The following is a 46,529-nucleotide window of genomic DNA, read 5'->3' as shown; positions in this document are numbered from 1 at the left end:
GGGGGGCCCCCGGGCGGGGGGGGGTTTGGGGTAAATGCCGGGGGCAACGCGGGCCGCCCGGGGCTTTGGGCGGGGGTCGGCGGGCTCGGGCCCCGCCGCTCGAATTGTGTTCACGATCGCCTGAAATTCCGTGCCGGCGCTTCGCTGAACTCACGACCACGGACCTTTGGGTCCGGTCGGATTGCGTCCCCAGGGATTGGGTCTCGGCTTGGCCGGCTCAGGCGGCCTCTCGGGCCGCGCGGCCCTGTCCCACGGACCAGACGGCTGCTGCCCGGTCCCTTCCGGCGCCGGCCTTGGCATCGCGGCCGCTTCGGGTGCGCCGGCCATTTCGCTCGCCATCCTCTGCAACGCGGCGATGCGGTTTTCTGTGCTCGGGTGAGTGGAAAACAAACTGTCCATGCGCTCGCCGGAAAGAGGATTGATGATGAAGAGATGGGCGGTTGCCGGATTGCGCTCGGCATCCGGGTTGCGGATGCGTTCGGCGCCCCGCGCGATCTTGTCAAGTGCCGAGGCGAGCCACAGCGGGTGTCCACAGATTTCGGCACCGCGCCGGTCGGCCTCATATTCGCGGGTGCGGCTCACCGCCATCTGCACGATCATGGCGGCCAGGGGCGCGACTATCATCGCCACGAGCACGCCGACGATGCCAAAGGAATTGTTATTGTCGCGGTTGCCGCCGAAAAAGAAGGCGAAATTGCCGAGCATCGAAATTGCGCCGGCAAAGGTGGCGACGATCGTCATGGTCAGCGTATCGCGGTGCTGCACATGGGCGAGCTCGTGTGCCATCACCGCCGCGACTTCTTCATGCGATAGCCGCTCGAGCAGGCCGGTGCTGGCGGCGACAGCGGCATTTTGCGGATTGCGGCCGGTGGCGAAGGCATTGGGCTGCGGATTGTCGATGAGATAGGTTCTCGGCATCGGCAGGCCGGCACGTTGCGCGAGACCCTTCACGATGGCGTAATATTCAGGCGCGTTGCGTTCGTCGACTTCGATCGCACGGTGCATCGACAGCACCATCTTGTCGGCGTTCCAATAGCTGAACAAATTGGTGCCGGCGGCGATCAGCAACGCGATCATCATGCCGCCGGATCCGCCGATGAGATAGCCGACACCCATGAACAGGGCCGTCATTGCGGCCAAAAGCATGGCGGTGCGAAGGGTGTTCATCGTCTGCTCCGTTCTGGCCCAACAAAGGGGTCGATCCTTGTGGGCCCATCGCTATATGATGGGAAACAGCGGTTCCCGTTTCAATCGGGGCCTGTTTCAATCTAGCGGAAGATCGCATGATCGACAAAACCAGCCAAACGCATGCTAACGGCTCGCCGCAAAAGCCGCTGACCCCGGCAGCCAGGCGCGCCTTGGTCGAGGCCGAGGCCCGGCGGGAGAAATATCGCGAGAAGGAAGCCGCACAACCGAGAGAGATCGGCGGGCGCGGAGGAAAGGAGCCCGGCCGCTACGGCGACTGGGAGGTCAAGGGCCTGACCAGCGACTTTTAGCCCAGGCAGGGTGCTAGTCAAACAGGCAGCGCGGCCCGCTCCACTCCGATGGCAATCCAGCCGCTGGAATCGACGGCGATGCCGATCGCGTCATAGCCGGCGATGGTGGCATGCGGCGTCTCCAACGGATGCCGGTGCGTGGCGCTGATCACCACGACCGCAGCGCCCGCGGCTTCGGCCGCCGCTATGCCGGCCGGCGCGTCCTCGAAGACGAGGCAGTCGCCCACATCGACGCCGAGCCGTTCGGCCGCCAGCCGGAAGCAGTCGGGCGCCGGCTTGCCGCGCGATACATCCTCCGCCGCAACAATCACGGCGGGAGCCGGAATACCCGCGGCCTGCAGGCGCAGCAGGGCGAGCTCGCGCGGTGCCGAAGTGGCGATCGCCCAGCTTCCAGGCGGCAGCGACGCCAGGAAGGCCGCGGCGCCGGCAATCGGGCGAATGCCCTCGACATCGGCCGCCTCGGCCTGCAAAAGCGAATCGGCTTCGCGGGCAGGATCGACGCCTGGGAGCGCCAGCCGGCCGATGGTCTCGATCGCCCGCACGCCGTGGATGGTCGGCAGGAATGCGGCGACGTCAAGACCTTGCCGATGCGCCCACGCTGCCCAGACCCTTTCCGCTGCGGCGATCGAATTGAGAATCGTGCCGTCCATATCGAACAGGAAGGCCGCGAATTTTCTGCCTGCAAACATCGGTTTCCCGGGGTCATCTTGGAGGGATTATTTCGAAAGACGCGTGTCAATCGACCGTAACGTTGCCGCGTCCGTATGGGAAGCCGCGAGGCGTCGTTTTTGACGACCACAAGGAACCGCCACGCACTGTCCCGCGTTGATCGGCACTATCTTCCATGACGATCGCAGGGGAGGGCGATGCTGATTCGGCTCGGCTATGAAATTGCCATTGAATGCGTTGCAGCAACGCCGGTCGTTTCATTGCTCGATATCCACGGGGATCGCCAGGCCGACATCAAGCGGCAGACGCGCGTGCTGACCTCGCCGTCGGTCCCGACCAGGGTCTACCACGACCTTTTCGGCAATAGCTGCCGCCGCTTCACGGCGCCGGCCGGAAGCTTTCGCATCCTTTATGACGCGGTGGTCGAGGACAGCGGCGAGACGGACGAAGTCAACACGCTGGCGAGAGAAGTCCCGGTTGCCGAATTGCCGGACGAGGTGCTCGGCTATCTGCTCGGCAGCCGTTACTGCGAGACCGACCATCTCGGCGACCTGGCCTGGCAACTTTTCGGCCAGCTTCCACCGGGCTGGGCGCGGGTGCAGGCCATCGTCGACTATGTCCACAACCGCCTGTCCTTCGGCTACGGCTATGCGCGCTCGACCCGCACGGCGGCGCAGGCGCATGAGGAACGCGTCGGCGTCTGCCGCGACTTTGCCCATCTGGCGATCACGCTCTGCCGCTGCATGAACATCCCGGCCCGCTACGTGAACGGCTATCTCGGCGATATCGGCGTGCCCGCCGATCCGGCGCCGATGGATTTCTCGGCGTGGGTGGAAGTGTTCCTCGACGGCAGGTGGTACACTTTCGATCCTCGCCACAATGTGCCGAGGATCGGCCGCGTCGTCATCGCCCGCGGCCGCGACGCCACCGACGTGCCGCTGCTGCACAGTTTTGGCCCGCATCGGCTCACCCTGTTCAAGGTCTGGACGCACGAGCAGGAAGGTAATCTGTTCAAGCCGCCTTGTCGTGGCGTCGACAAGACGGTCAGCGCACGGATGCTGGCCTAGTCTTTCGGGACACATTCACAGTCCGTGTTTCCATTTCCCGCCACCGCGATCGTGCTGAACCGGTTCGATACATCTCGTCTGTACCGGATTGGGACGCAGTCCAGTCGTCCTGAATTGCGAGCCTGTTCGTGGTAAGCGCTTTGTCGACAAAGCCGTGCCGGCGCAGCTTTCGTTTACCCTCTGTTTACCCTGCCGCCGCTCGAAACCGTTTGGAAACAATGACCTGATCGCGGGCCGGTCGCTTTCCCGGGCCTGGCGGCGCGATCCGGCCGGATTCCTGCAATGCGCGTTCGGACAGCTGCAGGCTGTAGCGAATGGAGGCGGAAGGAATGCGGCGTTTCGGGGGTCTTGTTCAGACGATCGGCGGCTTTGCCGGGGATCGCAGCGGAAATTTCGCGGTCCTGTTTGGGATAATCGGCTCAGTGCTGGCACTGAGTGTCGGCTTTGCGGTCAACGTGTCCCAACTCTACAATGTAAAATCGAGCCTGCAAGGCGTGGTCGATGCAGCGGTCACCTCGACGGCCCGCGACCTGACAACCGGCGTCATCAGCGAGGCCGACGCCAGCAAATCGGTGCAGGCCTTTCTCGATGCCAACAGCACGGCGGGTATCCTCCAGGACAACCAGATCGTCCTCGACAATCTGGTTGTCGACAGGACAGCCAAGACTGTCCAGGCGGACGTCCATGTCAACGTCAACTACTATTTCCCGCTTTTCAGCACGGGTGGCATGCAACGCGTCCCCGCATCGACGACGGCGCTCTATTCGGACAAGCAGATCGAAGTCGCGATGATGCTGGACGTGACCGGGTCGATGGCCGGCCAGAAAATCATCGATCTGCGGGCGGCCGCGGCGAATGCTGTCGACAGCTTCCTGGGCGGCCAGGACCCCTCCAGGCCACGTGTGCGGGTTGCCATCGTGCCTTATGCCAATTCGGTGAATGCCGGTACACTTGCCGCCAGCAGCGTCTATGTGGAAACCACCGCCAGTCAACGCAAACAGGCGCCGGCCAATGACGCCGTGCAGTATGTCTCGGGCTTTATCCGTCCCGATAATTGCGCCACCGAGCGCAAGGGGACCTATCAGTATTCGGATGCGGGCCCCGACGTCAGCATGGTCAATCGCGACTACCTGCTGTCATCCTTCGCCTGGCAGACCGGCACCGCCGCCTGCCCGATCGCCGCGCTGATGCCGCTGACAGCGGATGCGACGGCGCTCAAGACGGTCATCAAGAATTTCGTCGCCTCCGGCGGCACCGCCGGCCATATCGGCGTGCAGTGGACCTGGTACATGCTTTCGGAAAACTGGGGCAGTGTGATGAAAGCCTCGGAACGGCCGGCCAAGATGGATCCAAAGAAGGTTGCCAAGATCGCGATCCTGATGACCGATGGCGAATTCAACCTGTCCTACTTCGATGCGAGCACGGTCAGCGACGTCTACAATGACGCCGGCAAGGAGCCGACCCGCACGGCCGCCAAGAAACTTTGCGCTGCCATGCGCGACAAGGGCATCGAGGTCTTCACCATTGGGTTTGACCTAAACGAAACGAATGCCAAGGCGACGCTCCAGGATTGCGCGAGCCCGGACACCGCCAAGATCAAGCACTTTTATCAGGCGGCCAATGGAACGGAACTCAACCAGGCTTTCCAGGATATAGCGCGCAACGTCGAGATGTTAACCGTAACCAAATAGGGGACAACAGCCCAAAAAGGAAAGGCCGCCGCTTCTCGCGAAGCCGGCGGCCTTCCGTGTTTCCGTCCATGGCGCGGCTCCTGGCGGCGACCCTGGTCGCCAGCCGCGCATCTCGCGCCTTAGCGGGAAGACTGCTTCCCGAAAGTGCGATCCGCTGAGGCCACGTTCTGGAAAACGAAATCACTCGACATCGGATCACCTCCTTTCGATTTGTTGAACACTCCCTCATGATGGGGTGTCATCCGGCAAATGGCAAGGCGCGGCACCCGAAAATCCTGAACAAGCCTGCTTGTGCACTCGGGCGGCTTGCGGCCGGCCGATCGGGCAGGCAAGATCGAGCCGCTATTGTTCCGGGCCACTATTTTGCCGGGTAAGGGAGGACGGGATGGAGGCAGCCGAGAGAGCGGCCCGGATTGTTCGGACGGTCATCGAGACGCTGAAGCCGGGTTTTGCGGTGAGGCTGTGGACAGGCGAGCGGATCGGCCCGGCTGCCGGCCCGGTGCTCACCATCAACGACCAGGACATCGTCTGGCAGATCGTACGTCGGCCCTCTTTATCGACGCTGATCGAGATGTGGATTGCCAAGGCGGTCGACGTCGAAGACGGATCGCTGTTCGATTTCTACGCCTTGCCCACGCACGGCAAGCTCAGGACGAAGCTCAAGACATTGCCGAAGCTGGCGATCCTGCGCGACCTGCCGGCGGTGCTGTTTTCGCGAAAACAGATGACGACGCGAACCGATCTTTCCGGCCGCAATCCTTTCGTCAGCGGTTCGAGCAAGGAGGCGATCGAGCATCATTACGACATTTCCAACGCATTCTACCGGCTCTTCCTCGACGAGCGCATGGTCTATAGCTGCGGCTACTTCAAGGATTTCGCCAACGATATCGATCAGGCCCAGAGAGACAAGCTCGACCATATCTGCCGCAAGCTTCGGCTGAAGCCCGGCGATAGATTGCTCGACATCGGCTGCGGCTGGGGAGCGATGCTCATCCATGCGGTGAAGAATTATGGCGTCGTCGGCCACGGCGTTTCGCTATCGGAAGCACAGACCGAGCTCGCCCGTGAACGCATCCGCGCCGAGGGGCTGGAGGACCGCATCACCATCGAGATAAAGTCCTATGCCGAGCTGTCCGGCTCCTTCGACAAGATCTCGTCGATCGGCATGTTCGAGCATCTGGGGCTTGCCAACCATGCGGCCTATTTCTCGAGGATCCATCGCCTGCTCAAGCCGGGCGGCATCTATCTGCACCACGCCATCACCCGGCGCGACAAGGGCAGCTTGAAGAAGACGCTGCGCAAGGGGCCGGAATTCAAGGCGCTGATCAAATACATTTTTCCGGGCGGCGAACTCGACACGATCGGCATGACGCTCGGCAATCTCGAGGCCCACGGCTTCCTCGTCTACGACGTCGAAAATTTGCGCGAGCACTATGCGCGCACCTGCAGGCTATGGGCCGAGCGCCTCCACGCACGCTTCGACGAAGCTATCGCCGAGGTCGGCGAAGCCAAGGCGCGGCTCTGGCTGCTTATCTCACCGGCTGCTCGATTACCTTCGAACGCGCCTCGGCGCAGGTTTTCCAGACCGTCGCCACAAGGCGCGCGCGTGGGCCGAGCGGCCTGCCGCCGACGCGGGCGGATTTGTACCGATAGCTACAGGAGGCGCATCGTGGCGCCGATCTCGACGCGGGCCGGTCGATCGACGGTGCAGTAGACGCCGAGGTTATGGGCGTTGTGGCGGACCAGGCTGCGCAGGATTGCCGGGTCGTGGTCGAACCCGTCCTGGCCAATGATGGTGAAGCCGCAGCGGCGGCACGGCTCGGAGATGGTCAGGAGCAGGTCGCCGATCGCCAGCTTGCGCCCGATCCATTCCGTCTCGGGGAACGACCCCTCGACCTCCGGCACATCGACGACGATGTTGGGGCGGAAGCGGCGCGCGTCGGCGGTGCCCTTTGGATGCAGCACTTTCAAACGCGCCAGTGAGGCGGTGGTCAGCAGATGAATAGGGGCTTTGACGTAGCGTTCCGTCAGCAGAGGGCCGGCGTAATCCGGAGCCGCATTTTCCCGACGGAACGGCCGGATGGAAGCCGCAAAGCCGAGATAGGCGCAAATGGCGCGATCACTTTGCGCGCCAGGTGCCGAAAGCCAGCGTCCGTCGGGGATGGCGACCTCCAGCCTGCCGGCCTGCGACAGCCGGGTGCGGATGCGGGGCACCTTGTGCCATTTCGCTTCGCGGTCGGGCCGTGCGATTTCATCGGTCGAGGTATCGACAAGACCAAACAGGCGGTCGCCTTCGACGGTATGCCGGTCGACGGAGATCGCCTGCTGAAACTCGCCGGCGAGCGAGCTCGCGGGATAGCGCCAAAGCTCGGTGACGGCGCCCAATGCGGGTTGCATCAGCCCTTCTTGTTTTGCCGGTTGGCGATAAGGTCGTCGACGACCGCCGGATCGGCCAGCGTCGAGGTATCGCCGAGCGCGGCAAAATCATCCTCGGCGATCTTGCGCAGGATGCGTCGCATGATCTTGCCGGAACGGGTCTTCGGCAGGCCGGGCGCGAACTGGATCTTGTCGGGCGAAGCGATGGCGCCGATCTCCTTGCGGACATGGGCGACGAGTTCCTGGCGCAATTCCTCGCTTGGCGTTTCGCCGGCCATCAGCGTGACATAGCAGTAGATGCCCTGGCCCTTGATATCGTGCGGGTAGCCGACGACGGCGGCCTCCGAGACCTTCTCATGCGAAACCAGCGCCGATTCGACCTCGGCGGTGCCCATGCGGTGGCCGGAGACGTTGATGACGTCGTCGACGCGGCCGGTGATCCAGTAGTAGCCGTCAGCATCGCGGCGGCAGCCGTCGCCGGTGAAGTATCTGCCCTTGTAGGTCGAGAAATAGGTCTGCACGAAGCGGTCGTGATCGCCATAGACGGTGCGCGTCTGGCCCGGCCATGAGTCGGCAATACAAAGATTGCCGCTGGCTTCGCCTTCGAGCACCTTGCCGTCGGTATCGACCAGCTGCGGCTTGACGCCAAAGAAGGGCCGCGTCGCTGAACCCGCCTTGAGGTGGGTGGCGCCCGGAACCGGCGTGATCATGATGCCGCCGGTCTCGGTCTGCCACCAGGTATCGACGATCGGCACCTTGCCGTTGCCTACGACGTTGAAATACCACTCCCAGGCTTCCGGATTGATCGGCTCACCGACGGTGCCGAGCACGCGCAGCGACTTGCGCGACGTTTTGGTGACATGGGCATCGCCGGCGCCCATCAGCGCGCGCAACGCCGTCGGCGCCGTGTAGAAGATGTTGACCTTGTGCTTGTCGATCACGTCCCAGAAACGCGACTGCGACGGGTAGTTCGGCACGCCTTCGAACATCAGCGTGGTGGCGCCGTTGGCGAGCGGCCCGTAGACGATGTAGCTGTGGCCGGTGACCCAGCCGACATCGGCGGTGCACCAGTAGATATCGCCGTCATGATAGTCGAAGACATATTGGTGGGTCATCGAGACATAGACGAGATAGCCGGCGGTGGTGTGCAGCACACCTTTCGGCTTGCCGGTCGAGCCGGATGTGTAGAGGATGAACAACGGGTCCTCGGCGTTCATCTTCTCGGGCTTGCATTCGGCCTTAACCGTCGCGACCTCGTCATGGTACCAGACGTCGCGCCCGGCGGCCCAGCCGGTCTTGCCGCCAGTGCGGCGCACTACCAAGACCTTTTCGACTTTCGTTCCGGCCTTGGCGGCGATCTCGATCGCCTTGTCCGTGTTCTCCTTTAGCGGGATCGGCTTGCCGCCGCGCAGGCCTTCGTCGGCGGTGATGACGAAGGTCGACTTGCAGTCATCGATGCGTCCGGCCAGCGCATCCGGCGAAAAGCCGCCGAAGACGACCGAATGAATGGCGCCGATGCGCGTGCAGGCGAGCATCGCATAAGCGGCCTCCGGGATCATCGGCATGTAGATGGTTACGCGGTCGCCCTTCTTGACGCCGTGCTTTTTCATCACATTGGCGAGGCGGCAGACATGCGCGTAAAGCTCGTTATAGGTGATCTTCCTGTCGTCGTAGGGATTGTCGCCTTCCCAGATGATGGCGGTCTGTTCGCCGCGCTTCTTCAGATGCCGGTCGATGCAGTTCCAGGAAACGTTGGTCTGGCCATCCTCGAACCATTTGATTGAGACCTGGCCGTCGAAGGACGTGTTCTTGACCTTGCTGTACGGCTTGAACCAGTCGATGCGCTTGCCGTGCTTGCCCCAGAACTTGTCCGGGTTCTTGACGCTGTCGGCGTACCATTTCAGGTAGGTGTCATTGTCAATCAGCGCGTTCTTCTTCCACGCCGGCTGGACGCGATGGACATGAACATCGGACATTTCTTCGCCTTCCTCCCCAAAACCAAACCGCCGGCTTGACCGCCGGCAGGATCGCAGCGATGCGGCCGCGAATTCGCGCGCATTATTAACAGTTCGGCCGCGACGGCAACATTAGACGTTGGATTCGCGCGGCGGGATGCCGCAGGCGCCTTACCAGGCGGTGTCAGCACTCTCGTGAGTCGGCTGCTAAGCGCATGTTTTTGCGGAAGTAATCTGGTTCGATCATAGAAATATCAATAGACGATTAAGCAAATGGGGTGCACAATTTCAGCCTGGGAGGAAGGAGAATCAACCAGGGGACCGCAATGCGCGACCATTCCGAAATGGACCTGATGCTCAAGGGCTATGGCTTGACCACGGCCAAGATTCTTTATCACTTTCCAGATCATCCGCATCTGCTGCAGAGCTTCATCTGGCAGGATTACGACATCGCCCCGAAATTTCCCGTGCTGATCCGTTTCATCGAGTTCTGGAAGGCCAAGCTCGAAGGCCCGCTGCATTCGGTCAGCTACACGCACCAGAAGCTGATCGCGCCGAACGAATGGCGCAAGGTCGACGGCGAGTTCGTTCTGCATTAGCCGGGCGGGCGGCAGCCTGGGAGCCGCCGCCCAGCTTTTGGAGCGTCAGACTGCGGGCGGGTTCAGCCGGGCAAAACCCTCCTGCCGGCGATAGGGAAAATACGGATAGGGTGCGGTGACCTCACTTGCCGTGTCGAGCTTCTTCATCTGCTCGGCTGTCAACGACCAGCCGACGGCGCCGAGATTCTGGCGCAACTGCTCCTCGTTGCGCGCGCCGACGATGACGGAGGCGACGGTCGGCCGCTGCAGCAGCCAATTGATGGCGATCTGCGGTATGGTCTTGCCGGTTTCCTCGGCGACAACATCAAGCGCGTCGACGACCCGATAGAGATGCTCATCCTCGACGGGCGGTCCGAAGCTTGCCGTGTCGTGCAGCCGGCTTTTCTCAGGCAGCTTCTGGCCACGGCGGATCTTGCCGGTCAGGCGGCCCCAGCCGAGCGGGCTCCACACCAGCGCACCGACACCCTGGTCGAGGCCGAGCGGCATCAACTCCCATTCATAGTCGCGTCCGACCAGCGAGTAATAGACCTGATGGGCGACGTATCGGGGATAGCCGTATCTGCCCGCCAGGCCGAGCGATTTCATCACTTGCCAGCCGGAAAAATTGGAGACGCCGACATAACGCAGTTTGCCGGCGCGCACGAGACTGTCCAGTGTCGACAGCACCTCCTCGATCGGTGTTGCTGCGTCGAAGGCGTGCAGTTGCAGCAGGTCGATGTAGTCGGTGCCAAGGCGCCCCAGCGCGTCTTCGACGGCCTTGATCAGGCGTGAACGTGACGATCCGGCATCGTTGGGACCGTCGCCCATCGGCAGCGAGGTCTTGGTCGAGATCAGCACGGCGTCGCGGCGGCCCTTGATGGCAGCGCCGAGCACTTGTTCGGAAGCGCCATTCGAATAGACGTCGGCGGTGTCGAACAGGTTGACGCCGGCCTCAAGGCAGATGTCGACCAGCCGCCGTGCTTCCGTCGCATCGCTGTTGCCCCAGGCGCCGAACAGCGGGCCTGAACCGCCGAAGGTTCCAGCGCCGAACGAGAGCGCCGGGACCTTCAGGCCTGATGCGCCAAGATTTCGATAATCCATGGGTTTGCTCCTTGTGGAAGGATGGCTGTTTCAAAGATTGGTTGAGGTTTGCCGTTCTATGACCGCGCGATTTCCGGTGTGGCGAGGACAGGATCTCGGTCGAGGCGCAGCGCAAACGCCGCCACGGCAAGCGCTGAAAGCGGCAACAGGGCCGCGACCCAGGTGACGGCATCGAGGCCGGGACCATGGGCGATGACCACGCCGCCGAGCCAGGCGCCGGCAGCATTGCCGAGGTTGAAGGCGGCGATGTTGAAGGATGAGGCGAGGCTCTGGCCGGCGCCTTGTGCCTTCTGCAACACCCATAACTGTAGCGGCGCGACGGTGGCGAAGGCGGCGGCGCCGAGCAGGCCGACATAGATAACGGCCATGACCTGGCTGTGCAGGGCGAAGGTCATGGTGCCGAGCACCATCGCCAGGACGACGAGACTGCCGAGAACGGACGGTACCAACCAGCGGTCGGCGAACTTGCCGCCGGCGAGGTTGCCGGCAATGAGGCCGCCGCCGAAGACCAGCAGGATCGGCGACACCGCTGCTTCATCAAAACCGGTGATCTCGGTCAGCAACGGGGCGATGTAGGTGAAGACGGCGAAGACGCCGGCATAGCCAAGCACGGTGGTAGCAAAGCCAAGCAGGACCGGCGTGCGGCCGAGCACGGCGAGATCGGCGCGCAAATTGCTCTTCTCAGGCTCTGTTCGGCTGCCCGGCACCAGCAGCAGAATGATGGTAAAGGCGGCGATGCCGACCAGGGTCACCGCCCAGAAGGTCGCGCGCCAGCCGAAGGCTTGGCCGAGCCATGTGCCGAAGGGCACGCCGAGGATGTTGGCGATGGTCAGGCCGGTGAACATCAGGGCGATCGCCGAGGCTTTCTTGTTGGGCGCCACCAGTCCGGTCGCCACGACCGAGCCGACGCCGAAGAAGGTGCCGTGGGCGAAGGCGGTCAGTACGCGCGCACCCATCAGCGTCCAGTAGTCTGGGGCAAGCGCACAAGCGAGGTTGCCCAGCGTGAAGATCGCCATCAGCGCCAGAAGCACGGTTTTGCGCGGCCAACGGCCGGTTGCGATCGTCAGCAGCGGCGCGCCGATGACAACGCCCAGCGCATAGCCGGAAATCAGCTGGCCGGCAGCCGAGATCGAGACGTCGAGATCGGTGCTGACGTCGAGCAGCAGGCCCATGATGACGAATTCGGTGACGCCGATGCCGAACGCACCGGCGGCAAGAGCGTAAAGAGCAAGGGGCATGGCGGTTCCCACTTCGATGACGACCAGTTTTGACGACGGGCGCCGTGTCCTCCCACGCCCCGATCCGGAAGATCGTGCCGCGATGTGCTGTGAACCAGCCTTGCATCGGGCACATCGTCTGTGAAATAGATTCACCAATGGCCAGGCCCGACATCAATCGCTCCGGCGAGATCGAAGTGTTCGTCCGCGTCGTCGAGGCGGGCAGCTTTTCAGCCGCTGCCCGCGCGTTGCGGATGACGCCGTCGGCGGTGAGCAAGCTGATCGCGCGGCTGGAGGCGCGGCTTGGTGCGCGGCTGGTCAGCCGTTCGACGCGCAAGCTGCAACTGACGCCGGAGGGGGCGGCGTTCTTCGACAGCGGCGTGCGCGTCCTGGCCGACATGGCGGCGGCCGAGCGCGAGGCAGCGGCGGGTGCCGCGCCGCGTGGCCGGCTGCGGATCAACAGCTACGTGCCTTTCGGGCAGCATCGGCTGATCCCGCTTTTGCCGCGTTTCCTAGAACGCTACCCCGAAATCTCGGTCGATCTGGTGTTGACCGACGATGTCATCGACCTGATGGAGGAGCGCGCTGACGTCGCCATCCGCGCCGGACCGCTCGGGGAATCACGGCTGGTGGCGCGCAAGCTCGGGCAGAGCCGGGTGGTCGTCGTTGCGGCGCCATCGTATCTCGAAGCGCGTGGCACGCCCAAGACGCCCGCCGATCTCGATCGTCACAACCGGATGGGCTTCCGTTTCGTACGTCACCTCGAGGGCTGGCCTTTTATCGACGCGGCCGGCAAGCCGATCACCCTGTCGATCATCGGAAATACGCTGGTCAGCGACGGCGAGGCGATGCGGCTGATGGCGCTCTCGGGGGCGGGCCTCGCCCGGCTGGCACGCTGGCATGTGGAGGCCGACATTGCCGCCGGCCGGCTTCTGCCGCTGCTGGAAGAGTTCAACCCCGGCGACGAGGAACTCACCCACGCCGTCTATGTCGGCCAAGGCAAGCATCTGCCGGCGCGGGTGCGGGCGTTTTTGGACTTTTTGGTCGAGACGGTCCGGCTGACCTGAGCCCAAAAAAGATCGGGAGCCTGCCGGCTCCCGAAGCATCGAATCGAAGGTGAGATTGAGTTACGTTTTCGGCACAACGGGCGCCGGACGCCGGCCGGCAGCCTGACGTTCCAGCATCCAGCCGGGGTATTCGGCGGGCAGGGCACTGACTTCGTCGAGGCGAACGAGATCATCGGCATCGAGCTTCAACTCGGTGGCTGCAAGGTTCTGTTCCAGCTGCTCCATGCGGCTGGCGCCGATGATGACGCTCATCACGAATGGCTTGGCCAGGACATAGCCGAGCGCCACCGTGGCGACGCTGACGCCGTGCTTGACGGCGATCTCGCGCATGACGGCGACTGCTGCCCAGGCACGGTCCTCATTGACCGGCGGGAAATTGAAGCTGGCGCGGCGGCCCTCGCCATTGCCGGGGGCGCCCGGTCCGTATTTGCCGGAGAGCAGGCCGCCAGCCATCGGCGACCAGACCATCAGCCCGAGCTTCTCCTCGTTGAGCAGCGGCACGATTTCGCGCTCGAGATCGCGGCCGGCGATCGAGTAGTACGACTGCACGGTCTCGAAGCGGGCAAATCCCTTGCGCTCGGCAATACCCAGCGCCTTGGCAACGCGCCAGGCCTGCCAGTTCGAGACGCCGACATAGCGGACCGTGCCGGCGGCAACGAGGTCGTCGAGCGCCCGCAGTGTCTCGTCGATCGGCGTCACCGTGTCGGTGCCGTGCAGCTGGTAGAGATCGATGTGATCGAGCTGCAGCCGCTCGAGGCTGCCTTCGACCGAATCCATGATGTGGCCGCGCGAGGAACCACGCTGGTTCGGGCCCCCGCCCATGGCGCCATGGACCTTGGTGGCGATGATCACGTCCTGTCGGTTGACGCCAAGATTCCTGAGCGACTGGCCGAGAAGCCGTTCCGAGGCGCCGAAGGAATAGACATCCGCCGTGTCGAAGAAATTGACGCCGGCGGCGAGCGAGCGGGCAACGATCTCGTCGACGCCCTTCTGGTCGAGGCTGGCGATCAGGCCCCATTGGGCATTCTCGCCGGCCGCGCCGAACGTCATCGTGCCGAGGCAAAGTTCGGAGACGAACATCCCCGTATTTCCAAGTTGATTGTAACGCATGGGTGGCTCCAGACGGGTTGAGAATAACTCGACCCATATAGGAACGAAACGTTCCGTTTCTATACGCTGGCGCAGTCAATGTCAGCCTGTGGCCTAAGGTCGGCTGCGCCTCATCTGGCGCCGAAAATTGCCGATCCAACCCTGACACTGGTCGCGCCGAAGGCGATCGCGGTTTCGTAGTCGCCGGACATGCCCATGGAGAGCTTGTCGACGCCGGCCTCAAGCCCAAGCTTTTCCAGCAGCGCGAAATGCGGACCGGGGTTCTCGTCGGCCGGCGGAATGCACATCAGCCCTTCGATGGCGAGGGCGTGAACCGAGCGGCAGCGGGCCACGAAGGCGACAGCCTCGCGCGGCTCGATGCCGGCCTTTTGCGGCTCGGAGCCGGTGTTGACCTGGACATAGAGCCTTGGTGACCGGCCTTGCCTGGCGATCTCCTTGGCCAGCTCTGCGGCGATCTTTTCACGGTCGACGGTTTCGATGACATCGAACAATGCCACCGCTTCCTTGGCCTTGTTCGATTGCAGCGGACCGATCAGATGCAGCTCGATGTCGGAAAATGCCTCCTTCAGCACCGGCCATTTCGCTTGTGCTTCCTGGACGCGGTTTTCGCCGAAGACGCGCTGGCCGGCCTCGATAATCGGGCGGATATCGGCGGCGTCGAAGGTTTTCGAGACTGCGACCAGCGTCACCGCTCCGGCCTCACGGCCTGCCTCGCGCTCGGCGGCAGCGATCCTTGCCTTGACCGTGAAAAGCTGTTCGACGGCGCTCGCCATGCCTATATCCTGCCTGTGTTTGGCTTTTCGCCGGATCGCCGCAGTTGACGGGTCCGGCAATCCATGGTGAACACCGCGACGACATTTCCTGAGCCGCCCGGGCATTGTCCGGCGGCTCGCGCATGCTTTTAAGTGAAAAACACCCGATGGCAACCGAACGATACAATCCGCGCGCGTCAGAGCCCAAATGGCAGAACGCCTGGGACGCCAAGAAGCTGTTCGAAGCCGACAATGACGACCCGCGCCCGAAATACTACGTGCTGGAGATGTTCCCGTATCCGTCGGGGCGCATCCATATCGGCCATACCCGCAACTATACGATGGGCGACGTGGTGGCGCGCTACAAGCGGGCCAAGGGTTTCAACGTGCTGCACCCGATGGGCTGGGACGCCTTTGGCATGCCAGCCGAAAACGCGGCGATGCAGAACAAGGTCCATCCCAAGGACTGGACCTATCAGAACATCGCCGCCATGCGCGAGCAGCTCAAGGTCATGGGCCTGTCGCTCGATTGGGCCCGCGAGTTCGCCACCTGCGACGTCGACTACTATCACCGCCAGCAGATGCTGTTCCTCGATTTCGTCGAGAAGGGGCTGGTGACGCGCAAATCCTCCAAGGTCAACTGGGATCCGGAGGACATGACGGTGCTTGCCAACGAGCAGGTCATCGACGGACGCGGCTGGCGCTCAGGCGCGCTGGTGGAACAGCGCGAGCTGACGCAGTGGTTCTTCAAGATCACCGATTACGCGCAGGATCTGCTGGATTCGCTCGACCAACTCGACGACTGGCCGGAAAAAGTGAAGCTGATGCAGGCGAACTGGATCGGCCGTTCGGAAGGGCTGCTGATCCGCTGGCCGCTGGCCAAGCCAGTCGCCGGCGAGCATGAGCTCGAAGTCTATACGACCAGGCCCGACACCATCTTCGGCGCGTCCTTCATGGCGATTGCGGCCGACCATCCGCTGGCCAAAAAGGCCGCCGAGGACAATCCGGCGCTGGCAAAGTTCATCGACGAAGTCCGCCATATGGGCACTTCGGCGGCGGCATTGGAGACGGCCGAGAAGAAGGGTTTCGATACCGGCATTCGCGTTGTCCATCCGTTCGACGAGAGGTGGACGCTGCCCGTCTACGTCGCCAATTTCGTGCTGATGGACTATGGCACCGGCGCCATCTTCGGCTGCCCGGCACATGACCAGCGCGACCTCGACTTCGCCAACAGATACGGCCTTCCGGTCATTCCGGTGGTGATGCCGGAAGGCGAGAATCAAGGAAGCTTCCAGGTCATCGACGAGGCTTATGTCGATGATGGCGCGATGATCAATTCGCGCTTCCTCGACGGCATGAAGCCGGATCAGGCATTCGACGAGGTGGCGAAGCTGCTGGAACAAAGGACCATCGGCAACCGGCCGATGGCCGAGCGCAAGGTGAATTTCCGCCTGCGCGACTGGGGCATTTCGCGCCAGCGCTATTGGGGCTGCCCGATCCCGATGATCCATTGCGAGGATTGCGGCGTGGTGCCGGTGCCGAAGGCCGACCTGCCGGTCAAGCTGCCGGACGACATCGAGTTCGACCGGCCGGGCAATCCGCTCGATCGCCATCCGACATGGCGGCACGTCAAATGCCCGCGTTGCGGCAAGGATGCGCGGCGCGAAACCGACACGATGGACACATTTGTCGATTCTTCTTGGTATTTCGCTCGCTTCACCGCGCCGTGGGCAAACGATCCGACCGATCCCAAGGCCGCGACTGAATGGCTGCCGGTCGACCAGTATATTGGCGGCATTGAGCATGCGATCCTGCATTTGCTCTATTCGCGCTTTTTCACCCGCGCCATGCGCGAGACCGGCCATGTCGATCTCGCCGAGCCGTTCAGGGGCCTGTTCACGCAAGGCATGGTGGTGCACGAGACCTATCGGGTTGGCGGCGCCTCGAACGGCCGCTGGCTTGCGCCTAGCGAGGTCAGGCTGGAAGACGCCGACGGCAAGCGCCGCGCCTTCGAAATCGCCACCGGCGAAGAGGCGGTGATCGGTCCGCTCGAAAAAATGTCGAAGTCGAAGAAGAATACGGTGAGTCCGGAAGAGATCACCGACGGCTACGGCGCCGATACGGCGCGCTGGTTCATGCTGTCGGACTCGCCGCCCGAGCGCGATGTCGAATGGACCGACGAGGGTGCGGCCGGCGCGCATCGCTTCATCCAGCGCATCTGGCGCCTGGTGTCGACGGCTGCCGAATCGCTCGCCGGAGTCCGGCCAGAGGCGGCGAAGGACGGCGAGGCCGGGACAGTGTCCAAGGCCGCGCACAAGATCTTGAAGTCGGTCGGCGAGGATATCGAAAAGCTCGCCTTCAACCGCGCCATCGCCCGCATCTACGAGCTCGCCAATGCCTTGACCGTACCGCTCAACGAGGCGGCAGAGGGCAGGGCCGGTCCGGCGCTGCAAGCGGCCTGCCGTGAGGCCGTCGAGATCCTGGTGCACCTGATCGCGCCGGTCATGCCGCATCTGGCCGAGGAGTGCTGGCAGACGCTCGGCGGCACCGACCTTGTCGCCGAACGGCCCTGGCCGGATTACGATCGCTCGCTTGTCGTCGACGCCGAGATCGTGCTGCCGGTCCAGGTCAACGGCAAGAAACGCGGCGATTTGACAATTGCCCGTGACGCGGATCAAGGTGCGGTCGAAAAGGCGGTTCTGGCTCTCGACTTCGTGCAGAAAGCGCTCGAAGGTAAGGCGCCGCGCAAGGTGATCATCGTGCCGCAGAGGATCGTCAATGTCGTTGCCTGATCCGCGAAAGACAGAGCTGACGCTGCGCCGCGTCGTGCTTTGCGGGCTGCTCGCCTCGGTGGCGCTGGTTTCCGCCTGCACGGTGCGGCCGCTCTATTCGAGCGCGCCGCTGATCGCCGGCTCGCAGGTCGGCGCCGCTGCCGAGCTGGCATCGATCTCGGTCAAGCCGGTCAAGACCCGCTACGCCCAGCAGGTCCGCAACAATTTGATCTTCGCGCTCGGCCAGGGCGCCGGCGAGCCGGCTTCGCCGGTCTATTCGCTTGATCTCGGCGTCTCCGAACTCGTCGAATCGGCGGCAATCGAGCAGGTCACGACCGACGAGGACGAGCCGACCGCCGGCACTGTGACGCTGACTGCCAACTATGTGCTCAGCGATGCCAAGACGGGCACGGTCATAGCGAGGGGCAAGCGCTCGATTCCGTCGTCATACGACAGGCCGCGCCAGGAATTCGCGTCATACCGGGCCCAGATCGACGCCGAGAACCGTGCGGCGCGCGAGCTGGCAGATGTGCTGCGGCTGTCGATTGCCCAGGATCTGATCAAGCACGGCAAGCCGGCGGCAAGCTAGGTCTTTCCAGAGTGCGCAATCTGCAAAAAAGGCCGATTGCTCGGCCTTTTTGTTCGTAGGATAGTCGCTTCAGCCGATCTTCTGCCCGGTCTTTGCCCAGTCGGCGAGGAACAGTTCCAGGCCCTTGTCGGTCAGCGGGTGCTTGACCAGCGCCTTGAGCGTCGCCGGCGGCGCGGTGATGACATCGGCACCGATCAGCGCCGCCTGCTTGACATGGTTCACGGTACGCACCGAAGCGGTCAGGATTTCAGTCTGGAAGTCATAATTGTCGTAGATGGTGCGGATATCGGCAATCAGCTCCATGCCGTCCCAGCCGCTGTCGTCGATGCGGCCGACGAAGGGCGAGATGAAGGAGGCGCCGGCCTTGGCGGCGAGCAGCGCCTGGGTGGCCGAGAAGCACAGCGTGACGTTGACCATGCGGCCGTCCGACCGGATGTCCTTGCAGGCTCTCAGGCCGTCGAGCGTCAGCGGCACCTTGATGCAGACATTGTCGGCGATCCTGGCCAGGATCTTGGCCTCCGCCATCATGTCCTTGTATTCGGTGGCGACGACTTCGGCCGAGACTGGGCCCTTGACGATCTCGCAGATCTCTCTTGTGACGTCGGCGATCTTGCCGCCGGATTTCAGGATCAGCGACGGATTGGTGGTTACGCCGTCGAGCAGCCCCAAATCGTTCAGCTCGCGGATTTCCTTGACATCGGCGGTGTCGACAAAAAATTTCATGGCGGTCTCCTGAAGATTTTTCATGTGCACGTCATGCACATTTGGGGTCGGACTTTGATCTAGACCAAAGTCGGGGCAAGGTCACGCCTCATGATCGAAGATTCGCCCTTTGTCGCGGCCGCACCGGTGCTGGTGCCGATGCCCGCCGAGCGCCCCTACACCTATGCCGTGCCGGCTGGCATGCGCGTGGTGCCGGGCTCGATCGTGCGCGTTCCGCTTGGGCCCCGCCAGGTCGCCGGCATCGTCTGGGACGGCGCCGTCGAAAAGGTCGACGCGAAGAAATTGCGGCCGATCGAGCAGGTTTTCGACTGCCCGCCGATCGACCGCGCGATGCGGCGTTTTGTCGATTGGGTGGCGCAGTACACGCTGTCGCCGCCCGGCATGGTGGCGCGCATGCTGCTCAGGGCGCCGGAGGCGTTCGACCCGGAGCCGTGGATCGAAGGGCTGCAGCGCACCTTCGCCAGACCCGACCGGATGACGGAGGCGAGGACGCGCGTGCTGGAGACGGCCGAAGGCGGACTTGCCTGGACGCGATCCGGCCTGGCGCATGCGGCAGGCGTGTCGTCGACGGTGGTGGACGGGCTGCGGGTGCAGGGCGTATTCCAGACGGTGATGATCCCGCCGCGGCCGGTGGTCGCAGCACCCGATCCCGGCTACGCCTTGCCTTCACTGATGCCCAACCAGAGCGATGCCGCCGAGACGCTGCGCGCCAATGTCGCGACCGGTACATTCGGCGTCACCCTGCTCGACGGTGTAACCGGATCCGGCAAGACGGAGGTCTATTTCGAGGCGGTCGCGGCCGCGCTCGATCGCGGCAAGCAGGTGCTGATCCTGCTGCCGGAAATCGCGCTGACGCATGCCTTCCTCGAACGCTTCCAGGAGCGGTTCGGTGCCAAGCCGGCGGAATGGCACTCGGACCTGCCGCCAAGGATGCGCGAAAAGGTCTGGCGGCAGGTAGCGGAAGGCGGCGTGCGGGTCGTCGCAGGCGCGCGCTCGGCGCTGTTCCTGCCATTCAGGGAGCTTGGATTGATCGTCGTCGACGAAGAGCACGATCCCGCCTACAAGCAGGAGGATCGCGTCTTTTACAACGCGCGCGACATGGCCGTGGTGCGCGGCCATATCGGCGGCTTTCCGGTCGTGCTCGCCTCGGCGACGCCGTCGGTCGAAAGCCGGGTCAATGCCAGCCAGGGCCGCTACAGCAGGGCGGTGCTTTCGGCGCGCTTTGCCGAGGCGGCACTTCCCGATCTCAAGACGATCGACATGCGCCGCGCGCCGCCGGCACGCGGCGGCTTCCTGTCGCCTGTACTGCTCGGCCATATACGGCAGACGCTGGAAAGAAAGGAACAGTCGCTGCTGTTCCTCAACCGGCGCGGCTATGCGCCGCTGACGCTCTGCCGGGTCTGCGGCCACCGCTTCGGCTGTCCGGTCTGCTCGGCCTGGCTGGTCGAGCACCGCTTTCGCGGCCAGCTCGTCTGCCACCACTGCGGGCACAATGAACGCCGGCCCGAAGCCTGTCCGGAATGCGGCACGCTCGATCATCTGGTCGCCTGCGGGCCAGGCGTCGAGCGCATCGCCGAGGAGGTCGTCGCGCATTTCCCCGATGCCCGCACTATCGTACTGTCGTCCGACCTGATGGGCGGCGTGCGCCGGCTGCGGCTCGAGCTTGAAGCCATCGCCAATGGCGAGGCCGACATCGTCATCGGCACGCAACTCGTCGCCAAGGGCCATAATTTCCCCAACATGACGCTGGTCGGTGTGGTCGATGCCGATCTCGGCCTTGCCAATGGCGATCCGCGCGCCGCCGAGCGCACCTTCCAACTGCTCAGCCAGGTGACCGGCCGCGCCGGCCGTACCGGCAAGAAAAGCCTCGGCCTGCTGCAGACCTTCCAACCCGACCACCCGGTGATGCGCGCGATCGTCTCCGGCGATGCCGAGTCCTTCTACGAGCGCGAGATCGCCGAGCGTGAGCGGGCGGCGCTGCCGCCCTTCGGCAGGCTCGCCGGCGTCATCGTCAGCGCGGCGACACGGGCCGAAGCCGAAGGGCACGCCCGTGGCCTGCGTCGCGCCGCGCCGCAAGCCACCGACCTGTTCGTGCTCGGCCCGGCCGAGGCGCCGCTGTCGTTGATCGGCGGCCGCCATCGCTTTCGCCTGCTGATCCAGGGCGAGCGGCGCGCCGACATGCAAGGGTTCATTCGCACCATGCTGGCCGAGGGACCGAAGATAAGGGGCTCGGTGCGAGTCCAGGTCGACATCGACCCGCAGAGCTTTTTGTGAAGGGGCTCAGAGGACAGGCTTCCGCAAATTGCCGATGCCCATCTGGCGTATGTCTCTTGCTTCGCTAGAATGCCCGAAATTTCGACTATGCATTTAAGAGGGGACAAGATGGAATTTGCGTTTCCATGGCCGATGAGCCAGGGCGAGTGGCTGGCGTGGTCGAGCGCGGTCGCGACCCTATTGCTCGGCCTATTGCTATTCCTGGCGCCACAGCTGGCATTCCGCATCCTGCGGCTGCAGGTCAGACCGGAGAAGGCGGCGGCGATCGCCGAGGGGCGCGGCCGGATGTCGGGGTTCTATCTCGGCCTCAGCCTGTGCTGCATCCTCCTGGCGCAGCCGCTGCTCTACATGGCGCTCGGCTTCTCCTGGCTATTCACCGCCTTCGGCCGGCTGCTATCGATGATGTCGGACGGCGCCAATACGCCGTTCAACTGGGCATCCATCGTCGTCGAGCTGGTGCTGGCGGCGCTGCCGCTTGCCTTCGCCTTCGGCTTTTTGCCCTGAATCAGGGATCAATCCGGGGTTGGTTGCTGAACTCGCCCGGCGGATGCGACAATAGTGCCTGAAAACCATGCCGGACGACGCATTGCGGTCTGAAAATGCCTGTGCTAGACGGCAATCGACTTTCGACCGGGGATAGCGGAAGCCGCGCCTCCGTGCTTGGAAAAATGCAGTAAGGTCAAAGATTTAGCCAGAGTTTTTGCTCGCGCCAACAATCTGCGGCCTGTCAGACAAGAGAAAAGACGGTCCGTGGCCCAATCGTCATCGCCAATCTCAGGTGTCGCAGAACGCTATGCGGGTTCGCTGTTCGAACTCGCGCTGCAGACCAATTCGGTCGCCAGCGTCGAGGCCGACCTCAACAGTTTCGAAGCGATGCTCGAAGGCAGCGCTGACCTTTCGCGGCTGATCAGGAGCCCTGTCTTCTCCAGCGAGGACCAGGCCAAGGCGATCGCCGCGATCGCCGACAAAGCGGGGATCACCGGCCTCACCGGCAATTTCCTGCGCGTCGTTGCCCAGAATCGCCGGCTGTTTGCCGTGCCCGGCATGATCAAGGCGTTCCGCCAGATCGCCGCCGAACACCGCGGCGAGACCGCTGCCGAGGTCACCTCGGCGCATGCGCTGACGCCTGCCCAGGAAACCGAGCTGAAAGCAGCGCTGAAAAGCGTCGCCGGCAAGGACGTGGCGATCACGGTCACCGTCGATCCGTCGCTGCTCGGCGGACTGGTGGTCAAGATCGGCTCGCGCCAGATCGATACGTCGCTCAAAACCAAACTCAATTCGCTCAAGCTTGCACTGAAAGAGGTCGGCTGATGGACATCCGCGCCGCGGAAATTTCCGCAATTCTGAAAGACCAGATCAAGAATTTCGGCAAGGAGGCCGAGGTCTCCGAAGTCGGCCAGGTGCTGTCCGTCGGTGACGGTATCGCCCGCGTCTACGGCCTCGACAATGTCCAGGCCGGCGAGATGGTCGAGTTCCCCGGCGGCATCCGCGGCATGGCGCTCAACCTTGAAGCCGACAATGTCGGCGTTGTCATCTTCGGCGCCGACCGCGACATCAAGGAAGGCGACACCGTCAAGCGCACCGGCGCCATCGTCGATGCGCCCGTCGGCATGGGCCTGCTCGGCCGCGTCGTCGACGCGCTCGGCAACCCGATTGACGGCAAAGGCCCGATCCAGGCCACCGAACGCAAGCGCGTCGACGTCAAAGCGCCCGGCATCATCCCGCGCAAATCGGTGAACGAGCCGATGTCGACCGGCCTCAAGGCCATCGACGCGCTGATCCCGGTCGGCCGCGGCCAGCGCGAGCTGGTCATCGGCGACCGCCAGACCGGCAAGACCGCGATCATCCTCGACACCATGCTCAACCAGAAATCGGTGCACGACAACGGCCCTGAGAAGGAAAAGCTGTACTGCGTCTATGTCGCCGTCGGCCAGAAGCGCTCGACGGTGGCGCAGTTCGTCAAGGTCCTGGAAGAGCGCGGCGCGCTCGACTATTCGATCATCATCGCCGCGACCGCCTCCGATCCGGCGCCAATGCAGTTCCTGGCGCCGTTCACCGCCTGCACCATGGGCGAATATTTCCGTGACAACGGCATGCACGCGCTGATCAGCTACGACGACCTGTCGAAGCAGGCCGTCGCCTATCGCCAGATGTCGCTGCTGCTGCGCCGTCCGCCGGGCCGCGAAGCCTATCCGGGCGACGTCTTCTACCTGCACTCGCGCCTGCTCGAGCGCGCCGCCAAGCTCAATGACGAAAATGGCGGTGGGTCGCTGACGGCGCTGCCGATCATCGAAACGCAGGCCAACGACGTGTCGGCCTATATCCCGACCAACGTCATCTCGATCACCGACGGCCAGATCTTCCTGGAAACCAATCTGTTCTTCCAGGGCGTCCGTCCGGCGGTCAATGTCGGCCTGTCGGTGTCGCGCGTCGGCTCCTCGGCGCAGATCAAGGCGATGAAGCAGGTTGCCGGGTCGATCAAGGGCGAGCTCGCGCAGTACCGCGAAATGGCTGCTTTCGCGCAGTTCGGCTCCGATCTCGACGCCGCCACGCAACGCCTGCTCAACCGCGGCTCGCGCCTGACCGAGCTGTTGAAGCAGCCGCAATTCTCGCCTCTCAAAGTCGAGGAGCAGGTCGCGGTGATCTTCGCCGGCGTCAACGGTTATCTCGACAAGCTGGCGATCAACCAGGTCGGCAAGTTCGAGCATGGCCTGTTGTCGCATATGCGCTCGGCCGGCAAGGACGTGCTCGACGGCATCCGACAGGAGAAGGCGCTGTCCGACGATCTGCGCGCTAGGCTGAAGGCAGAAATCGACGCCTTCGCCAAGACCTTTGCTTGAGCAGGACGGACGGGATCAGGTTTGAAGCATGCCTTCGTTAAAAGACCTTCGTAACCGTATCGCCTCGGTCAAGGCGACGCAGAAGATCACCAAGGCGATGCAGATGGTCGCCGCGGCGAAGCTGCGTCGCGCGCAGGAAGCGGCGGAAGCGGCGCGTCCCTATTCGGAGCGTATGGGCGCGGTGCTGGCCAATATCACCCAGGCGATCGGCGGCGGCGGCGATGCCCCGGCGCTGATGACCGGCACCGGCAAGGACGACGTGCATCTGCTTGTCGTCTGCACCGCCGAACGCGGTCTGTGCGGCGGCTTCAATTCGCAGATCGCCCGTTTTGCCCGCGACCACATCCGCAAGCTTCTGGCAGACGGCAAGCAGGTCAAGATCATCTGCGTCGGCAAGAAGGGGTTCGACATATTGCGCCGCGACTACGGGGCGCTGATCATCGAGCGTGTCGACCTGCGCGAGGTCAAGACGCTGGGCTTCGTCAATGCCGATGCCATCGCCAAGAAGGTGATCCACCTGTTCAACGAAGGCGGCTTCGACATCTGCACGCTGTTCTATTCGCAGTTCAAGTCGGTGATCAGCCAGATCCCGACGGCGCAGCAAATTGTCCCGGCGGGCGCGCCTTCGGCTGCCGCGGAAGTGAAGGACGGCGGCAGCGCCGTCTACGAATACGAGCCGGAGCCGGGCGAGATCCTCTCCGATCTCATCCCGCGCAACATTTCCGTGCAGGTTTTTCGCGCGCTGCTCGAGAATGCTGCCGGCGAGATGGGCGCCAAGATGAGCGCCATGGACAATGCGACGCGCAACGCCGGCGACATGATCAACAAATTGTCGATCACCTACAACCGCCAGCGGCAGGCGCAGATCACCAAGGAATTGATCGAAATCATTTCGGGCGCCGAGGCGCTCTAGGCACGCCCACAAGGAGGTCATCGACCTCAAGCGTGTGAGAAACAAAGAGACGAAAAGGGTAAAGACGATGGCGAAAGCAGCGACCCCCAAGACGGCAGCCCCTAAGGCCGCGGCACCAGCGAAGGCTCCGGCAGCAGCAAAGGCCGCTCCGGCCAAGAAGGCGGCAGCAACCAAGGCCGCCGCTGTGAATACGCCGGCCGCCACCATCAAGAAAACCGGCCTGGCAGGCAAGGTTCGCCAGGTCATCGGCGCCGTTGTCGACGTCCAGTTCGGCGAACATCTGCCGGCGATCCTGAACGCGCTTGAGACGATCAATGTCGGCAATCGCCTCGTGCTCGAAGTGGCCCAGCATCTGGGCGAGAACACGGTGCGCTGCATCGCCATGGACTCGACCGAAGGTCTGGTCCGCGGCCAGGACGTCTATGACACCGGTGCACCGATTACCGTGCCGGTCGGCCCGGGCATGCTCGGCCGCATCATCAACGTCATCGGCGAGCCGGTCGACGAGGCAGGCCCGGTCGACGGCATCGAGATGCGCTCGATCCACCAGCCGGCGCCGACCTATGTCGAGCAGTCGACGGAAGCGCAGATCCTGGTCACCGGCATCAAGGTGCTCGACCTGCTGGCACCCTATGCCCGCGGCGGCAAGATCGGCCTGTTCGGCGGCGCCGGCGTCGGCAAAACGGTGCTGATCCAGGAACTGATCAACAACGTCGCCAAGGCGCATGGCGGCTTCTCGGTGTTCGCCGGCGTCGGCGAGCGCACCCGCGAAGGCAACGATCTCTATCACGAGTTCATCGAGTCCGGCGTCAACAAGAAGGGCGGCGGCGAAGGCTCCAAGGCAGCGCTCGTCTATGGCCAGATGAACGAGCCGCCGGGCGCACGCGCCCGCGTCGGCCTGACCGGCTTGACGGTTGCCGAATATTTCCGCGACCAGGGCCAGGACGTGCTGTTCTTCGTAGACAACATCTTCCGCTTCACGCAGGCGGGCTCGGAAGTGTCGGCGCTGCTCGGCCGCATTCCTTCGGCCGTGGGCTACCAGCCGACGCTGGCTACCGACATGGGTGCGCTGCAGGAGCGTATCACCACGACGACCAAGGGTTCGATCACCTCGGTGCAGGCGATCTATGTGCCGGCCGACGACCTGACCGACCCGGCACCGGCGACCTCGTTCGCCCACCTCGACGCGACGACCGTGCTCAACCGCGCGATTTCGGAAAAGGGCATCTATCCGGCGGTCGATCCGCTCGATTCGACCTCGCGCATGCTCGACCCGATGGTTGTCGGCGAAGAGCATTACCAGGTCGCCCGCCAGGTGCAGTCGATCCTTCAGCGCTACAAGTCGCTGCAGGATATCATCGCGATCCTGGGCATGGACGAGCTGTCGGAAGAGGATAAGCAGACGGTGGCCCGCGCCCGCAAGATCGAGCGCTTCCTGTCGCAGCCCTTCTTCGTCGCCGAAGTGTTCACCGGCGCACCGGGCAAGCTGGTCGACCTCGCCGACACCATCAAGGGCTTCAAGGGCCTTTGCAACGGCGACTACGACCATCTGCCAGAAGCCGCCTTCTACATGGTCGGCGGCATCGAGGAAGCGGTCGAGAAGGCACAGCGCCTGGCCGCTGAAGCGGCCTGATGGTGAATGGTCAATAGTGAATTGTGAATGGGGAGTAGCGGATAGGAAATCGGGGGCTGAGTGAAGGTCATTCTTTCTGACCGTTCACCATTCACCATTCACCAGTCGCTAAATTGATCATGCCTGAAGCTTTCAAATTCGAACTGGTCTCGCCGGAGCGCCTCTTGGTTTCCGAGCAGGTCGAATCTGTCGTCATCCCGGGCGCCGAAGGCGAGATGACTGTCATGGCGCATCACGCGCCGGTCATGACCACAATCAAGCCGGGCGTCGTTACGCTGAAGACCGCGCAAGGCAAGGAAGAGCGCTACGTGGTGTTCGGCGGCTTTGCCGACATCGTTCCGGCCGGCTGCACGCTGCTGGCGGAATCGGCTGTGGCCGTCGGCGACATCGACCGCGCCGACCTTGCCCGCCGCATCCAGGAGGCCAGGGAAGACGCCGCCGACGCCAAGGACGACCAGACCCGCAGCAAGGCCGAGCAGTTCCTCAACCAGCTTACGACGCTTGAAGGTGCGCTGTTGCCGGCGTGAGTTCCGGTCAAATGACTAACTGAAAAAGCGGGCTTGCCCCGCTTTTTTGTTTGGTGGACAGTCTGGCTGCCTTGGCGTGGGGGTGGCCGATGACAGAACAAGCAGTGCAACAAGAAACTATCTCGCGATCCAGATGGTCGACGGCCCTGGTTTCGGCCTTTGGCGGCCCGTTTGGCGGGTTCCTCTGGATCGGCAGCGGCAAACTGGCGGTCGCCAGCCTGGTGGTGATCAGCGTCGTCGTTTTCGCGCTTATTTACATTGGCTTTCCGGTATTGCCTGGCGTCGATCTTGCTTGGTGGGCCAATTTTTCAGGGATCGGTTTGATGGCCCTGTGGGCAGCGATCGTTGTTCCCTTCGCGCACCGGTTCAAGCCGGACAGATGGTACGCGCGTGGGCTTTCGGTGCTGGTGCTCGTCTTTCTGACCTCGTATCCGGCTGCATTCGCAATACGCGCGTTCCTGCTCCAGCCTTTTTCGATTCCCTCCAGCAGCATGGTGCCGACGTTGCAGGAAGGCGACTATCTCTTCGTCTCCAAAATGGCATACGGCTACAGCCGCTACAGCGTGCCGTTCAACTTGCTTCCCGTTGATGGACGTATATTCGGCGCGGAACCCAAAAGGGGAGATGTGGTTGTCTTCAAGTTCCCGCCCGATCCGAGCGTGGACTACATCCAGCGGATTGTCGGCCTTCCCGGCGAGAAGATCCAGATCATCGACGGGGTGCTTCACATCAACGATATCGCGGTGGGACTCGACGATATTGGTACTTTTTCGTCCGACGAGTTCTCGAGAGCCAAGCTCCAAAGCGAAACCTTGCCGGGGGGTGTCACCCATTCCGTTCTCAACCTCACCGACAACTCGATCGGCGACAATACGCGCGTGTTTGAGGTGCCCGCAGGCCACTACTTCGTGCTTGGCGACAACCGCGACAATGCCTCCGACAGCCGGTTCAGTGTCGCGTTTGTTCCCTATGAAAATCTGGTCGGCAAGGCCCTGCGGCTGTTCTGGAATTCCAAAGGTACCGATTATTCGTCTCGACAGACGCTGAACGGCCAGGCGAGCAAGTAGCTCAAACTGTCAGTGCCTCTACTGCGCGCATGACGCCGCGCAGTTCGGCGAGGCCCTTCAGGCGGCCGATGCAGGAATAGCCGGGGTTCACCTTCTTGCCGATGTCATCGACGATGGCATGGCCATGGTCCGGACGCATCGGCACCTGCCAGTCCGCCCTGCCTGCCGCCTTGCGCCGCCGCTCTTCGCCAATCAGCGCCGACACGACCGCCACCATGTCGGTGTCGCCGTCGAGGTGTTCGGCTTCGTGGAAGGAGCCGTCGGGCTCCTTGGTGACGTTGCGCAGATGGGCGAAATGGATGTTTTCGGCGAAGGCCTTTGCCATTGCCGGCAGATCGTTCTGCGCGCCCGCGCCGTAGGAGCCGGTGCACAGCGTCAGCCCGTTGGCCGGCGAAGCGACCGCGTCGAGCAGCGCGCGGGCATCATTGGCGCTGGAAACGATGCGCGGCAGGCCGAACAACGAAAAGGGCGGATCGTCGGGGTGGATCGCCATCCTGACGCCGGCCTCTTCGGCCACCGGCACGATCTCGCGCAGGAAGGCAAACAGGTTTTCGCGCAGGCCTTCGGTGGAGACGTCCTTGTAGAGGTCGAGGGCGCGGCGGAAGCTTGCCCGATCGAAGATGAATTCGCGCGCCGGCACCCAGCCGATCAGGTTGCGCTCCAGCCTTGCCTTGTCGCTGTCGCTCATCCCTTGCAGTCGCACACGCGCGGCCTCGACGCGGGCCGGTGGGTGATCGGCCTCCGCCCCTTCTCGCTCAAGGATGAAGACGTCATAGGCGCAGAGCTCGACGACATCGAAGCGCAGCGCCGTGCCGCCATGCGGCATCGGGTAATCGAGGTCGGTGCGCGTCCAGTCGGTGATCGCCATGAAATTATAGCAGACGGTATTGATCCCGGCGGCGGCGACGGCGCGGACCGACGCCTTGTAATTGTCGATCAGGCTGCGCCAGTTGCCGCTGCGGGTCTTGATGTCCTCATGGACGACGATGCTCTCGACCACATCCCAGGTCAGGCCTGCTGCCTCGATGTCGGCCTTGCGCCTGGCGATCTCGTCCGCCGGCCAGGCGCGGCCGTCATTGAGGTGATGCAGCGCGCTGACGATGCCGACGGCGCCGGCTTGACGGACATGGGCAAGCGTCACCGGATCGTCCGGCCCGAACCAGCGCCAGGTCTGTCTCATGGCTTCTCACTCCCTATGCCAAGCGCCGCGAAGGCAGCGGCAGGTCCGCCCCGCCGCAGGCGCTCGAGATGGGCTGCCGTCAGATCGATCAGTGTCATGCGGTGGGAATGGTCCTTGGCGAAGCCGGCGAGATCGAATATCGCTGTCACCGTTTCATCAGCCGGCCGGCTGCCGAGCGCCGTAAGCCGAGCGTCGATCGGGTCGGTAAAATGGGCTTTCGGCAAGGTTTTGCCGCGCGCCTCGCAAGCGGTGATCCAGGCCGCCACCACCAGCATGAGATGCGCGGGCGGGTCACCGGCACCCAGCCGATCGAGGGCCGAGGCGACGATGCGCTGCGGCAGCTTCTGGCTGCCGTCATTGGCGATCTGCGCAGTGCGATGGGCGAGCGCGGTGTTCGAATAGCGTTCGGCGAGCTGGGCCGTGTAGCCGGCCGTATCGAGCCCGGCGTCCTGCGGCAGCGTCGGGATGGCCTCGGCCCATAGTCCGTCGACGAATTGCCGGATCGCCGGATTGGCAAAGGCGCGGTCGACCGTGTCGTAGCCGCTGAGCAGGCCGAGATAGGCGATTGCCGAATGCGAACCGTTGAGCAGCCGCAGCTTCATGTCCTCGAAGGGCCCGACGTCGCCGACCATGGTGGCGCCGAACTTTTCCCAGGCCGGCCTGCCAGCCGGGAAATCGTCTTCGACCACCCATTGGCAGAACGGCTCGGTCATCACCGGCCAGGCATCCTCGACGCCGAGCTCGACGGCGATACGCGCCCGGTCGGCGTCGGTAGTCGCCGGCACGATACGGTCGACCATGCTCGACGGAAACGCGACGCCGTCGGCGATGTGTGCGGCGAGCCTGGCATCGCCTGAAGTGGCGAGCCTGGCATCGCGCAGTGCGGCGAATTCGACCAGCAGGCGGTGCAGCGTGGCGCCATTGGCCGGAAGGTTGTCGCAGCAGAGCACGGTGAAAGGCTGGATGCCGGCGGCACGGCGGCGCGACAGCGCCTCGGTCAGGAAACCATGCGCCGTCCGTGGCATTTGCGGGTTGGCCAGATCATGGACGATGTCGGGGTGGGTATTGTCGAGGCCGCCGCCGGCTGCCCTCAAATAGGCCTTTTCGGTGATCGTCAGCGTGACGATGCGGGTGCGCGGATCGGTCAGGGCGGCGAGCACCGCAGCCGGATCTTCCGGCGCCACCAGCAGCGACAGGATCGAGCCGACGACGCGCAGCTCTTCGCCGATGCTGCTCCTGATCGCCAGCGTGTAGAGGCCATCCTGCGGCTCCAGTGCGTCGCGCGTGTCAGGACTGCGCAAGGACACGCCGACAATGCCCCAGTCCGCCTCTCCCGCCGCCAGGCAGTCGTCGACATAGGCCGCCTGGTGGGCGCGATGGAAGGCACCGACACCGAGATGGACGATGCCCGGTGCGCCGCCGCCGCGGGCGTAGCGCGGAACCGTGACCGAAGCCGGCAGTGCCTTCAGCGTGCTGTTGGAAAGGCGTCTATTGGTCATTGCGCCACGTGTCTGATCGAGATTGTTGGGTCACTGCTGTCAGGCGGCGTAACACCCGATGCCGTCACGCACAATGGGCAATGGCCGACGAAAAGTCATCATACAACAACCCAGTTTTTGTATGTTGACATTATTTCTTTCCAACCCTACCGATGTCCGGATTGGGAGGATTTGCGTGGCCGCATTGACGGATCCGGATTTGCTGTTTGCCGCCGAGGCGCGCCCGCGTTCGCTGGCCCGTGATCTCTACGCCGCGGTCAAGGACCTGCCGATCGTCAGCCCGCACGGCCACACCGATCCGCGCTGGTATGCGCTCAACGAGGCGTTTCCCGATCCGGCGCAGTTGCTGATCGTGCCGGACCACTACATTTTCCGCATGCTGTTCAGCCAGGGCGTTCGGCTTGAGGAGCTTGGGGTGCCGACGCTTGACGGCTCGCCGGTGGAAACCGACGGCAGAACGATCTGGCGGCGCTTCGCCGAGCATTATTACCTGTTCCGGGGTACGCCGACCCGGCTGTGGTTCGACCATGTGCTTGCCCATCTGTTCGGCATCGACGAGCCGCTGACGGCCGCAACCGCCGACCGCCATTACGATATGATCTCGACCTTGCTGCAGTGGGAGAATTTTCGCCCGCGAGCGCTGTTCGAGCGCTTCAACATTGAAGTCATCGCAACGACCGAAGGCGCGCTCGACGATCTCAGATGGCACCAGATGATCCGCGACAGCGGCTGGGAGGGCCGCGTCATCACCGCCTATCGGCCGGATGCGATCGTCGATCCCGACTTCGAAGGGTTCTCGGCCAATCTCGACCGGCTTGGCGAGATCACCGGGTGCGATACCGGCAATTGGACAGGCTATCTCGAGGCGCACCGCCAGCGGCGCGCCTTCTTCAAGAGTTTCGGTGCGACTTCCTCCGATCACGGCCATCCGACGGCCGAAACCGCCAATCTCTCGGATGCCGCCGCGCAGGAGCTGTTCAACCGCATCCGCCGGGGCTCGGACGACGAGCGCGAGCGAAAGCTGTTCCGCGCCCAGATGCTGACCGAGATGGCCAAGATGAGCCGCGACGACGGGCTGGTCCTGCAGATCCATCCCGGCTCCTGGCGCAATCATTCGCCGGCTATCTTTCACAAGTTCGGCAGGGACAAAGGCTTCGATATTCCGACCCGAACCGACTATGTGACGGCGCTGAAGCCGCTGCTCGACTGCGTCGGGCTGGAGCGCGACCTCACCATCATCCTCTTCACGCTCGACGAGACCAGCTATGCGCGCGAGCTGGCGCCGCTCGCCGGCGTCTACCCGGCATTGAAGCTCGGCCCGGCCTGGTGGTTCCACGACAGCCCCGAAGGCATGCGCCGGTTCCGTGAGATGACCACCGAAACGGCCGGTTTCTACAACACCGTCGGTTTCAACGACGACACCCGCGCCTTTCCATCCATACCGGCCCGCCATGATGTGGCGCGCCGGGTCGATTGCGCATATCTGGCGCGTCTCGTCGCCGAGCATCGGCTCGGCGAGGACGAGGCGCACGAGCTGGCGCAGGAACTTGCCTATACGCTCGCGAAAAAGGCGTACCGGCTCTAACGGCGCTTGCCGCCATCGTTCAAAAAGGGAGGAAACCAATGCTGCATTTTTCGAGACTGGCGGGAGCTACGCTAGTTGCCGCCGCACTGCTGGCCGGATCGGCAAGCGCCCAGACGGTCCTGCGCTCGTCCGACACCCACCCGGATGGCTATCCGACGGTCGAGGCGGTCAAATATTTCGGCGAGCTGGTGAAGGAGCGCACGGCCGGCCGCTATGTGGTCGAGATCTATCCTTCCGCGCAACTCGGCGAGGAAAAGGACACGATCGAGCAGGTGCGCACCGGCGTGATCGATCTCAACCGCGTTTCGATGGCGCCGTTCAACGGGCTCATCCCCGAGACCACCGTGCCCTCGCTGCCCTACATCTTCCGTTCGGAAGAGCATATGCACAAGGTCATGGACGGGGCGATCGGCGACCAGATCGCGGCGGCGTTCGACCAGGTCGGGCTGGTGCTGCTCGCCTTTTACGACGGCGGCTCGCGCTCCTTCTATAATTCGAAGAAGCCGATCAACACCGTAGCCGACATGGCCGGGATGAAATTCCGCGTCATCCAGTCCGACATCTTCGTCGACATGGTGGCGGCACTCGGCGCCAACGCGACGCCGATGCCGTATGGCGAAGTGTATTCGGCGATCGAGACCGGGGTGATCGACGGCGCGGAGAACAATTTTCCGAGCTACGACACCGCCAAGCACGCGGAAGTCGCCAAGTACTATTCGCTCGACGAGCACACGATGGTGCCGGAAGCCTTCGTCATGGCGAAGTCGAGCTGGGACAAGCTGACGCCGGAAGACCAGGCGATCTTCAAGGCGGCCGCCAAGGAAAGCGTCGCCAAGCAGCGCGAGCTGTGGACCGCCAAGGTCAAGGAATCGCGCGCCAAGGTCGAGGCGGCCGGTTCGCAGATCACGACGCCGGACAAGCAGCCCTTCATCGACGCGATGGGGCCGGTCTACGAGAAGCACGTCAAGGACGACAAGCTGAAGGCCATGGTCGAAGCCATCAAGGCCGTGCAGTGATCAGGCGGCGGCGCGGACATTCCGTGCCGCCATCCTCCTAGGGAGAAAACCGGTGACTTCCAGCCCAAGACCAACACCGCTCCTTTCCGGCGTCGCGCAAGTGATGTCGCGCGTCAGCACGGCGGCGCTGTCGATCGCCGGCATCGGGCTGGTGCTGATGACCGCCTTCGTCGCCTGGCAGGTGTTCGGCCGCTATGTTCTGAACCGCTCGCCGAGCTGGACCGAGCCGGGCTCGGTGATGCTGATGAGCTGGTTCATTTTCCTCGGCGCTGCCGTCGGCGTGCGCGAAAACTATCACCTCGGCTTCGACGTCCTGCTCTACGTACTTCCGAAAGGCGGCAAGCGCTGGCTGCGGATGATTTCGGATCTTGTCGCGCTCGCCTTCGGCATCGGCATGATCTGGTATGGCAGCCAGCTGGTCGCATTGACCTGGGGCTCCGTCTTGCCGTCACTCGGCATATCGGGGGGCTGGGACTATGTCCCGCTTGTCGCGGGAGGCGCGCTCATCGTGCTCTTCACGCTGGAGCGCATCGTGCTTCGCCTCTCCGGCGCGCCGATCGACGACGCCCTCGATGAACTGCCGCCGGCCGAAGTCGCGGCCGAACTCGACACCGCCAACGTGAAGGTCTGACGCCATGGAACTGTGGATTCTCTTCGGCGTCTTCACCCTGCTGATGCTTATCGGCACGCCGATCGCTTTCTGCCTCGGCGTCGCAAGCCTCGCCACCGTCCTCTATATGGGCCTGCCGCCGCTCATCGTGTTCCAGCGCCTGAATTCCGGCATGAGCGTTTTTTCGCTGCTGGCCATTCCGTTTTTCATCTACGCCGGCGACTTGATGGTGCGCGGCGGCATCGCCAGCAAGATCGTTGCCTTCGCTGGCTCGCTCGTCGGCCATTTGCGCGGCGGCCTCGGCCAGGTCAACATCGCGACTGCTACACTGTTCGGCGGCATTTCCGGCTCAGCGGTGGCGGAGGCAGCGGCGGTAGGCGGCCTGATGATCCCGCAGATGAAGGCGCGTGGATATGGGGCGGACTACGCCGTCAACGTCACGTCGATGGCGGCACTGATCGCGCTGCTGCTGCCGCCGTCGCACAACATGATCATCTACTCGATCTCGGCAGGCGGAAAGATCTCCATCGCCGATCTGTTCACGGCCGGTATCATCCCGGGCCTGCTACTGGCCCTGTCACTTATGGTCACCGCCTATATCGTGGCGCGCTCCCGCGGCTATCCGACCGAGGCGTTTCCGGGCTTCACCGCGGTCGCGCATCTTTTCGCCGTCGCCGTGCCCGGCCTGCTGCTGATCGCGATCATCTTCGGCGGCGTGCGATCGGGCGTCTTCACCGCCACCGAGAGTTCCTGTATCGCCGTCATCTATGCGCTGCTCGTGACCGTCTTCGTTTACCGGCAGATGACCTGGGAAGGGTTCGTTCATGCCACCCATGGCGCCGTGCGCACCACGGCCATGGTGCTGCTCATCATCGGCATGGCGGCGGCGTTCTCGTGGCTGATGGCCTTCCTGAAAGTGCCGGCAGCGCTCATCGCCTCCATGAATGCGATCTCGGACGATCCGCTGGTCGTGCTTCTGCTGCTCAACCTCTTGATGCTGTTCCTCGGCACGTTCATGGACATGGGGCCGACGATCATCATTTGCACGCCAATCTTCCTGCCCGTGGCGCAGGCCTATGGTGTCGATCCGGTGCATTTCGGCGTCATCATGATCCTCAATTTCGGCATCGGGCTGAACACGCCGCCCGTGGGCGCAGTGCAGTTCGTGGCGTGTGCCGTGGGCAAGATATCCGTGTGGGAATCGATGCGCTCGATCTGGCCGTTCTATGGCGCAGGCCTCGTGGTGCTGGCGCTCGTCACTTACATTCCGGCCATTTCGCTATGGCTGCCGAGCGTCTTCAAATAGGGGGTGCGACATGGCATCGGACACTGCCGTCGGGCTCCGCGTCGAACGAAGACCGAAGCTTTCGGAAACCGTGGTCGCGGCGATCCGCAAGCAGCTGCAGGCGGGCGAGATCCAGCCTGGGCAAAAGCTGCCGACCGAGGGCCAGCTGACGGAAACCTTCGGGGTCAGCCGCACCGTGATACGCGAGGCGCTGGCCAAGCTTGCCGCGGACGGCCTGGTCGAGCCGCGCCAAGGCGCCGGCGTTTTCGTGACCGAACATATCTCGACAGCGTTCGGTGCTCTGGCAGCGGAGATGGGCAGCAAGGATTCGATTGCCCTCAACGTGCTCGAAGTCAGGTTGGCGATCGAGATCGAATCCGCCGGGCTCGCCGCCATCCGCCGCAACGCCGCGCAGGAAGCGGCAATCCAGGAAGCCTTCTTCGAGTTCGAACGGCTGCTCCTCAACAGCGAGCCGACTGGACCGGCAGACCTTGCCTTCCACCGCGCAATCGCCAGCGCCACCAACAATCCGTTCTATGTCGAGATGCTCGACGTGCTCGGCCGGCGCGCTATTCCTTGCGATGTGACCTCGCCCTGGTCGACCGAGTTCGCACAGTCCGACGCCTACCAGCGCGGCCTTCAGCGCGAACACCTGATGATCCTCAATGCCATCTCGGCAGGCGATGCCGAAGCGGCGCGGGAGGCGATGCGCGCGCATCTCGGTGCCAGCCAGCAGCGCTATCGCGAGCGCCTGCACGCGCGCCAGATTTTTTATGCCGACTCGGTCAACGCCGCGGCAACTGAATAAGCAATTGAGGCAGCCCCATGGGACAGCAATGAATCACACTGACAATCATACGGATTTCACCTCCCGCTTCGCCATCGATCCTGTTTCTGCCGCAGCCATGGGAACGGACGAGCTGCGACACAATTTCCTGATCGAGGACTTGTTCCAGCCCGGCCGCATCAGCCTGACCTACACCCATTACGACCGCATGATAGTCGGCGGCGCCATGCCCGCCGGCGCACCGCTGCCGCTGCAGGCGATCAAGCCGACCGGGACCAAGAATTTTCTCGACCGCCGTGAGATGATCATCGTCAACATCGCCGGTGCCGGCGTCGTGAAAGCCGGCGGTCAATCCTACGAGTTGCAGGCGCGCGACATGCTCTATCTCGGCATGGGCACGGATGAGGTATCGTTCGCTGCGACCAATCCGGCAGCGCCGGCTAAATTCTACCTGCTCAGCGCGCCGGCGCATCAGGGCCATCCCAACCGGCTGATCCGCATCGGCGATGCCAAGCGGCTCGATCTCGGCAGCCAGGCGACCTCCAACGAGCGCTCGATCTTCCAGTTCATCCATGCCGATGGCGTAAAGACCTGTCAGCTTGTCGTCGGCATGACGCAGCTTGCCCCCGGTTCGGTCTGGAACACCATGCCATGCCATGTGCATGACCGGCGCATGGAGGCCTATCTCTATTTCGACCTGCCGGAGGCGGCGCGGGTGTTTCACCTCATGGGCGAACCGGACGAAACGCGCCATCTCGTCATGCGCAACGAGGAGGCGGTGCTGTCGCCGGGATGGTCGATCCATTCGGGCGCCGGCACCTCGAACTACGCCTTCATCTGGGCGATGGCCGGCGACAATGTCGACTATACCGATGTCGACCTGGTGGCGATGGAGGAGCTCAAGTGAGCGATCTCTCGGCCTTCAGCCTTGCCGGCAAGCGCATCCTCGTCACCGGCGCCAATACCGGCATCGGCCAGGGCATCGCCGTGTCGATCGCGCGCGCCGGCGGCGCGGTCGTCGGCGTCGGCCGGTCGGCGATGGACGAGACGGCGGAGAAGATTGCGGCGGCTGGCGGCCGCTTCGAGGCGGTCCGCTGCGATCTTGGTGATGATGCAGCTGCCCAGGCGATGCTTGACCGCGTCTGGGACGGCACCGGACCGCTCGATGGCCTGGTCAACAATGCGGGCATCATCCGGCGTGCCGACGCGGTCGACCTCACCGAAGCCGACTGGGATGACGTCATCGGCGTCAATCTGAAGACGGTGTTCTTCCTCAGCCAGCGCTTTGCCAGGCGCGTGCTTGCCGAATCTGGACGGCGTGGCAAGATCGTCAACATCGCTTCGGTGCTGAGCTTTCAGGGCGGCATTCGCGTCGCCTCCTACACCGCCTCCAAACATGGCGTGCTCGGCATCACACGGCTGCTGGCGTGCGAATGGGCGGCAAAGGGGATCAACGTCAACGGCATTGCGCCCGGCTATATCGAGACCAACAACACCGAGGCGCTGCGCACCGATCCCGACCGCAGCGCTTCGATCCTGGCGCGCATTCCGGCCGGCCGCTGGGGCGCGCCGGAAGACATCGGCGACGCAGCCGTCTTCCTGCTGGCGCCAGCGTCCAACTACATGCACGGCGCGGTGGTGCCGGTGGACGGCGGCTGGCTGGCACGATGAACAACAAAAGGTGAGAGTTTGGCGATGACCGGAACCAAAATCTTCTCGCATGCCGGCGAGGCTGCGTGGACGCCGACGCCGGATGGCAACCGCAGGCGCGTGCTCCTGCACACGGATGAACTGATGATGGTCGAATTCGGTTTCGACAAGGGTGGTGTCGGTGCATTGCACTCGCACCCGCATGTCCAGGCGAGCTACGTCGCCGAAGGTCGCTTCGAAGTCACCATCGACGGCAGGACCGAGGTCCTGGAAACCGGCAGCAGCTTCATCGTTCCTTCCAACCTTGTCCATGGCGTCAAGGCGCTGCAGGCGGGACGGCTGGTCGACAGCTTCACGCCACACCGCGCCGATTTCCTCGACTGAGCTGCGGGCCCGAAGATCAGGCAGCCGGTTCTCAGAAAAAAACCCGCGCCTCCGGAGAGACGCGGGCGTGTTGCCTGGGCGCTTGTGGCGCCGCGGTACTCAAAACATCACCGCAGAACCTGAACCTGCCGAATGATAGTGAAGATAGGATTAACCGCTCCGAGGCGGTGCGATATTCACAGCCAAAGCGAATAGGGGCTGGAACGACGGTCTGATATCGGCCAATGAGAGAGAAGTTCGCCTCAGGCGGTGCCGCGGACAGGACCAGAGGGGTCGATAAATGTTCGAATCTGCTGTCCAGGCAATCACCTGGCGATTCGCCGGGGAATTTCGGCAGGTCGTATCCCCGAAAGTTCTGTAATGCAGGTAGCAGCGAGCATCCCGGCAGAGGATTCCAAGCGGCGCGTCCTGAAGGATGTATTCGGCTTCGATGATTTTCGTCTCGGCCAGGCGGCCGTGATGGAGGCGCTGCTGGCCGGGCATCATGTGCTGGCTGTCATGCCGACCGGCGCCGGCAAATCGCTCTGCTACCAGGTCCCGGCGCTGGTGCTGGGCGGGCTCACCATTGTCGTTTCGCCGCTGGTGGCCCTGATGCAGGATCAGGTCGCCGCATTGCGCCTTGCCGGCGTGGCGGCCGATACGATCAATTCCTCGCTCGACCGCGACGCCAATGTCGCTGCATGGCGCCGTGTCGCGGCAGGCCAGACGCGCCTGCTCTATCTTGCACCGGAGCGGCTAATGACGGTGCGAATGCTCGAGGCGTTGACCAAGCTCGATGTCCGGCTGATCGCCATCGACGAGGCACATTGCATCTCCCAATGGGGACCGGCGTTCCGGCGCGAATACGAAGAATTGTCGAGACTACGTGATATCTTCCCGAAAGTGCCGATCATTGCGTTGACGGCGACGGCGGACGAGACGACGCGCACCGACATTGCCGCGCAACTGTTCGACGGGCGCGTCGATACCGTGGTGCTCGGCTTCGACCGGCCGAACATCAAGCTAAGCATTGAGCCCAAGCAGGACAGCAAGCGCCAACTGCTCGGCTTCGTGCAGCGCCATGCGGGCCGCAGCGGGATCGTCTATTGCCTGTCACGCAAAAAGACCGAAGAGATGGCGGCGTTCCTCGAGCGGAACGGCGTACGCGCGCTCGCCTATCATGCCGGCATGAGCAAGGACGCGCGTGAAGCGAATCAAAACGCTTTCATGACCTTGTCCGGCGTGGTGATGGTGGCGACCATCGCCTTCGGCATGGGGATCGACAAGCCGGATGTCGCCTATGTCTTCCACACCGACCTGCCGGGCAGCTTGGAGGCCTATTATCAGGAAATCGGGCGGGCGGGCCGCGACGGGCGGGCGGCCGAGGCACATATGCTGTTCGGTCTCGGCGATATCCGCATGCGGCGGCTTTTCATCGAAGACGAGGATGCGCCGGCTGAGCACAAAAGGCGCGCGCATGGCCGACTCGATACGCTGATCGGTTATTGCGAGACGACGCAGTGCCGCCGTCAGATCCTGCTTGGCTATTTCGGCGAAAGTGCTTCGCCTTGCGGCAATTGCGACAACTGCCTCGACCAGGCGCCGCATGCGGATGGCGAGGCGGAGGCGCGGATCATCCTGGCGGCGATCGCACAGACCGGCGAGCGCTTCGGCGTCGCCCATGTCGTCGATGTGCTGCTCGGCCATGAGACCGAGAAGGTCCTGGACAGGAACCACCACAGGCTTGCCAGCTTCGGCACCGGTGTGGCGCATAAAAAGAGTTTCTTGCTGTCGCTGCTCCGCCAACTCGTCGCGGGAGGGTTCCTGACATTGGACTCAGCCGGCCATGGCGGCCTCGCCATTGCCGAGAAGGGCCGTGCGCTGGCTCGGGGCGAGGCTTCGTTCCGGTATCGCTTGGACGCGCGCCAGTCATCGCGAGGCAAGATACGTCCTGAGGATACCGCAGCAGGCACGGAAGGTCTGGATTCGGCGCTGCTGGCCGCGCTCAAGGCTGTACGGCTGCGTCTTGCCCGGGAACGCCAGGTGCCGGCCTTCGTGATCTTTTCGGATCGTACGCTGATCGATATGGCCGAACGCTGCCCGCGTGATCTGGACGCCTTCGCCGCGGTCAACGGCGTCGGCGCCGCCAAGCTCAAGGATTTCGGCGAGATATTCCTCGGCGCGATCGCTGCGCATCAATCCGGTGGATCGGCGTGAGGGTAGCCAAAAATCAAACTCGCAATTGCGCGACACTGCAACAGGTTAGTTTGCCAGGCAGCATTTCTTTGCTTTCTTGCCGCTTCCACAGGGACACGGATCATTGCGTCCGACATGGCGCCAAGGATTTGTGACCGGCGCTGTCAATCTCGACAACTCGTCGAGCCAAGTTTGTTCCGGCAAGGGCGATTGCCAATCTTCCTCGCCAAAATACTCAAGGTGGCTGGTCCATTCCAACGCTTCAAGCACGTCGTCGATATAGCCGAGAGCGGCGCGCTCGAATCGATCGATGTCGTTTGGGCTTTGCTCGGCGGCCAGGAGATCGTCTTCGAAATCGCGGCGGTCGATTACCCCTTCGGGGATGCGGCCGTCGTTCCATGCGCTGTGAACAAGTGACGCCAGATCGCGCAAGCCAAGCAGGGCGATCGCCCCCAGCCAGGCGATCCAGGCGAAATCGTCGTCATCGGCCAGCCTCTCGGTGTGGAATCGCTCGAGAAAATCTCGCATTCGGTCACGCTCGATGCGGCCTTCCCAGGTCAGGAAGGTCGCTGCGCCCAAAACTGCATCGCGGACGAATTCATCGACGGAGCGGTCGCTGATCAAGCTGAACAAAGCGTCGGCGTCGCCATCAAATACGCCGGCGACGATACGCGCCATGCTCTCGGTCACCACGTCGCCGAGCAGGTCATCGAGGTCGCGTCCCGGCCGGCGCAGCAGGCGCAACAAGGGCCCGAACGTTCTAGTGTCGCGAGCGCCGCCCAGAATGTAGATGCCTCGCAAGAGCAGCATCTGATCATCCCGCGACAGAGCCTCTCCTTCGGCCGCTCTTGTGACGACGGCACGCAGCGCGGGAGCCGATTCTTCAATCCTCGCTATGCAGTGAATGATTGCGACATCCGGCAATTGCTGCTCGTTTGCCACGGCATGTAGTTGATCTTCTATCGGACCGAGATCGAAGCCGGGCTTGCCCCGGCCAAGGACGGAGTCCAGTTCTTCCTTCTTCATGGCATCCTCGCTGCCGTTCGCGCTTGCCAAATCTACGACAGGCCGGCTGCCTTTCAACAGTTCATCCGCACAAACGGCAAATTCCTGTGCAGAAAGTGCCAGACGGGGCGAGTTCGATCTCGACACAGCTCTATCCTGAACTGACCTGTGGGACGAGGATCGGCCAGCAGCCAAGCAACCATGAGCGAATATCAATACTACGAGTTTCGGGCGGTCGACCGCCCACTCAGCGAAGCGGATCGCCGGGACTTGCGCGATGTGTCGACGCGGGCGCGGATTACGGCCACGAGCTTCACGAATTTCTACGAGTGGGGCGACTTCAAAGGCGATCCGGTCGCGTTGATGCGGCGTTGGTTCGATCTTCATCTCTATTTGGCGAATTGGGGCACCCACCGGCTGATGATCCGGTTTCCAGCGCGATTAATCGACCGGCAGCGTCTCGAGGGATTCCTGCATGCGGTCGATTGCCTCGAGATCAGCACGTCCGGCGAGAACCTGATCGTCGACATCCTGTGCGAAGAACTGGAACCTGCGGACGATTGGGATAATTGGGACGACGACTCGCACTGGCTCGAAGCACTGGCGCCGCTGCGCGCCGACGTGCTCGGCGGCGATCTGAGGCTTTTCTACCTGCTGTGGCTGAAGGCGGCCGAGATCGGTTCCGTCAAGCCGGACGAGGCGGAGCCTTTGCCGGGGATCGGCCCGATGACGCCCGCGCTCGACGCTTTCGCGCGCTTCTTTCAGCTCGACGCCGACCTCGTCGCTGCGGCGGCCGAGCGTCCCGCCGGCACGACAACGGAATTGTCGCCGGATATGGTCCGGCGTTCAGTCGGCGCCTTGTCCGATCATGAAAAGACGACGCTGCTCGTTCGTCTCGTCGACGGCGATCGGTATGTTGAAAACGAGCTTCGGGCGTTCGTTCGGAATCGCTCGATGTTGAAAGCCTCTGTTGGAAGCCCCATGGCCACTGTTCCGCGCTCGGCCGGCGAACTGCGAGCCCGTGCCGAGGCGATCCGTCAGGCCCGCGAGCGCGCGCAGGAGGAGCAACGAGAGGCTGAAAGAAAACGGCAGGCGGCGGAAGAGGCGCGCGCCCGCCGTATTCGGCTCGATGCGCTCTCGCGGCGCGGCGAAAGCGTCTGGCGTGAGGTGGAGAGCGGGATCGAACGCCGCAACCCTCCCGGCTACGATGAGGCCGCCAGCCTTCTGCTCGACCTCAAGGCAATCGCCGAGGAATGTGGCACGACCCACGATTTTGCTCGCAGGCTGCAGGCGATCCGCGATCGGCATATCCATAAGAGGCGTTTTATCGAACGGCTAAGAGACGATTAGCACCTGCTTCGTCTCGCCGCTGCAATCGCTGCCTCCTGCTGCCGCAAGCGCTCGATCTTCGCGCTCTGGCGGGCAGCCACGGTCGAGGCGACACGCTGCCCTCCCAACAGCCAGCCCGGAATGTTGGTGTGGACGACTTTGCCACGAGCGATGGCTGTCGCCGACATTTCGTCGGCGACAGCGCCCATCGCCACGTTGAGCTCGACGCAACTCATCTTGTCGTATTTCGCAGCATCAAAGGATGCCGGCAAAGGCGATGCGCAACTTCCGACAAACATGAGGCTGCATATCAGAGGCGTGGCCGTGGAGATCGCCTTCATTCCCTTATCAAGCACATTGATGCCGGACGGGCGGATTTTCGGAGGGTTCTCGATCTAGGGCCGCGAAGCACTCGCGAGGTTCCGCGTAACTGAAGCATGTGACCTCTACAATACTCTGTGCTGACCGACCTGTTTGTCTTCAAAGAATTCCGAGAGAGCCGCTGCCGTCTTGTCGGGGTGCTCTTCCGGGAAAAAGTGCCCGCCTTGGACAGCGCGTCCTGCCACTCTGTCGGCCCATTTCCTCCAGATGGCCAGCGGCCCGCCTTCTTGCGCATACCAGTTCTCCAGGGCGCCTTCGCCACTCCATAGCGCCAGTAGCGGACAGTCGATGCGACGACCGTTTGCGTGGTCCAACGCGTCATGTTCACGATCGATCGTCGCAGCGGCGCGATACTCTTCGCAGATGGCATGAATATGCGCGGGATCGCCAAGCGCATCAACATAGGCGTTCCTGACCTCTTTGGAGACCATTTTCGCTGACGATCCCCACTGCGTTATTGCATCGTCGACGACAGCATCGGGAGCCGCGCCGATCAGACGCTCCGGCAGGGGCTCCGGCTGGGCAAGAAGGCTCCAGGGCCAGAAGCCAAGCGCCAGTCTGGCATCCGCCCGATCCCATGTTGCGGCGGTGGGGATGATGTCGAGGACGGCGATTTTGAGCACTTTGTCGGGATGGTCCAGCGCCAGGCGATAGGCAACCCGCCCGCCGCGATCATGCCCGGCAACCATGAACCGCTCAAACCCCACTTGCTTGATGGCCTGAACCATGTCGCCGGCCATGGCGCGTTTGGCGTATGGGCTATGATCGGCAGAGGAAATCGGACATCCGCTTTGCCCATAGCCTCGAAGGTCGGCGGCGACCACCGTGAAGCGGAGCGCCAAGGCTGCGGCGATATCCCTCCACATCAGATGCGTTTCTGGAAAACCGTGAAGAAGCAGCAGCGGCGGACCGGTGCCTCCGACCCTTGCGAAAATCGTCGTATCGTCCAGTCGTAGGCTGGTGGCTCTGAAACCTGCAAACACCGTCAGCCTCCTCCGCGCCCTTAGGAAAGCTCCCTAAGGGCGCTAACGGCCGCCTGAGGCGAAAACCCCGGCCGCGATGGCCAGGGTTCAAGCCGGACAGTTGCTAGAATCGAAACCAGACCCAAACGCGCCTGCGGAAGCACCGCCTGCGCCGATAGCCATTTCGCCAGTAAACGCGACAGACCCTTCTCCAAGCGCGCCGGCGGCGCCGGCGCGGCATATGCCACCGGCGATGATAGACTGGTTGCAACTCCGCTTGAGTTTCGTCGTCGTCGAAGGTCTCGACATCCGGCGCCTCGAGTTCATCGAGAATGCCGCTTCTGGCAGTTGGAACGCCGGCCACTGCGTTGATTGGCCGAACTGTGCTTGCAAGGGCCGCGGCCCCGGCAATGCCAAACATTCCTGTCAAAAATAGTCGCCGATCCATGGAAACCTCCCCAGTCTTCAACCAGCGATAGAACAAGCTAACGATGGGGAGATAGCGCAGTCGGTGCAAACGCCTAGTGCCGCACGGCGATTAGCGGTGGTCCGGTCGGCCGGAGGGTGTTGCCTCGTCCTCGAAGTGGGATGGCTACCTCGATCGACAAACACCCGGAGCTTTCTGAATGGACGGCGGGCCGAAAACAATGAAGATCGAATGACGTCTACGCCATAGCCACGCAATTTCACGCTACTCGCGGTGCAAGGAGGCTTGACTGCCATCCTACCAGAAGGTAGGTAAAAGCATGAGCAACTTGTCTACCACCTCTGATGACATCCTGGCTTGTGCACGTTCGCTGATCGTCGCTGGCGGCTACAACGGTTTCAGTTATGCCGACATTGCTGAAGTGGTCGGGATCCGTAAGGCGAGCATCCATCACCATTTCCCAAGCAAGGTCGATCTGGTTCGGACGCTGGTTGCGCGGTATCGCGAAGAAACTGAAGCGGGGATGGCAAATGTCGAACTTCACGAATCCGATCCGCTCGAACAGTTGCGGATCTATGCCGGGTATTGGGAAGCCTGCATCGCGAACGCCAGCGCCCCGTTTTGTATCTGCGCGCTGTTGGCAAGCGAGCTCCCCGTGCTGCCCGAGGAAGTTGGCCTTGAGGTCCGGGCGCATTTCCGCTCGCTGTCGGCTTGGCTGACATCGGTGATGGAGCGCGGTGCGCGGCACGGCCAATTTCGACTGATGAGTACCCCTCGTGCCGAGGCTGAAGCGTTCATGGCGACCGTTCACGGCGCGATGCTTTCGGCACGGGCCTATGGCGATCCGAAGATATTCGCCGTCGTGACGGGCCCGCTCCTGGAGCGCCTCCGCGCTTCCCCCCGGATACGGGCCTAGATCTCAACTAACTATACTAGCAATCACTCTGCGACGTTCGTCGAGAGTCCCTACCTACTAGTCGAAAGGACGATCCAATGACGGTTCACAGTGGCGATCTTTCCCGCGCCAGTCAGGAACAATGGCTCAAGCTCTATTACTTCGCTCGGACGGCGTTCTCGGCTGTCTGGGTGGCGGCTGCCTTTACGATGGGACAGCATTCCGGGGTGGTCGCGGCGGTGTTACTCGTGGCTTATCCTGCATGGGATGCCTTGGCCAATTTTGTCGACGCATCGCGCAGCGGAGGATTGGGACAGAATCGCACCCAGACCATCAACGTCGTGGTCAGTGTGGCGACAACGCTCGCGGTCGTTTTTGCGCTGAAGATGAGCATGAATTGGGTGCTGGGCGTGTTCGGCCTATGGGCGATCCTGTCCGGCCTGCTTCAACTCGGCACCGCCGTCCGCCGTTGGAAGAGCTCTGGTGCGCAGTGGGCGATGGTCCTGAGCGGAGGGCAATCGGCACTGGCAGGCACGTTTTTCATCGCGCAGGCGCGGATGCCGATGCCGCCATCGATCTCCAACGTGGCCGGCTATGCCGCAGTAGGCGCCCTCTACTTCCTTGTTTCGGCGGTGTGGCTGAGCGTGAGCCAATTGCGGCGGAAGGCTGCATAGGCCCGCGATCTTAAGCCATTACCGGCGCGATGAGAGATGCTGTTACCTATGGGTCCGGGTTGGACACCATTCCGAAGTGGATAGTGTGCTGAAGGTTCTGCAAAAAGTTTTGGAGAGAGAACGGGGCTTGCTCTGAGGGGCGAGCGGCCATGGCACGGTGGTGACGTTGCGATCACCGATTCCCGTGGAAGGGGAAGTGCCATGACCAATCGAGACGTTAGACTGAGCAGAGGCGAGTTGAAAGCGTTGCTGTTGTCGGATGAGGACGG

General features: G+C 63.2%; 41 protein-coding genes and 1 pseudogene. 28 read left to right on the top strand and 14 right to left on the bottom strand.

The features are described from left to right. Window positions 1-150: 150 nt before the first annotated feature. Window positions 151-1,167, bottom strand: a complete 1,017-nt coding sequence (gene htpX / locus NKI54_RS31470) for a zinc metalloprotease HtpX (RefSeq protein WP_352693509.1) — start codon at window positions 1,165-1,167, stop codon at window positions 151-153. Between the two features lie 116 nt (window positions 1,168-1,283). Here htpX and NKI54_RS31465 point away from each other — a divergent pair, with 116 nt between their 5' ends. Then, window positions 1,284-1,496, top strand: a complete 213-nt coding sequence (locus NKI54_RS31465; protein ID WP_352693507.1) for a DUF1674 domain-containing protein — start codon at window positions 1,284-1,286, stop codon at window positions 1,494-1,496. A 17-nt stretch (window positions 1,497-1,513) separates the two neighbouring features. Here NKI54_RS31465 and NKI54_RS31460 read toward each other — a convergent pair whose 3' ends face one another. Beyond that, the gene (locus NKI54_RS31460) at window positions 1,514-2,185 is read right to left on the bottom strand and encodes an HAD-IA family hydrolase (RefSeq protein WP_023678117.1); all 672 of its coding nucleotides are present in this window, start codon (window positions 2,183-2,185) and stop codon (window positions 1,514-1,516) included. 177 nt (window positions 2,186-2,362) lie between these two features. Between NKI54_RS31460 and NKI54_RS31455 the strand changes: the two genes are divergently transcribed. The 3 genes and pseudogenes from NKI54_RS31455 to NKI54_RS31445 all read left to right on the top strand — a co-directional run bounded on the left by NKI54_RS31455 (window position 2,363) and on the right by NKI54_RS31445 (window position 6,576). Then, window positions 2,363-3,232: a transglutaminase-like domain-containing protein gene (locus tag NKI54_RS31455; protein WP_023678116.1), complete on the top strand. Its 870-nt coding sequence runs from the start codon at window positions 2,363-2,365 to the stop codon at window positions 3,230-3,232. Between the two features lie 329 nt (window positions 3,233-3,561). Then, a complete protein-coding gene (locus tag NKI54_RS31450; RefSeq protein WP_352693505.1) occupies window positions 3,562-4,923 on the top strand; it encodes a pilus assembly protein TadG-related protein in 1,362 nt (453 codons plus the stop codon). 385 nt (window positions 4,924-5,308) lie between these two features. Next, window positions 5,309-6,576 (top strand): annotated as a pseudogene (locus NKI54_RS31445) (class I SAM-dependent methyltransferase). Here the strand turns inward: NKI54_RS31445 and NKI54_RS31440 are convergent. Beyond that, a complete protein-coding gene (locus NKI54_RS31440) occupies window positions 6,577-7,320 on the bottom strand; it encodes an MOSC domain-containing protein (protein WP_023678113.1) in 744 nt (247 codons plus the stop codon). It abuts the pseudogene before it with no gap. Beyond that, window positions 7,320-9,275, bottom strand: a complete 1,956-nt coding sequence (gene acs / locus NKI54_RS31435) for an acetate--CoA ligase (protein ID WP_023678112.1) — start codon at window positions 9,273-9,275, stop codon at window positions 7,320-7,322. The genes NKI54_RS31440 and acs overlap by 1 nt, the downstream gene beginning before the upstream one ends. Before the next feature lie 305 nt (window positions 9,276-9,580). Here acs and NKI54_RS31430 point away from each other — a divergent pair, with 305 nt between their 5' ends. Next, window positions 9,581-9,853 carry an usg protein gene (locus tag NKI54_RS31430; protein ID WP_023678111.1) on the top strand — a complete coding sequence of 91 codons (273 nt, stop codon included), beginning with the start codon at window positions 9,581-9,583 and terminating at the stop codon, window positions 9,851-9,853. A 45-nt stretch (window positions 9,854-9,898) separates the two neighbouring features. On the opposite strand, the gene NKI54_RS31425 is transcribed toward NKI54_RS31430, so the two are convergent. Next, complete coding sequence (locus NKI54_RS31425) at window positions 9,899-10,933, bottom strand: aldo/keto reductase (protein ID WP_352574608.1); 1,035 nt, start codon at window positions 10,931-10,933, stop codon at window positions 9,899-9,901. 56 nt (window positions 10,934-10,989) lie between these two features. Beyond that, window positions 10,990-12,171, bottom strand: coding sequence for an MFS transporter (locus NKI54_RS31420; RefSeq protein ID WP_352569514.1), 1,182 nt, complete (start codon window positions 12,169-12,171; stop codon window positions 10,990-10,992). Window positions 12,172-12,308: 137 nt separating this feature from the next. Here NKI54_RS31420 and NKI54_RS31415 point away from each other — a divergent pair, with 137 nt between their 5' ends. Then, window positions 12,309-13,217 (top strand): LysR family transcriptional regulator, encoded by a 909-nt coding sequence (locus tag NKI54_RS31415; RefSeq protein WP_023678108.1) that lies wholly within the window; start codon window positions 12,309-12,311, stop codon window positions 13,215-13,217. A 60-nt stretch (window positions 13,218-13,277) separates the two neighbouring features. Here the strand turns inward: NKI54_RS31415 and NKI54_RS31410 are convergent, their stop codons facing one another. Both NKI54_RS31410 and NKI54_RS31405 read right to left on the bottom strand, forming a co-directional pair. Next, window positions 13,278-14,327 carry an aldo/keto reductase gene (locus tag NKI54_RS31410; RefSeq protein ID WP_023678107.1) on the bottom strand — a complete coding sequence of 350 codons (1,050 nt, stop codon included), beginning with the start codon at window positions 14,325-14,327 and terminating at the stop codon, window positions 13,278-13,280. A 110-nt stretch (window positions 14,328-14,437) separates the two neighbouring features. Then, window positions 14,438-15,100, bottom strand: a complete 663-nt coding sequence (locus NKI54_RS31405) for a YggS family pyridoxal phosphate-dependent enzyme (RefSeq protein ID WP_023678106.1) — start codon at window positions 15,098-15,100, stop codon at window positions 14,438-14,440. A 146-nt stretch (window positions 15,101-15,246) separates the two neighbouring features. Between NKI54_RS31405 and leuS the strand changes: the two genes are divergently transcribed. Together leuS and NKI54_RS31395 are read left to right on the top strand one after the other, a co-directional pair. After that, the gene (leuS, locus tag NKI54_RS31400; RefSeq protein WP_023678105.1) at window positions 15,247-17,871 is read left to right on the top strand and encodes a leucine--tRNA ligase; all 2,625 of its coding nucleotides are present in this window, start codon (window positions 15,247-15,249) and stop codon (window positions 17,869-17,871) included. Further along, on the top strand, window positions 17,858-18,439 hold the full coding sequence (locus NKI54_RS31395; RefSeq protein ID WP_023678104.1) for an LPS assembly lipoprotein LptE: 582 nt from the start codon (window positions 17,858-17,860) through the stop codon (window positions 18,437-18,439). The genes leuS and NKI54_RS31395 overlap by 14 nt, the downstream gene beginning before the upstream one ends. 69 nt (window positions 18,440-18,508) lie before the next feature. On the opposite strand, the gene fsa is transcribed toward NKI54_RS31395, so the two are convergent. Beyond that, window positions 18,509-19,162, bottom strand: coding sequence for a fructose-6-phosphate aldolase (gene fsa / locus NKI54_RS31390; protein ID WP_023678103.1), 654 nt, complete (start codon window positions 19,160-19,162; stop codon window positions 18,509-18,511). A 90-nt stretch (window positions 19,163-19,252) separates the two neighbouring features. Between fsa and NKI54_RS31385 the strand changes: the two genes are divergently transcribed. The 8 genes from NKI54_RS31385 to lepB all read left to right on the top strand — a co-directional run bounded on the left by NKI54_RS31385 (window position 19,253) and on the right by lepB (window position 28,416). Then, entirely contained in the window at window positions 19,253-21,436 is a 2,184-nt protein-coding gene (locus NKI54_RS31385; protein WP_352636907.1) for a primosomal protein N', read from the top strand. Window positions 21,437-21,544: 108 nt separating this feature from the next. Then, window positions 21,545-21,940: an AGROH133_08824 family phage infection protein gene (locus tag NKI54_RS31380; RefSeq protein WP_292656459.1), complete on the top strand. Its 396-nt coding sequence runs from the start codon at window positions 21,545-21,547 to the stop codon at window positions 21,938-21,940. A gap of 246 nt (window positions 21,941-22,186) precedes the next feature. Then, complete coding sequence (locus tag NKI54_RS31375) at window positions 22,187-22,747, top strand: F0F1 ATP synthase subunit delta (RefSeq protein ID WP_352636906.1); 561 nt, start codon at window positions 22,187-22,189, stop codon at window positions 22,745-22,747. Next, window positions 22,747-24,276 (top strand): F0F1 ATP synthase subunit alpha, encoded by a 1,530-nt coding sequence (gene atpA / locus NKI54_RS31370; protein ID WP_352636905.1) that lies wholly within the window; start codon window positions 22,747-22,749, stop codon window positions 24,274-24,276. Before NKI54_RS31375 ends, atpA begins: the two co-directional genes overlap by 1 nt. A 28-nt stretch (window positions 24,277-24,304) precedes the next feature. Continuing rightward, the gene (locus NKI54_RS31365) at window positions 24,305-25,189 is read left to right on the top strand and encodes a F0F1 ATP synthase subunit gamma (protein WP_352450898.1); all 885 of its coding nucleotides are present in this window, start codon (window positions 24,305-24,307) and stop codon (window positions 25,187-25,189) included. A gap of 67 nt (window positions 25,190-25,256) precedes the next feature. Next, window positions 25,257-26,822: a F0F1 ATP synthase subunit beta gene (gene atpD, locus NKI54_RS31360; protein WP_023678097.1), complete on the top strand. Its 1,566-nt coding sequence runs from the start codon at window positions 25,257-25,259 to the stop codon at window positions 26,820-26,822. A gap of 119 nt (window positions 26,823-26,941) precedes the next feature. Further along, entirely contained in the window at window positions 26,942-27,349 is a 408-nt protein-coding gene (locus NKI54_RS31355) for a F0F1 ATP synthase subunit epsilon (RefSeq protein WP_023678096.1), read from the top strand. Window positions 27,350-27,438: 89 nt separating this feature from the next. Beyond that, the gene (gene lepB / locus NKI54_RS31350; protein ID WP_502898283.1) at window positions 27,439-28,416 is read left to right on the top strand and encodes a signal peptidase I; all 978 of its coding nucleotides are present in this window, start codon (window positions 27,439-27,441) and stop codon (window positions 28,414-28,416) included. 1 nt (window position 28,417) lies between these two features. On the opposite strand, the gene uxuA is transcribed toward lepB, so the two are convergent. Beyond that, window positions 28,418-29,596: a mannonate dehydratase gene (uxuA, locus tag NKI54_RS31345; RefSeq protein ID WP_352636904.1), complete on the bottom strand. Its 1,179-nt coding sequence runs from the start codon at window positions 29,594-29,596 to the stop codon at window positions 28,418-28,420. Continuing rightward, the gene (locus tag NKI54_RS31340) at window positions 29,593-31,095 is read right to left on the bottom strand and encodes a mannitol dehydrogenase family protein (RefSeq protein WP_352693501.1); all 1,503 of its coding nucleotides are present in this window, start codon (window positions 31,093-31,095) and stop codon (window positions 29,593-29,595) included. The genes uxuA and NKI54_RS31340 overlap by 4 nt, the downstream gene beginning before the upstream one ends. A gap of 175 nt (window positions 31,096-31,270) precedes the next feature. On the opposite strand from NKI54_RS31340, the gene uxaC reads away from it, so the two are divergent. The 9 genes from uxaC (at window position 31,271) to recQ (ending at window position 40,608) form a co-directional block, all read left to right on the top strand. Beyond that, window positions 31,271-32,680 carry a glucuronate isomerase gene (gene uxaC, locus NKI54_RS31335; RefSeq protein ID WP_352636902.1) on the top strand — a complete coding sequence of 470 codons (1,410 nt, stop codon included), beginning with the start codon at window positions 31,271-31,273 and terminating at the stop codon, window positions 32,678-32,680. Window positions 32,681-32,718: 38 nt separating this feature from the next. Continuing rightward, window positions 32,719-33,696, top strand: a complete 978-nt coding sequence (locus NKI54_RS31330) for a TRAP transporter substrate-binding protein (RefSeq protein ID WP_352636901.1) — start codon at window positions 32,719-32,721, stop codon at window positions 33,694-33,696. 103 nt (window positions 33,697-33,799) lie between these two features. Next, window positions 33,800-34,327 (top strand): TRAP transporter small permease, encoded by a 528-nt coding sequence (locus tag NKI54_RS31325; protein WP_023719697.1) that lies wholly within the window; start codon window positions 33,800-33,802, stop codon window positions 34,325-34,327. 4 nt (window positions 34,328-34,331) lie between these two features. Next, window positions 34,332-35,612: a TRAP transporter large permease gene (locus NKI54_RS31320; protein ID WP_023678089.1), complete on the top strand. Its 1,281-nt coding sequence runs from the start codon at window positions 34,332-34,334 to the stop codon at window positions 35,610-35,612. 10 nt (window positions 35,613-35,622) lie between these two features. After that, the gene (locus tag NKI54_RS31315; RefSeq protein ID WP_352636900.1) at window positions 35,623-36,399 is read left to right on the top strand and encodes a FadR/GntR family transcriptional regulator; all 777 of its coding nucleotides are present in this window, start codon (window positions 35,623-35,625) and stop codon (window positions 36,397-36,399) included. A 28-nt stretch (window positions 36,400-36,427) separates the two neighbouring features. Next, window positions 36,428-37,285: a 5-dehydro-4-deoxy-D-glucuronate isomerase gene (gene kduI, locus NKI54_RS31310; RefSeq protein ID WP_352636899.1), complete on the top strand. Its 858-nt coding sequence runs from the start codon at window positions 36,428-36,430 to the stop codon at window positions 37,283-37,285. Further along, window positions 37,282-38,049, top strand: a complete 768-nt coding sequence (kduD, locus tag NKI54_RS31305; protein ID WP_352636898.1) for a 2-dehydro-3-deoxy-D-gluconate 5-dehydrogenase KduD — start codon at window positions 37,282-37,284, stop codon at window positions 38,047-38,049. Before kduI ends, kduD begins: the two co-directional genes overlap by 4 nt. A 24-nt stretch (window positions 38,050-38,073) precedes the next feature. Beyond that, a complete protein-coding gene (locus NKI54_RS31300; RefSeq protein WP_352636897.1) occupies window positions 38,074-38,412 on the top strand; it encodes a cupin domain-containing protein in 339 nt (112 codons plus the stop codon). Window positions 38,413-38,772: 360 nt separating this feature from the next. After that, the gene (recQ, locus tag NKI54_RS31295) at window positions 38,773-40,608 is read left to right on the top strand and encodes a DNA helicase RecQ (RefSeq protein ID WP_352636896.1); all 1,836 of its coding nucleotides are present in this window, start codon (window positions 38,773-38,775) and stop codon (window positions 40,606-40,608) included. Between the two features lie 45 nt (window positions 40,609-40,653). Here the strand turns inward: recQ and NKI54_RS31290 are convergent, their stop codons facing one another. Then, the gene (locus NKI54_RS31290) at window positions 40,654-41,979 is read right to left on the bottom strand and encodes a DUF1186 domain-containing protein (RefSeq protein WP_352693497.1); all 1,326 of its coding nucleotides are present in this window, start codon (window positions 41,977-41,979) and stop codon (window positions 40,654-40,656) included. Between NKI54_RS31290 and NKI54_RS31285 the strand changes: the two genes are divergently transcribed. Next, complete coding sequence (locus NKI54_RS31285; RefSeq protein ID WP_352693495.1) at window positions 41,956-42,942, top strand: hypothetical protein; 987 nt, start codon at window positions 41,956-41,958, stop codon at window positions 42,940-42,942. The two genes, NKI54_RS31290 and NKI54_RS31285, sit on opposite strands and share 24 nt — an antisense overlap. Here the strand turns inward: NKI54_RS31285 and NKI54_RS31280 are convergent. Then, window positions 42,939-43,157, bottom strand: a complete 219-nt coding sequence (locus tag NKI54_RS31280) for a hypothetical protein (protein ID WP_245274746.1) — start codon at window positions 43,155-43,157, stop codon at window positions 42,939-42,941. The two genes, NKI54_RS31285 and NKI54_RS31280, sit on opposite strands and share 4 nt — an antisense overlap. Before the next feature lie 210 nt (window positions 43,158-43,367). Then, the gene (locus NKI54_RS31275; RefSeq protein WP_352636894.1) at window positions 43,368-44,285 is read right to left on the bottom strand and encodes an alpha/beta fold hydrolase; all 918 of its coding nucleotides are present in this window, start codon (window positions 44,283-44,285) and stop codon (window positions 43,368-43,370) included. 725 nt (window positions 44,286-45,010) lie between these two features. Here NKI54_RS31275 and NKI54_RS31270 point away from each other — a divergent pair. Further along, entirely contained in the window at window positions 45,011-45,607 is a 597-nt protein-coding gene (locus NKI54_RS31270) for a TetR/AcrR family transcriptional regulator (RefSeq protein WP_352636893.1), read from the top strand. A 77-nt stretch (window positions 45,608-45,684) separates the two neighbouring features. Further along, on the top strand, window positions 45,685-46,260 hold the full coding sequence (locus NKI54_RS31265) for a DUF308 domain-containing protein (RefSeq protein ID WP_352636892.1): 576 nt from the start codon (window positions 45,685-45,687) through the stop codon (window positions 46,258-46,260). Window positions 46,261-46,529 lie beyond the last annotated feature (269 nt).

The organism is Mesorhizobium sp. M0663 (assembly GCF_040320585.1).
In the GTDB taxonomy this organism is placed as follows: Bacteria; Pseudomonadota; Alphaproteobacteria; order Rhizobiales; family Rhizobiaceae; genus Mesorhizobium.
The sequence above is the reverse complement of the archived record's forward strand: the minus strand, read 5'-3'. Positions and strand labels throughout refer to the sequence as shown.

Excerpts from the sequence above, each read along its gene's own strand:
- atpD (WP_023678097.1), top strand. The coding sequence starts at position 25,257 with ATGGCGAAAGCAGCGACCCCCAAGACGGCAGCCCCTAAGGCCGCGGCA.
- NKI54_RS31340 (WP_352693501.1), bottom strand. The coding sequence starts at position 31,095 with ATGACCAATAGACGCCTTTCCAACAGCACGCTGAAGGCACTGCCGGCT.
- NKI54_RS31440 (WP_023678113.1), bottom strand. The coding sequence starts at position 7,320 with ATGCAACCCGCATTGGGCGCCGTCACCGAGCTTTGGCGCTATCCCGCG.
- NKI54_RS31405 (WP_023678106.1), bottom strand. The coding sequence starts at position 15,100 with ATGGCGAGCGCCGTCGAACAGCTTTTCACGGTCAAGGCAAGGATCGCT.
- NKI54_RS31415 (WP_023678108.1), top strand. The coding sequence starts at position 12,309 with ATGGCCAGGCCCGACATCAATCGCTCCGGCGAGATCGAAGTGTTCGTC.
- NKI54_RS31410 (WP_023678107.1), bottom strand. The coding sequence starts at position 14,327 with ATGCGTTACAATCAACTTGGAAATACGGGGATGTTCGTCTCCGAACTT.
- NKI54_RS31365 (WP_352450898.1), top strand. The coding sequence starts at position 24,305 with ATGCCTTCGTTAAAAGACCTTCGTAACCGTATCGCCTCGGTCAAGGCG.
- NKI54_RS31290 (WP_352693497.1), bottom strand. The coding sequence starts at position 41,979 with ATGAAGATCGAACCAACGCCGCATCAACGCGACCGGATCGCCTTTGAA.
- NKI54_RS31380 (WP_292656459.1), top strand. The coding sequence starts at position 21,545 with ATGGAATTTGCGTTTCCATGGCCGATGAGCCAGGGCGAGTGGCTGGCG.
- NKI54_RS31265 (WP_352636892.1), top strand. The coding sequence starts at position 45,685 with ATGACGGTTCACAGTGGCGATCTTTCCCGCGCCAGTCAGGAACAATGG.
- fsa (WP_023678103.1), bottom strand. The coding sequence starts at position 19,162 with ATGAAATTTTTTGTCGACACCGCCGATGTCAAGGAAATCCGCGAGCTG.
- leuS (WP_023678105.1), top strand. The coding sequence starts at position 15,247 with ATGGCAACCGAACGATACAATCCGCGCGCGTCAGAGCCCAAATGGCAG.
- NKI54_RS31430 (WP_023678111.1), top strand. The coding sequence starts at position 9,581 with ATGCGCGACCATTCCGAAATGGACCTGATGCTCAAGGGCTATGGCTTG.
- NKI54_RS31300 (WP_352636897.1), top strand. The coding sequence starts at position 38,074 with ATGACCGGAACCAAAATCTTCTCGCATGCCGGCGAGGCTGCGTGGACG.
- NKI54_RS31425 (WP_352574608.1), bottom strand. The coding sequence starts at position 10,933 with ATGGATTATCGAAATCTTGGCGCATCAGGCCTGAAGGTCCCGGCGCTC.
- NKI54_RS31395 (WP_023678104.1), top strand. The coding sequence starts at position 17,858 with ATGTCGTTGCCTGATCCGCGAAAGACAGAGCTGACGCTGCGCCGCGTC.
- kduI (WP_352636899.1), top strand. The coding sequence starts at position 36,428 with ATGAATCACACTGACAATCATACGGATTTCACCTCCCGCTTCGCCATC.
- NKI54_RS31280 (WP_245274746.1), bottom strand. The coding sequence starts at position 43,157 with ATGAGTTGCGTCGAGCTCAACGTGGCGATGGGCGCTGTCGCCGACGAA.
- NKI54_RS31320 (WP_023678089.1), top strand. The coding sequence starts at position 34,332 with ATGGAACTGTGGATTCTCTTCGGCGTCTTCACCCTGCTGATGCTTATC.
- NKI54_RS31420 (WP_352569514.1), bottom strand. The coding sequence starts at position 12,171 with ATGCCCCTTGCTCTTTACGCTCTTGCCGCCGGTGCGTTCGGCATCGGC.
- NKI54_RS31355 (WP_023678096.1), top strand. The coding sequence starts at position 26,942 with ATGCCTGAAGCTTTCAAATTCGAACTGGTCTCGCCGGAGCGCCTCTTG.
- NKI54_RS31330 (WP_352636901.1), top strand. The coding sequence starts at position 32,719 with ATGCTGCATTTTTCGAGACTGGCGGGAGCTACGCTAGTTGCCGCCGCA.
- recQ (WP_352636896.1), top strand. The coding sequence starts at position 38,773 with ATGCAGGTAGCAGCGAGCATCCCGGCAGAGGATTCCAAGCGGCGCGTC.
- NKI54_RS31465 (WP_352693507.1), top strand. The coding sequence starts at position 1,284 with ATGATCGACAAAACCAGCCAAACGCATGCTAACGGCTCGCCGCAAAAG.
- acs (WP_023678112.1), bottom strand. The coding sequence starts at position 9,275 with ATGTCCGATGTTCATGTCCATCGCGTCCAGCCGGCGTGGAAGAAGAAC.
- NKI54_RS31385 (WP_352636907.1), top strand. The coding sequence starts at position 19,253 with ATGATCGAAGATTCGCCCTTTGTCGCGGCCGCACCGGTGCTGGTGCCG.
- lepB (WP_502898283.1), top strand. The coding sequence starts at position 27,439 with ATGACAGAACAAGCAGTGCAACAAGAAACTATCTCGCGATCCAGATGG.
- uxuA (WP_352636904.1), bottom strand. The coding sequence starts at position 29,596 with ATGAGACAGACCTGGCGCTGGTTCGGGCCGGACGATCCGGTGACGCTT.
- atpA (WP_352636905.1), top strand. The coding sequence starts at position 22,747 with ATGGACATCCGCGCCGCGGAAATTTCCGCAATTCTGAAAGACCAGATC.
- NKI54_RS31455 (WP_023678116.1), top strand. The coding sequence starts at position 2,363 with ATGCTGATTCGGCTCGGCTATGAAATTGCCATTGAATGCGTTGCAGCA.
- NKI54_RS31285 (WP_352693495.1), top strand. The coding sequence starts at position 41,956 with ATGCGGCGTTGGTTCGATCTTCATCTCTATTTGGCGAATTGGGGCACC.
- NKI54_RS31460 (WP_023678117.1), bottom strand. The coding sequence starts at position 2,185 with ATGTTTGCAGGCAGAAAATTCGCGGCCTTCCTGTTCGATATGGACGGC.
- htpX (WP_352693509.1), bottom strand. The coding sequence starts at position 1,167 with ATGAACACCCTTCGCACCGCCATGCTTTTGGCCGCAATGACGGCCCTG.
- NKI54_RS31325 (WP_023719697.1), top strand. The coding sequence starts at position 33,800 with ATGTCGCGCGTCAGCACGGCGGCGCTGTCGATCGCCGGCATCGGGCTG.
- NKI54_RS31315 (WP_352636900.1), top strand. The coding sequence starts at position 35,623 with ATGGCATCGGACACTGCCGTCGGGCTCCGCGTCGAACGAAGACCGAAG.
- NKI54_RS31270 (WP_352636893.1), top strand. The coding sequence starts at position 45,011 with ATGAGCAACTTGTCTACCACCTCTGATGACATCCTGGCTTGTGCACGT.
- NKI54_RS31450 (WP_352693505.1), top strand. The coding sequence starts at position 3,562 with ATGCGGCGTTTCGGGGGTCTTGTTCAGACGATCGGCGGCTTTGCCGGG.